Below are 55,570 nucleotides of genomic sequence, written 5' to 3'. Positions count from 1 at the left end.
GAGCAGTTCGTCCTGCTCCTTGTCATTGAATTTGAGCAGTTCGGCGCGGCGTTCTGCAAGAGGCAGGGCTTCGAGCGTTGCGAGATGCTCACTGACCTGCATCGACGATCGCTTCACTGGCCGGAATGGGGCTGGCTGGAACCGCGGCGGCGGCGAGGCGGCGCTGCTTGATCTTCTCGATCTTGGCGTTGATCGCATCGACGATCGCCTCGGAGTTGCGGTTTTCGGTGACCGCACGCTGGCGCGCGGCGGTTTCGCGGTGGGCGACCAGCAGGCGCAGCGCGGTGGCGTTGTCGAATACGCGGGTGCCGCGCTTGGCGCCGGGGGCCGGCTTTACCTCACCTTCGCGCAGGCGATGGAGCAGGTTCATTTCCAGCAGATCATAGCCTTCGCACAAGGCCTCCTGCCACTCGCGGTAGAAGACCGGGTCCGCACGGCGCGCTTCGTATGCGCGGGCGGTGCTTACGGCCGCCTTGCGTGCGGAGGCGGCGACGTTGGAGGTGGCCGCAAGTTCGGCCAGGAACGTGCGACGCCATTTCCTTTTGGGCGTATCTTTGCGGAGCGCAGGTGTGCGCCGGCGCGAAGGAGCAATGTCCGCCATCGTGCTGTTCCGTTTCGTGAAAAGAGGAGCGTGGAACCGGCGGTGTCGAAGTGATCCGCTGCCCTCACTGTTTCTGTCGTTTACCGAAACGGATCGTCAATGTCAAGATAAAAGTACCAAAATGGTTATACGCTTCGTTCTTGCCGCAATGCGGCGCGCCTCGTAATCAGGGCACCGGATTTACCGGGGGACTGACCGCAATGCTGCGCCGCTTATACGACTGGACCATGGCCAAGGCGGCGCACCGCCATGCGCAGTGGTGGCTGGCCGCTTTCGCGTTCATGGAGGCCAGCTTCTTCCCGGTGCCACCGCACCCGCTGCTGGGCCTGATGTGTCTGGCCGAGCCGAAAAAGGCGATCCGCTTCGCCGCCATCGCCACGCTGGCGTCGGTCACGGGCGGGCTGCTGGGCTATGCGATCGGCCACTTCGCTTACGCCGCGTTCGGTGAAGCGATGCTGCGGATGCTTGGCTTGTCGCAAAGTTTCCCCAAGGCCGCGTGCTACTTGCGCGATTACGGCGCGGAAATCATCATGATCAAGGGCGCAACGCCCATCCCGTTCAAGCTGCTGACGATCACCGCCGGCTTCATCGGCATGAACTTGTGGGTGTTCCTGGGGGCCTCGATCGTGTCGCGCGCGATCAGCTTCATGATCGTGGGTGTGCTGTTCCGCCTGTTCGGCGCGCCGATCAAGGCGGTGATCGACAAGCATCTGGGCAAAGTGACCGCCGCGTTCGTGGTGCTGGTCGTCGCCGGTTTCCTGGCGATCACCCTGCTGGGCGGCGGTGGCAAGCAGACCAGCGAAAAATGCGCCTCCGCCGTTGCCACGAAGCCGGCCTGACGGGCTGATTTCCCCATGCGCGCAGTATCTTGACTGGCGTAATCGTTGTGTCATTCTTCTCGTGCTGCACCGCACAAGGGGCGGTGCGGGAAGGAGGACCATGCCATCCCGACCGGATACTGTGTCAGCGGATTTCCGCGCCCAACTCGCAGGCTATGGCCTGTCGACAATCCAGATTCACTATTTTCTGCCAGATCATCGCAGCCTGCTGCAGATGTTCGCCTTCCAGCAGTATGACGTGGCCCCGCGTTTTCCGGCCCTGCGCGATTTCCTGGACTACTGGACGCGCGAGATCGAAGGCCCGCTCCATTCGGTGCGGGTGGCGCACAACCACCTGATCGGCCCGCAGGAATGGCGCGCGGTGGACGGGATCATCTCAATTCATTGAGCGTCCCCGCGCGGCCTCCACAGCCGCGTTCCCGCTCCATTCTTGACGCGCAGTCCCCCCGCGCCGCATAAACGCGCCCGAACCCCAGGGGAATGTGCAAAGACCATGGCTACCCGCCCCATCGCGCCCGGTCGGCGAATCGCCAAGCCGGACTGGCGCGCCGTACTGAAGCGCTCGCTGCGCCGTGCCGGAGAACTGGCCGGCGCGCTGGCGCTGTTCGCGGCCATGGTGTTCCTGGCGCTGGCGCTGGCCAGCTATCACCAGACCGATCCGTCCACCTCCACGGCGGCGGGCGGTGACGTGCAGAACTGGATGGGGCCGACCGGCGCGTGGACCGCCGAGCGCGCGTTGTTCCTGTTCGGCCCGGTCTCTGCCCTGCTGGTGCCGATGCTGTACGTGTTCGGCCGCAAGCTGTGGCTGCTGGTGGAAGAGGACGACAGCGACGTGGAGCATACCCACCAGCGCTGGTGGGCGCCGTTCGGCACGCTGGCGCTGGCGATGCTGCTGATCGCCACCGTGCTGTCGCTGTGGTTCACCCAGCCCGGTGGCAGCCTGCCGGCATCGATGGGCGGGATTTCCGGGCTGCTGGGCGCAAAGGGCGTCACTGCGCTGGCAGGGCTCGCCCCTCAGGCCCTGCAGAACTGGGTCGTGCTGGCGCTGGCGCTGGTGTGCCTTGGCGGCGGCGTAGTGCTGGCAGGCCGCGTCTTTGCGCTGGACTGGGCGCGCCTGCTTACGCTGCCGGGCCGCATCGGGCGTCTGCCGATCGGATTGCCGGCGCCTGAGGCGCTGCCGTTCAAGCCCGGCAAGGAGAAGGAACCGCGCGCCAAGGCGCACAAGGCCGATAAAGCAGAACGCGCCGAAGCGCCCTTGCGGATCGCGGAAATGCCCCTGGCCAGCGCTGCCCCGGCGCGCAAGGCGCCCGAGATCAGCGATCCCAGCGCTGCGCCAACGCCCGCGCAGTTCGGCACCGCCAGCCGCCAGAAGGACATGTTCGACAAGTACGAACTGCCCGGACTGGAATTGCTGGCCGACCCGCAGCCCAATTCGCAGCCCAAGGTCGACAAGCTGAGCCTTGAGCGCAATGCGCGCCTGCTTGAAACCGTGCTCGACGATTTTAACGTCAAGGGCGAGATCACCGCCGTGCGTACCGGCCCGGTCGTCACCATGTACGAACTGGAACCCGCGCCCGGCATCAAGGCCAGCCGCGTGATCGGCCTGGCGGACGACATCGCCCGTAACATGTCCGCCATTTCCGCGCGCGTGTCCTCCATCCCCGGGCGCACCGTGATGGGCATCGAACTGCCCAACGCGGACCGGCAGATGGTGTCGTTCAAGGAAATGGTCGCGTCCGAAGCCTTCGCGCACCACAAGGGCATGCTGCCGATCATCCTGGGCAAGGACATCGCCGGTGAGCCGGTGGTCGCCGATCTTGCCACGATGCCGCACTTGCTGGTGGCGGGCACCACCGGGTCGGGCAAATCGGTGGGCTTGAACGCGATCCTGCTCTCGCTGTTGTATCGGCTGACGCCCGCCCAGTGCCGCCTGATCCTCGTCGATCCCAAGGTGCTCGAACTCAAAAGCTACGACGACATTCCGCACCTGCTCTCGCCGGTGGTGACCGAGCCGCCCAAGGCGATCCGCGCGCTGAAATGGGCGGTCGAGGAAATGGAGCGCCGCTATCGCCAGATGAGCGAGATTTCGGTGCGCAATCTCGCCAGCTTCAATGAAAAGGTGCGCACCGCCGCCGCCAAGGGCAAGCCGCTGGGCCGCCGCATCCAGATCGGCTTCGATCCCGACACCGGCGAGGAATTGTACGAGGACCGCCAGCTCGATTACCAGACGCTGCCGCAGATCGTGCTCATCGTCGACGAACTGGCCGACCTCATGGTTACCGTGGGCAAGGAGATCGAGGTGCTGATCCAGCGCCTGTCTCAGAAAAGTCGCGCAGCCGGCATCCACCTCATCATGGCCACCCAGCGCCCGTCGGTGGACGTGATCACCGGCGTCATCAAGGCCAACCTGCCCACCCGCGTCTCGTTCGCCGTCACCAGCCGGATCGACAGCCGCACGATCCTGGGCGAGCAGGGGGCAGAGCAATTGCTTGGCAAGGGTGACATGCTCTACAAGCCTAGTTCCGACCCCATCAAGCGCGTCCACGGCCCCTTCGTGTCCGACGAGGAGGTGGAGCGCGTGGCGACCTACTGGCGCACGCAAGGCAAGCCCGACTACATCGACGCCGTGACCGAGGAGCCCGAGGAAGGCAGCTTCGGCTTCGACGACCTCGACGCCACCGCATCCGATGCGCCCGAAGAACGCAAGTACCGGCAGGTCTGCCATCTGGTGTTCGAGAACCAGAAGGTCTCGGTCTCGTGGCTGCAGCGGCAGATGGGCGTCGGCTACAATACCGCCGCCAAGTGGGTGGAGCGCATGGAGAACGATGGCTTCGTGGGCCCTGCCAACCACGTTGGTCGGCGCGATATCTACCGGGATGAAAACGGCAATCCGTTGTGATGAAGGACTTTTGAACCGGGTGTTCCGTTTGCGCTTGCCCGGCCCTAAGAGGCACCCGGCCAACCGCGCCACCCTGCCGACCTGAAAGGCCGTAATGCAAGAACATGCCCAGGAATTCCTGCTGCGGGACGGTTCCCTCCTGCTGGGGACCGCGCTTATTTTCGTGCTGGTGTTCCGCCGGCTGGGGCTGGGTGCCACCTTGGGGTTCCTGCTGACGGGCGCGGTGCTGGGCCCTTATGTGCTGGGCCTGATTGGCGGCGCGGAAAGCAAGATGGGCGTGGCCGAACTGGGCATCACGCTACTGCTGTTCATCGTCGGCCTGGAGCTTGCCCCCACCCGGCTGTGGCGGATGCGGCACGAGATTTTCGGGTTGGGCTTCCTGCAAGTCGCGCTGTGCGGACTGGCGGTGACGGGGATCATCCACTTTATCGCCGGGTTCAGCCTGGCCGCCTCGCTGGCACTGGGCCTGCCGCTGGGCCTGTCGTCCACCGCGCAGGTGCTGCCGATGCTGCAAAGCGCAGGCCGCCTGCACACGCCTTTCGGGGAGCGGTCTTTCGCGATCCTGCTGTTCCAGGACCTGTCGATCATCCCGCTGATCACGATCATCGCAGCGATGAACCGCAACCCGGCGCTGCCGTCAGGACCCCCGGGCTGGATGCTGGGGCTGGAGACGGTGGCCGCGATCGCCGGGCTGATCCTGGCGGGGCGCTTCGTGATCCGCCCGCTGTTCCGCCTGATCGGCAATCTGGGCGAGCGCGAGATGTTCGTGTTCGCCGCCCTGTTCACGGTGATCGCATCGGCGGCGCTGATGCAGGCGCTGGGCCTGTCCACCGCGCTGGGCGCGTTCATCGCCGGGGTGATGCTGGCCGATTCGCCCTACCGGCATGAACTGGAAGCGGACGTCGAGCCGTTCCGCTCGATTCTGCTGGGCCTGTTCTTCATGTCGGTGGGCATGATGCTGGACTTGTCCGCCATCGCCGAGCGCCCGCTGTTCGTGATCTCGATGGCGCTGGCGCTGATCGCGGTGAAGTCGGGCGTGATCTTTACCCTTGGCCTGCTGTTCCGCATGGAATGGCGCAGCGCGCTGGCGCTGGGCCTTCTGCTGAGCCAGGGCGGCGAATTCGGCTTCGTGCTGTTCGCGCAGGCCAGCAATGCGATGCTGATCGGATCGGAAGCCGCCAGCCTGTTCGGCGCGATCGTCACCCTCTCGATGGTCACAACGCCGTTCCTGATGATGGCCACCAGCCGCATTCGCGAACGCCCCGTGTCCAAGCAGGAGCGCGATGGCCCGCAGGACGATGGCGCCAACGCGCTGATCGTGGGGTATGGCCGCTTCGGGCAGACGGTGGCGCAGATGCTCATCGCCGCCGAGATCGAAGTGACGCTGATCGATACCGACATCGAGATGATCGACGTGGCGGAAGGGTTCGGTGCCAAAGTCTATTTCGGCGATGGCACCCGCATCGACCTGCTGCGCCAGGCGGGCGCGGCGGAAGCGGAACTGATCGTGTTCTGCATCGATGGCGACCAGTTGACCGAGGCGTTCATCCACGCCGTGCACACCGCGTTTCCCAACGCCCAGATCCACGCCCGCGTATTCGACCGGCGCGCCCTGCTGCGCCTGAAGGACGCGCCGCTCACCTCGATGTCGCGCGAGGTGCTGGAATCGGCAGTGGTGCTGGCCCGCCGCGCGCTGCGCGGGCTGGACGTCGGGCTGGAAACCATCGCCAAGGCCGAAGAAACCTACCGCGCGCGCGATAAGGAACGCCTCTCCGCGCAATACGCCTCCGGCGACCTGAAATCCGCCCGCGACCGGATTTTGACCCAACCCAGCCGCGAACGACGAGAGACTTAGAAGGCGCAGGGTTGGGTGGCAGTTTTTGGCTGCCGTTTGGGCGTAACGGGAATTTCGGGTTTCGCCCCCTAGCGGACATGGGGACACGTGGTAGTTATAACCATGCACGCTCGCTTTTTTATGGTAGCCGCCGCTGCGGTATTCGCGACAACCGCTACCGCGCAGACGGTCGGCAACCCGGCTGACAACTCAGAGGACGTGATACTCGGGGCGTGGTCTGATCCGGCGAAATGCAATCGCGCGAATGCCATCCATCTCACGTTCGACGACGTGCTGCGGCGAGGTGAAGGGCTGAACGGCACCTGTGTGGCGTTCCAAGGTTTCTGGGCAGGCCGCGCCCTCTTTAAGCGTGCGAGCCAAGGCAACGCTGATGGATCAAACTCTGATAGGTCACTCCGTGGTCATCGCATTGGCATCTACGCCCGCGAGGAGGTTCTTGAGCATGCTCCTCAACGTGCTGCGCGCTACACGATGGTTGGCATCATCGGACAATGTGAAACTGAGTGGCCGCGTGCGATGATGGTGCTCGGTTACTGCCACTACCCGGGCGGGCCGATCTTGAAGATCGCGGAAGTCATTGCGTCCTCAGCGGCCAACGGCAGCTAACCACCCAAAATAAGCCGTTAATAATCCGTTCCGACGAGACTTGGCCATCCCCGCCCACGGAGTTTCAGGCAGGTCCGACCTCACCCCCTACAAACGGCGCCGCCACCTCCGGCGGCACCCGCATGAGCCGGCCTGAGGCGATGTCGATCATGGCCCAGGTCGTGCGGGCGGAGACGATGACTTTGCCCGCATCATTGCGGAAATCCACGCGGCGGTCGAAGCGGGCACCGTTGGGGCCTTCGGGGATGAACGTCTCGCCCGTCACGCTCTCGCCTTCGCGGATGTTGCCGCGATAGTCGATCTCGTGGCGGGTGACGAGCCAGGCGTAGCGGGCCTGATGGTCTGGCGGCGCCACCGCTTCCCAGTGCGCGCCGGCCAGCGCTTCCATCCATTGTAGCCACACGGCGTTGTTGACGTGGCCCATCACGTCGATGTGCTGCGACGACGCGGTGAAGGTTAGCGTAAAGCGGTTCATTCCTCCACGCCGAGTTGCCACAGGATAAAGGCGAACTCCTCCGCCGTTTCCTTCAGGCTTTCGAACCGGCCGGACTTGCCGCCGTGGCCAGCGCCCATGTTGGTCTTGAGGATCAGTTCGTTGTCGTCCGTCTTGACCGCGCGCAGGCGGGCCACCCACTTGGCAGGCTCCCAATACGTCACGCGCGGATCGTTGAGGCCGGCGGTGACCATCAGCGGCGGATAGGCCTGCGCCTTCACCTGATCGTACGGGCTGTAGCTGGCGATCAGGTCGAACGCGGCCTTGTCCTCGATCGGGTTGCCCCATTCCGGCCACTCACCGGGGGTCAGCGGCAGGGTATCGTCGAGCATGGTGTTCAGCACGTCCACGAAGGGCACGTGCGCCACCACCGCGCCGAACAGGTGAGGATCGGAATTGATCACCGCGCCCATCAGTTCGCCGCCCGCCGACCCGCCCGAAATGCTGATCTTGCCCTCGGTGGTGAAGCCGCGTTCGATCAGGCCGCGCGCCACGTCCACGAAATCGTTGAAGGTGTTGGTCCGCCGCTCCAGCTTGCCGGCCTTGTACCACGCGCGGCCCATGTCGTCCCCGCCCCGGATATGGGCGATGGCATAGGCGAAACCGCGATCCACCAGGCTGAGCCGGGTGGTGGAAAAACCGGGGTCGATGCTGATGCCGTATGCGCCGTAGCCATACAGGTGCAGCGGCCCCGCGCCGGTGCGGTCCTTGCGGTAGACGATCGACACTGGAATGGCGGTGCCATCGCGCGCGGTGATTTCCAGCCGCTCGGTGGCGTAGAGTGCGGCATCGTAGCCCGAAGGGATTTCCTGCACCTTGAGGGTTTCGAGCGTACGGGCCGCCACGTCGTAATCCAGTACCGAGGCGGGTGCGACCATCGATTCGTAGCTGAGGCGCAGCGTCGTGACGTGCCATTCCGGGTTGTTGGACAGCCCGGCGGAATAGCTCGCTTCGGGGAAGGTGATCGCCTCTACCCGCGCCGGATCGTCGTAATAGCGCACTTCGATCTGGTCGAGCCCGGCGCGGCGGCCTTCGATGACGTAGAAGTCGCGGAACAGGTCCGCGCCCAGCAGGTAAAACTCGTCAGACCCGTCGATCAGCGTCGTCCACTCGCCCGGACTGTCGAGCGGGGCGGTGGCGAGGCGGAAATTCTCGTGCGTGTCGTTGGTGTGGATGTACAGCACGTCCTCACGCTCATCCACGTCGTATTCCACGCCCTTGCGGCGCGCTTTCACCAGAATCTGCTCACCCAGCGGATCGTCCGCGCGGACCATCCGGGTTTCGCTGGTTTCATGGTCGCTGGTGCCGATCAGCAGCCACTTTTCGTTGGCGGAAAGCGAGGAACCGACGCGAAAACCCTCGTCATCCTCGTGATACAGTTCCACGTCCTGGTCGATCGGCTGGCCCAGCCAGTGCAGGCGGGCGTTATCGGTGCGCCACTGCTCGTTGGCGAGCGAGTAGACCAGCGCCTTGTCGTTGGCGACCCAGACCAAGCCGGACAGAGTGCCGGGGATTTCGTCCGCCAGCAGTTCGCCGGTTTCCAGGTTCTTGATGCGCGCGGTGAAGCGTTCCGATCCGTTATCGTCGATCGCATAGGCCAGCAGCTTGCCATTGGCGCTAGTGGAGATTGCGCCAAGGCGGAAGTAGTCCTTGCCCTGCGCCAGCGCGACTTCATCGAGGATCAGCTCGTCCGGGCCGCCGGCCACCGGGCGGCGCCACCACTTTTTATATTCGGCACCATCCTCGAATTCGATCCAGTACAGCCAGTCGCCGTCCTTCTGCGGCACCGAGGTGTCGGCTTCCTTGATGCGCGCGCGCATTTCGGTGAACAGCGAATCGATCCGTCCTTTGTGCGGGGCCATGCGCGCTTCAAACCAGGCGTTTTCCGCTTCCAGATGGGCGAGCACGGCCTTGTCGGTGACTTCGGGATAGCCGGCATCGCGTAGCCAGGCGTACTCATCGGTAACGGTGGTGCCATGAAAGGTGAAGGAATGCGGCTTCTTCGCCGCCTGCGGGGGACCGATCAGGGTCTGGGTGGAATCTGCCATCGCTACCATCTATGATCGCGTCCTCACCCCCGCAAGCCGGATACCTGTCCCATGCTGATGAATACGCACGAAGCCCGCCTCGACGCCCTTCGCAAGGAGCTGAAAAATCGGGGGCTCGACGGGTTCGTGATCCCGATCTCGGATGAGCATATGAGCGAATACGTGGGCGCGTATGCCCAGCGCCTTGCGTGGCTGACCGGCTTTGGTGGCTCGGCCGGCACCGCCGTGGTGCTGACGGACGCCACCGCGCAGCCCGCCGCCGCGATGCTGGTGGATGGGCGCTATACCCTGCAAGTACGCGAGCAGGTGGACGGGCGGCTCTATGCCTTCGAAAACGTGCCGGCGACCAGCGTCGCCGCCTGGCTGGCGGACCATGCGCCGCAGGGTGCGCGCGTCGGGTACGACGCCTGGCTGCACGGATCGGGCTGGGCGCGCGCCGTGGCGAAGGCGCTGGAGGGCAAGGGCGGAGCACTGGTCGCGGTGGATGACAACCCGGTGGACGCGGTGTGGGAAGACCGGCCCGCGCCGTCTTCCGCGCCCGCGCTGGTCCACCCCGATAGCTACACCGGCGAGCCGAGCGAAGCGAAGCGGGCGGCGGTTTCCGAATGGCTGAGCGCCAACGGGCTGGACGCCACCGTGATCACCGCACTCGATTCGATCGCCTGGCTGCTCAACATTCGCGGCGCGGATGTGGAGCGCACGCCGGTCGCGCTGTCCTACGTCATCGCCCGCGCGGACGGCACCGCCGACCTGTTCATCGCGCCGGAAAAAGTGACCAATGAAGTGCGCCGCCATCTGGGCAATGCCGTCACCATCCGCGATCGTTCGGCTTTCGTGGCGGGCCTGCATGAACTGGCGGGCAAGCGGGTGGCGATCGATCCCGAACGCGCCGTCAGCGCCATCTTCGAGGAACTGCGCAAGGCCGGGGCGACGCTGGTAGAGCACCGCGATCCCACCGTGCTGCCCAAGGCGATGAAGAACCCGGTGGAGCAGGCTGGGCACCGGTCCGCGCAGGCGCGCGACGGCGTGGCGGTCTCGCGCTTCCTGCACTGGCTTTCGCTGGAGGCGCCCAAGGGCGGCGTGACCGAACTGTCCTCCGCCGCACAATTGCACGACATCCGCCGCGAAGACCCCTTGCTGCGAGATCTTTCTTTCGACACGATTTCCGGCGCCGGCCCGAACGGGGCCAGCCCGCATTACCGGGTGTCTGAGGAAAGCAACCGCACGCTGGAGGCCAATTCGGTCTACCTCGTCGATTCGGGCGGGCAGTACCTGGATGGCACCACTGACATCACCCGCACCGTGTGGGTCGGCCCCGGCGATCCGGGCGCAGAAGTGAAGGACCGCTTCACGCGCGTGCTCAAGGGTCATATTGCCCTGGCCCTGGCGGTGTTCCCCAAGGGCACGACCGGCAGTCAGCTCGACGCGCTGGCGCGCTATGCCTTGTGGCAGGCGGGGCTGGATTACGCGCACGGCACCGGGCATGGCGTGGGCAGCTTCCTGGCGGTGCACGAAGGGCCGCAGCGCATCGCCAAGTCCGCCGGGGGGCAGCCGGGCACCGACCAGCCGCTGATGCCGGGCATGTTCCTGTCCAACGAGCCGGGATACTACAAGGCGGGCGAATACGGCATCCGCATCGAAAACCTCATCCTCGTCGAACCGCGCGCGATCCCCGGCGCGGACGGCGAATACTACGGCTTCGAAACGCTGACATATGTGCCGATCGAGCGGCGGCTGGTTGACCAGTCCCTGCTGACGCGTGCCGAGCTGGACTGGTGGAACGCCTACCATGCGCGTGTGCGCGAAATCGTCGGCCCGCAACTGGAGGGCGCGGAAAAAGCCTGGCTCGACGAACAGTGCGAGGCGCTGTGACATGAGCAGCCAGACCCACGACCTTCGCACCCATCCGCTGCACCTGGGACTGGGCGCAAAGGCCGTGGCGCAGCCCGCGTTCACCGGCATGGAATGGTACGCGGCCTATACGCAGCGCACGGCGCAGGATGGCACCGAAGGCCGCCTTGTCAGCCTGTATGACTTCTCGGACAGCTGGGACAGCTGGGAAATGCACCCCGCCGGTGACGAAGTGGTGCTGTGCCTGGCCGGCGAGATGACCGTGATCCAGGAATATCCCGATGGGCGGCTTCATTCCGAAATGCTGGCGGCTGGCCAATACATCATCAATCCGCCCGGCGTTTGGCATACCGCCGATGTCGCGCAAAACGCCACGGCGCTGTTCATCACGGCAGGCGCCGGCACCCAGCATCGTCCGCGCTGAACGCCGCGTCCTCACTGTCGCCGCGATGAACCGGCGCTGCCCGCTGTGACAATTGACGACAATAAACCGATACGGCGGCACAACTGCGCGACAAGCTGTCTTTAAGAACGGCAGTCAGAGAGCTTCGGTGCGATGCCCCTCCTTCCTTGTCGCGCCGGGGCTCTCATCCATTTGCATGCGGGACAGGTATCGATGAACAGGTTCAGGAAATTGACGCTCGGTCTTTCGATGGCAGCACTGGCTGCCGGCGGTGTAGCGGTGGCGCAGGCGCCCGCCCCGGAGCGCGGGGACTGGGAAGCGCGGCGCGATGCGCCGATGACCCGCGCGCAAGCGCAGGCCAAGGCAGAGCGCATGTTCGACCGGCTGGATGTGAACCACGACGGCACGCTGGATGAAGCGGATCGGCAGATGCTCCGGCAGCAGATGCGCGAAAAGATTTTCGATCGGCTGGACACCAACCACGACGGCACAATCTCCAAGGCTGAATTCATGGCGGACAAGGGGCCCGAAGGTCACGGGCCGGGTATGCGCGGACCCGATGGCGGGCCTGACGGCGATGGCCCGCCGCCCCCACCGCCCGGCGGACCGGATGCCGAAGGCGGCAAGCATCATGGCATGCACGGGCCGCGCGGTTTCGGGCCTGGCATGAAGATGATGAAGGATGGCCCGATCACCCGCGCCGCGTTCGTCGCCGAGGCGCTCAAGCGTTTCGACGCCGAGGATACCAACCACGATGGCACGGTGACCAAGGAAGAGCGCCAGGCCGCTCATGCGCGCCATCGGGCCGAGTGGCAGGCCAACAAGGCTGACAACCGGCCTGCAAACTGACAGGAAGGCGCGGTGACGCCATGGATGTAGAGATGAACGACACCGCGCCTGCCAGGATTCTGCCGCCGACCCTGCTGCTCGTCGATGACGAGGCTTCCCTTCGCGAACCCCTGGGCGAATACCTTTCGCGCCAGGGGTTTGGCGTTGTGCAGTGCTCCAGCGCCGCAGAGGCGCGCAGCCGGCTGCGAGACGATCGCTTCGATCTGGTCCTGCTGGATATCATGATGCCGGGCGAGGACGGGCTGTCGCTCTGCCGCCATCTGGTGGAAGCGCAGGACGTGCCGGTGATCTTCCTCACCGCGCGCGGCGAGGCGACGGACCGTATCGTCGGCCTCGAAATCGGTGCGGACGATTACGTGGTCAAGCCGTTCGAACCGCGCGAGTTGGTGGCGCGCATCCGCAGCGTGTTGCGCCGCGCCACCCGCTTGCCCGCGTCCTCGCCCGAGAACGAGGCATTCGAGTTCGAAGGCTGGTGCCTCGATCCGCTCAAGCGCCGACTGATCGACCCGGAAGGCGCGGTGGTAGCGATTTCCTCGGTCGAATTCCGGCTGCTGATGGCGTTCCTCGAACATCCCCGGCAAGTGCTGAACCGCGATCGCCTGCTGGACATGGTGCAGGGCCGCGAAGCCCATTTGTTCGACCGGGCGGTGGACAATCAGGTCAGCCGCCTGCGGCGCAAGGTGGAGGTGGACAGCCGCAATCCCCAGATCATCCAGACCGTGTGGGGCGGCGGCTACATGCTCGCCGCTGACGTGCGCCGCGTGGCGCTGGAGGATTGATGCGCATACCCCAGCCCCGCAGCCTGATGGGGCACATGCTGCTGGCCGTGGCCGCCGCGCTGCTGCTGGTGCAGGGGATCGGCGCGATGCTGATCTACCGGGCCCAGCGCGAAGGGTATGAAGTGGGCATGGCGAATGCCGCCGCGTTCAAGCTCATCGGCGAAACGCGGGGCCGGGGCGCGCTGGGCCGCATGATCCGCGGGGTAGAACGCGATCGCCCCCAGTTCCTGGGGCCGCCGCCGCGCGGCTTTCCGCTGGAATATGCCGATGGCTCGCCCGCCGCGCCCAACGAAACGCGCGACTCGATCGCCGAGGCGCGGCTTCAGCGCACGCTGGCGGAGCAGGATTTCCCGGCGGCCCGGATCGTCGTGGTGCGCCGGGTGCTCGATTCTGACGGGTATGCGCGCGCCAACGTGCAGAAGCGGCTGGCAAGTGGGCGGATCGACCGTACCGAATACGCGCAAGTCATGAAGGACCATCTGCTCGTCGCCGGGGTGCAGCAGCGCGATGGCGGCAAATGGATGATTGCCCGCGTGCGCGCGCCGCGTGCCGCCGGACGCTTGCTGGAGCCGCTGATCGCGCAGACGCTGGCGATCTATCTGGTGCTGATGGCCGTTGTGGCGCTGATCCTGCGGCGCATCACCCGGCCGCTGGCGGCGCTGACCCGCCGGGTGGAACAGTTCGCGGTGGCGCCCGGATCGGTAGGGCAGTTGGAACCCAGCGGCCCGGACGACATGCAGCGCCTGATCGTGGCGCACAACGCCATGGAAGCGCGCATCGTCGCCATGCTGCATGAAAAGGACGTGATGCTGGGCGCGATCGGCCACGATCTCAAAACGCCGCTCTCGGCCTTGCGCGTGCGCATCGAATCGGTGGAAGACGAAGGCGAACGCGGCCGCATGGCCCGCACCATCGAGGATATCGTGCGCACGTTGGACGATATTCTCTCGCTCGCCCGCGTGGGCCGGCCCAGTGACCCGCGTGAGCGCACCGAACTATCCGCGCTCGTCTCCTCCATCGTCGAGGAATACGAAGACATGGGCGAGCCGGTCGAACTGGGTGACATGCAGCGGCTGGTGCTGGAACTGCGTCCCACGTGGATGCGCCGCGCGCTGCGCAACCTGATCGACAACGCGCTGCGCTATGGTGATGTGGCCCGCGTTTCGCTGCAACGCGACGGAAACCGCGCCCTCATCGTGATCGAGGACGACGGCCCCGGCATACCCGATGCGGACATCGAAGCTATGATGAACCCGTTCACCCGCGGCGATCCATCGCGCAATTCCAAGACCGGCGGATCGGGCCTGGGCCTGGCCCTGGCCCGCGCCATCGCCGACCAGCACGGCGGCGCGCTGATCCTGACCAACCGCCGCTCGGCGAGCGGCGCGGTGGAGGGTCTGACGGCGGTGCTGGAGATACCGGTGGGATGAGGCGCTACCGTAAAACCGGCTTGGAAAATCTGCCGCGCATGTAGGACATGATGAGCGAGTTTGGGCGCTGCTGACAGCGTCTGCGATTGATGTTTAGCTGCAATTCGCCGTCCGTGATACGCTAGCTTGATGACCGAGCGTTACGAGCCCGCCTCTGACTTTTTGAGGGCAATAATTGCCGAGGAAGTGCCGCTCTCCGGCTCGCTCTTCGCTGACGCGAACATGCGACAGCTAGTCGCGATGACGCGAGACGAAGATCTTTCTAATCGTGACTGGGCGACGATGCTTCTGGCATCAGAGGAAGCCGATACGCCTGAAATCAGGGAAGCGCTGATATCAGCCGCCAACGATGATGATGATACTGTAAGAGCGGAGGCGCTGCTCGGCATCGCGCGGCGCGATTGTGGGATCGCGTTGCCGCTCGTTCTGAAGGAGTTGGCTGGCGAACGGGTGAGCATGCCCGTGTTCGAGGCCGCCGAATTAATTGCTGATCCCGTTTTGGTAAACTTGCTCCGCCCTTGGACTGAGCCGTCAGACGACGAGTGGCTCGACCAGCTTGCTCGCAACGCGCTGGCAGCTTGCGAAGAAGGCGCGCGCGATATTTAATCGACGCCCGCAATAGGGGGGAACCGCCGCCTCTACCAAAACCGAATCTTTTCCCGCCACCTACCGCATCAGCCCGCCGATAAGGTTGCGCGCGAACCGGCCCAGCCCCGGAAAGCCGACCGCGCGGCCCAGGGCGTCGCCTACGGTGCCGGCTGCGGCGCTGGCGGCGGAGGCGCGGGGGTTGGCGCGGCTTTTCTTGCCCTGGATGGTCTGCGCCAGGATCGAGCCCGCGCTGCCGGCTGCTGCGCCCGCGGCTGCCTTGGCGACGCGGCCACCCAGGCCGTCCCACAAGCCGGGGCTCTTGCGCGGCTGTTTGGCCACTTCGGCCTCGCCCTTGACCGCCACTTCCTGCGCCGTGGCCGCCGCGTCAGCAGCCTTGGCGGCCAGCACTTCCTCGGCGCTTTCGCGGTCCACGCGCGTATCGTACTTGCCGTCGAACGGGCTGACCGACTGGACAATGGCGCGCTCCTTGGCATCGATAGGGCCGAGCCGTGAGCGGGGCGGCGCGATCAGTGTGCGCTGGACCACGCCGGGTGAGCCATCGTCCGCCAGGGTGGACACCAGTGCTTCGCCCACTTTCAGTTCGGTGATCGCGGTTTCCACGTCGAGATCGGGATTGATGCGGAAGGTATCCGCCGCCGCCTTGATCGCCTTTTTATCGCGCGGGGTGAAGGCGCGCAGGGCGTGCTGTACCCGGTTGCCCAGCTGCCCGGCGATAGCCTCGGGAATGTCGATCGGGTTCTGGCTGATGAAATAGACGCCCACGCCTTTGGAGCGCACCAGCCGCACCACCTGCTCCACTTTGTCCTGCAGGGCCTTGGGCGCATCGTCGAACAACAGGTGCGCCTCGTCGAAGAAGAACACCAGCCTGGGCTTTTCGGGGTCCCCCACTTCGGGCAAAACCTCGAACAGTTCGGACAGCAGCCACAGCAGGAACGTGGCGTACAGCTTGGGGCTGCGCATCAGCTTGTCGGCCGCCAGCACGTTGATGTAGCCGCGCCCCTTTTCGTCGCACCGGATGAAGTCTGCGATTTCCAGTGCCGGCTCTCCGAAGAACTGCGCTGCGCCCTGACTGTCGAGCGAGAGCAACTGGCGCTGGATGGTGCCGACGCTGGCTTTCGTCACGTTGCCGTACTTGGCCGAAAGCTGTGAGGCGTTCTCGGCGGTGTAGGCCAGCATCGCCTGCAGGTCTTCCAGGTCCAGCAGCAGCAGCCCCTGTTCGTCCGCATAGCGGAACACGATGTTGAGCACGCCTTCCTGCGTGTCGTTCAGGTCCATCAGCCGCGCCAGAAGCAGCGGCCCCATCTCCGATATCGTGGTGCGCACCGGGTGGCCCTGTCCGCCATAGATGTCCCAGAACACCGCCGGATTATCGGCATAGGCGTAGTCGGTGATGCCGATTTCCTTGGCGCGCGCTTCGAGCACGGCGGCGTTGCGGAACTGCGGGCTGCCGGCCATCGCGATGCCGGAAAGATCGCCCTTCACGTCGGCCAGGAACACCGGCACGCCGGCGGCAGAAAACTGCTCAGCGATGGTCTGCAACGTGACCGTCTTGCCAGTGCCGGTGGCGCCAGCGATCAGGCCGTGGCGGTTCGCGCGCGCCAGTTTCAGCACCTGCCGTTCGCCGTTGCCGCCCAGTCCCAGGAAAATATCGCTCATCCGGCCGCCTCTGTGCTGTGATCTGCAACGGGTTTAGCGCCATCCCCTTCGTTGGCAACACGGGCACCGCGCGGGCCTTCCCGTTCAGGGATTTTGCCAGCGGCGCGCAACGCGGCTAGAGGCGCTGCGGAAACACCCATGCACGAACCGTTCGTCCTTCTCGATGATGCCCGCCCTGATGGCGCTGCCGATGCGCGGGTGTACCGCGCGCCGAGCGAAATCGTGGTTGCGCGCAAGGGCCATGAGGTTGCGGGCGCGCTGGACCGGATCGACGCGCTGTCAAAGTCCGGGCTGCACCTGGCGGGCTATCTGACGTACGAGGCCGGCCTGGCGCTGGAGCCGTGCCTTGCGCCCTTGCTGGATGCACGCGCTCCGGCGCCGCTGGTGTGGTTCGGCGCTTTCGAGGGCTATGAGGCGATTGCCCCGGCGCACGTTCCCGATTGGCTGGCGGCGCACGCCGGGCCGGGCCAGCCCGCGATCGGACCGCTGGAGCCGCAGATCGACTTCGGCGCTTACGAGCGGGCGTTCGACGCGGTCCACGCCGGGATCCTGGCGGGCGATATCTATCAGGCCAATCTGACGCTGCCGCTAGCCGGGCCGTGGCGCGGCGATCCGCTGGCGCTGTATGCGGCGCTGCGCCCGCGCGCCGCGGCCGGCTATGGCGGCGTCATCCATGACGGTGCCCGCTGGCATCTCAGCTTCTCGCCCGAACTCTTCTTCGCGTGCGCGGACGGTAAGGTGGAAGCCAGACCGATGAAGGGCACCCGCCCGCGCGGGCACGATGCGTCGCACGACGCGGCATTGCGCGCGGACCTGGCCAGCTCGACCAAGGACCGCGCCGAAAATCTCATGATCCTGGACCTCATGCGCAACGATCTGGCGCGCGTGGCTGTGGCCGGTAGCGTGCGGGTGGAGCGCCCGTTCGCAGTGGAAAGCTATCCCACCGTGCATCAGATGGTGTCCACGGTGCGGGCAAGCCTGCTGCCCCGGTGCGGAGCGGTCGACGTGCTGCGCGCGCTGTTCCCGTGCGGTTCGATCACCGGCGCGCCCAAGATCCGGGCGATGGAGGTGATCGCGGCGGTCGAACCTTTCGCGCGCGGACCTTACTGCGGTGCGATGGGCTTCCTCGAACCCACTGGCGAGGGCGCGTTCAATGTGGCAATCCGCACCGTGCGTCTCGATCGTGAGGGCGGGGTAGACGGCGGTGGCCGTGCCGTTCTGGGGGTAGGATCGGCGGTGGTCGCGGATTCGCAAGCGCTTCCCGAATGGCGGGAATGTCTGGTCAAAGGGGGTTTCGTGCGAGAATCGGAAGTGCGGACCGCGCAAGGTTCGGTTTCGCCCGCCAGCTTCGACCTGATCGAAACGATGCGGTTTACCCCGCAGGACGGGATCGCCTTGCTGGAACTGCACCTGCAGCGGATCAGCGCCAGCGCTGCCGCGCTGGGCTTTGCGTTCGATCGCCATGCCGTGCGTAACGCCATCCAGGCCCTGTGCTTCGAGGCGGACGATGCGGGCAAGTTGCGGCTGGTGGTGGGGCGTAGTGGTGCCTTCGCGCTCGAACTTGCCGAACTGCCGCCCGCGATGAGCGATGTGGCACAGGTCGCGGTACTGCGGATGCCGGTGGATTCGTCTGACTGGCGGCTGCGTCACAAGACCAGCGACCGGGGATTTTACGACAAGGGTCTGGAACTGGCAAAAGCGAACGGCGCGCACGAAGCGATCCTGCTGCGCGATGATGGGCTGGTGACCGAAGGCTGCTTTACCAACCTATTCGTGGAGCGCGATGGCCGGTTGCTGACGCCTCCCGCCGCGCTGGGCCTCCTGCCCGGCGTGCTGCGCCGCAGTCTGCTGGAGGAGGGCCGCGCCCGCGAGGCGAACCTGGCGTTGGACGATCTGGCGGACGGCTTCTTCATCGGCAATGCCCTGCGCGGGCTGGTGCCGGCGCGGTTGCTCGCCTGATGCACCTGTCCCCCGCCATCGCCCGCATCGCCCCGTCGCAAACCACGGCGATGACAGACCGCGCCATCGCCCTGCGCGAAGCGGGACGCGACATCATCTCGCTTTCCGTTGGCGAACCCGATTTCGCTACCCCGCCCCACGTGATCGCGGCGGCCAAGGCAGCGCTCGATGCCGGGGACACGAAATACACCGCCGTTGGCGGCACATCGCGGCTCAAGCAGGCCACGGCGCTGCATTTTGCCCGCGATCTGGGCATTGCCACTACCCCTTCGCATGTGACGGTGAGCGCCGGGGGCAAGCAGGCGATCTTCCATGCGATGCTCGCCACCGTGGGGCCGGACGACGAAGTAATCGTGCCGGCGCCGTGGTGGGTCAGCTACCCGGAGATCGTGCGTTTTGCCGGGGGCCGGGTGGTGCCGCTGCACACCCACGCCAAGGACAACTTCCGGTTCACGCCCGCCGATTTCGAAGCGCAGATCGGCCCGCATACGCTGTGGCTGCTGCTCAACAGTCCGGGCAATCCCACCGGGGCCTGCCTTCCCCCCGAAACGCTGCTGGGCATCGGCGAAGTCCTGCGCCGGCACCCGCGCGTCATGGTGCTGTCGGACGATATCTATGCGCCGATCACCTACACCGGTCAGCCCCACGCCACGCTCGCCAATTTGTGCCCCGATCTTGCGGACCGTATCCTGACCATCTCCGGCGTCTCCAAAAGCCATGCGATGACCGGCTTTCGCATCGGCGTGGCGGCGGGCCCGGAATGGCTGATACGGGCGATGGAGCGGCTGCAATCGCATTCATCCGGCAATCCATGCTCGATCAGCCAGGCTGCCGCAGTTGCCGCGTTCGAAGGGCCGCAGGATTTCCTGGCCGACTGGCGCGGCCGGTTCCGTGCGCGTCGCGACAGTGTGGTGCGTGCGATCAACGCCATCGCGAGCCTCTCCACCCCCGTGCCAGACGGCGCGTTCTACTGCATGGTCGATGCCGCGCCGCTGATGGCGCGCTTTGGCGACGATACGAAGCTGGCGCTACATCTGCTGGATCACGGCGTGGCGATTGTGCCCGCATCCGCATTCGGCGGACACGATGGCTTCCGCATCAGCTTTGCCGCCGACGATGCCAAGCTGGCGGAGGCGTGCAGCCGGATCGCTGCGGCCCTTGCCTGATCTCACGAAAGACAGCTGTATGGAATTTGAGATCCTGTTCGAAGACGGCGAGGCCCTCGTCATCGACAAGCCCGGCGGTCTTCCGCTCGACCGTCCGCGCGCCGGTGGCCCGTGTCTGGAAGACCGGCTGGACGAACTCAAGCTGGGGTTCCAGCGTGAACCGGTGCCGGTGCACCGGCTCGATCGCGATACCTCGGGCTGCCTGCTGCTGGCGCGCAATCCCAAGGCGTTGAAGCGGTTTTCGGCGGCGTTCGAGGAGCGGCAGGTCGAAAAGCGCTATCTGGGCGTGCTGGCCGGTGAGGTCGCCGAGGAAGCGGGCACTATCGAACTGGCGTTGTCCAAAGTCAGCACCGTGCGCGATGGCTGGCGGATGATCCCGGCGCGCAAGGGTAAGCCGTCGGTCACCCACTGGCGCACGCTGGAGGTGCAGGGCGGGCTGACACTGGTCGAGTTTCGCCCCGAAACCGGCCGCACGCACCAGATCCGCGTGCATGCCGCATCGGGGCTCGGGGTGTCGCTGCTGGGCGATGCGGTCTATGGTACGAAGGACACCGCGCGCCGCACCATGCTTCACGCCGCCGGCCTTACCGTGCCGCGCGGGGAGAAGGCGCCCATCGTTGCCACCAGCGCGATGCCGGCCGATTTCCTGGCGCTGGGCTTTACCGATCCCGGCGGCCCGGCGCAGCCTGCGGATGCGTGAGGTCCTCGATCGCGCGATAGCGCTGGCGAGCGAGAGCTTCATCGCGTCGGCAGGCCCGGGCGGACAGAACGTCAACAAGGTAGCTACCGCCGTGCAACTGCGGCTGGATATCTACGCGCTGCGGCTGCCGCCCGCCGTTTTCGCGCGGGTGCGCGAACTGGCCGGTAGCCGGATGACCTTGCGCGGGGAACTGGTGCTCACCGCCCGCAGCTTTCGCACGCAGGAAGCGAACCGTGCCGATGCCCGCAAGCGGCTGACCGAGCTGCTGGAAGAAGCGCACAACCTGCCCGAAAAGCGCGCCAAGAGCCGGCTCAACCGGGTGGGCAAGGAACAGCGGATCAAAGGCAAGAAACTGCGCGGGTCGGTCAAGGCTGGGCGCGGCAAGGTCAATCCCGACTGATCCGGGCTACGGTGCCGGCGTTCCGGTGGAAGCCGGTTCGGGCTGGATCGCCTGGGCGGGCGGGCGGCGTTCGTCGAGCATGGCGGCGGCCTCGTCCAGCGCCTTAGCCTCGCCCACGGTCACGCCCCCGGGGCCGGGCGCGGTGTCGGGCTTGGAGCAGGCTGCCAGCGCGAGAGCAGCCACTGGAACGATGATGCGAAGCGTCTTCATCCCCGGCCCATAACGCTTGCAGGATCAGGCGTCGATCACGCGTGTATGCGGGTGATGCTTGTCCAGATGCTTGCGGATGATCTTGAGATTGCGGGTGTTCGAGCGGAACAGGAAATCCAGCACGTCGCCCGCCAGCGGCACCGCGCCGATCAAGGTGTCGAACCCGACATTGGCGGTCATGCGCGCCAGCTGCCAGCGCGACATGCCAAGATTGCGCGCTTCCCACACGAGGTAAAGGCCGAGCGCCGCGCCGATCAGGTCGCCGGCGAAGGGCACGAGGCCAACCAGCGCGTCCAGACCGAAACGCTGGCTGGTGCCGGGTATCGCAATGGCGCGTTCCAGAACACGCTCCAGCGCTTCGATGCGGCGGCGCACGGAGATCGGGTCGTTGCCCAGCGGCAGATCGGCCTGCATGCGGCGGGCGGTATCGAATGCTGCAACCATGTTGACGGTCCTTCCCGGCGCGATGGCCAAGTGCGGCCCGGCTTCTATCTGGGAAGCCATGACAGCGGCATCAAGGGATGCCAGTTCCAGGGGTTGGGCGTGAACCCGTTGACGCTGCCGCGCACCAGCGACCAGCGTATTGGGGTTCCGAACGGAATGAACACGTTGGCATCGGTCAATTGTGCCTGTGCCTGAGCCAGCAGCATCGCACGCTCGTCAGGCGTGGCGGCATTGTCGGCCTCCGTCACCAGCGCATCGGCCTGCGGCGCGCATAAGCCGCGACGCTCACGGCACGATAGCCGGTTGAGGAACCAGCTTGCGCGTGGATACGTCGCTACGTCGTCGATCAACGCCAGGTCGGCCTGGGCCGGGCGATCGGTGCGCTGCAGCTGGACGCCGATCGTTGCAAGGTCTGCTGACAGCTGCTCGAACAGCACTTGCGATCCGGCGCCGTCGGGTAGCAGGACGGAGAGGGTGACGGGGGCGCCTGTCCCCTGAAACGCCCTGACGCGCTGCGCGGCCACTGCGCGCCGCTGGTCCAGGGTCTGCGCGGCCCAGCGTTCCTCAAGGGTGCCAAGATCGCCTTCAAGGCCCGGTGTCACGATCCGCGTGGTTCCCACCCAGCCGCCGACGCGAAATGGGGTCATAAGCCCGTCGCGATCGATCGCCATTGCCAGCGCCTCGCGGTTGAGCGGGGAAGCAAGGAAGCCTTTCTCGTTCGTCACCTGCAGCCCGAACAGCCCTGCCACGGGATCAAGCTGGATCGTGCCGCGCAGGATCCCTACCGATCGGGTGAGCAGGAAATCCTGGATGCGCCCGCCCAGCACCAGGTCCACCGTGCCGTCGTTGAAGGCCTGCACCGCCGCCTCGCCGGGCAGGGCGCGCAATTGGACAGTTCGGGTGCGTTCGCGCCAATGGTCGATCGCGGGCAGGCCAAGCAGCGAGGGTTCGATGGGCGAGAGCACCGCCAGATCGCCCACGCGCCGCATCGTCATCGGCCCGGTGCCCTTGCCCTTGACGTATAGCCCCATTTGCGGCTGCGCGAGCAATTGCAGCAAATAGGGCATCGGTCGCTTCAGTCGGATTTCGATGACCCGGCCTGCCATGGCGCGCACCTCATCGATGCCGCCAAGATCGCGGGCGAGGGGCGCGTCACCGAGCGTTTTCATCGCCACATTGAAAGCCCGTCGCGCGGTTTCGGCGGTGATCGGGTCGCCGTTAGCCCAGTTGCCGTCGCGCAGGCGGAAGATGTAGCTTTGCCCGTCGTCCGTCACGATCCAGCGATCTGCCAGCGCGGGGATTACCCGGCCCGCATCGTCGAAGGCCACCAGTCCCTCGGCGGTGGCCGCGCGCGCCAGCTGGGCGGCGGCAGACGGCCCTTGCGTGAACGCATCGTCCTTGCCGCCGAGCACCGCGACATCCAGCGCGGAATTATCATAGCGGCCACAGGCAGCGAGCGCGAACGCGGCGCTCAGGACAAGGGCGCGCGGGGCGAGGCGCTTGAACAGCATGGCGCAGGGAATAATCGATTTCGAACGCGCCGCAAACGCGCGTCTCGCATTTTTCGAGACGGCAGCAGGCCGCAGGCAGACGCGTTTGTCGATCAGATCTTGCGCAGCAGCGATCCGGTGGGCGGCTGTTCCTGGTAATTGCGCAAATAATCCGGCGCTTGGTCGTCCGCTTTGCCTAAGGTGGCAAGCGCGAGGCGCGAATCGATATCTGCGCGGAAGGCCACGCCGAAGCGGTTTTCCTGCACCCATGCGATCGAGCCTTCGACCCAGCCGATGTTGCGGATCGCCACTTGCACGAAGGTGCCGCGCACAACGCGCACGTTGCCTTCGCCCATCATGCCGCCGGCGGACAGGTTGCGAACCTTGATCCGAAAATCGCCATCCAGCCCATCGACGCGCATTTCCGCCATCAGGAACAGGCTGTCGCGCGCGATCTGCCGATTTTCACCTTGGTTCATGCGCATGGGTCCGACATCGAAACAGCACGTGGGGCTGATGGGCCGTATCGTCTGACGCCGTATCGTCTGACTGGGCCCGGTAAAAGTAACGCGCTTCGCCCACCGTTCTTAGCGGGCAATGGCAAACAAACACTTAAACCGACGCTCAGGAGTGCAGGTTTCACGCCGATTCGCCGCCTCAATCGTCGCGCGACACCTTTTCGCGGCGCTCATGCGCTTCCTGCGCTTCAACCGTCATCGTGGCGATGGGGCGGGCTTCGAGACGGCCCAGTCCGATCGGCTCGCCGGTTACCTCGCAATACCCGTATTCGCCTTCCTCGATCCGGTGCAGCGCCGAATCGATCTTGGCGATCAGTTTGCGCTGCCGGTCGCGGGTGCGCAGTTCGATGCCCCAGTCGGTTTCGCTGGATGCCCGGTCGTTGAGGTCGGCATCGCGGATCGGGCCGTCCTGCAACTGCTGCAAGGTGCCCGCCGACGCATCAAGGATAGAGCGTTTCCAGGCAAGCAGCAGCTTGCGGAAATACTCTTGCTGGGCGTCGTTCATGTATTCTTCGCCGGGTTCGGCCACGTACGCGCCGCCTATGGCGCGCTTGGCTTTTGCCAGCACATCGATTTCATCAGCCAGGGTCGTTGCCATCCAGAGAACTCCGCAAGTATCTCCACCGGATCGCCAACGCCCTGCAGCCCCGGACTTTTTCCGGTAACCGAACAACGATCCGCGGTTGGTCGGGCCTATAATTCGCGGCCCATTGCCGCACAAGCGGATATGCGCGGGCGTCCACAACATTCTCAGGCGCGTCCCGGCATCGAACAGTAACGATGCACGCCCGCAAAGCTGCCGTTCGCGCGTTAACCATATGTTGATCGAACAGGATCAGACCAATCCTCACGAACACGCGAAGGACTCGCGTTGTGTCAGCGGGTTGGATCGCCAACTTTGGACTTGGGGGCATATGATGGAAGCTGTTTGGATTAACCAAGATATGGCCGCACCGGCCGCCGGAGAGGACTTCGTTGCAGGCGATAGCGTGGTTGCCGAAGCGCTGGCCGGCGCCGCGCACGGCGATGCGGCGTCGTGCTTCGACCTTGGCGTTGCGTTCTCCACCGGCAGTCACGGCGCGGTGTGCGACCTGATCGAAGCGCACAAATGGTTCAATCTCGCCACCGTCTATGGTCATGACGAAGCCGCCGTCTGCCGCGCCGAAGTGGCTGACGACATGACCGCGCGCGAAATCGCCGAAGCGCAGCGCCGGGCCCGCCAGTGGCTGGGCGCGACGGTTCGCAAGGCCGCCTGACGCTACTCTTGCCCGTCGCCTTTGCGGAACGGCGTGCGCTCACCCAGCCATAGCTGGTTTTGCGCGATGCCGGCGCGTTCCTGCTCCAGGAAGTCGGCGATGGCGGCGCGCAGTGAGGGGTGGGTTATGTAATGCGCCGAAACCGTGCGCACCGGCTCATACCCGCGCGCCAGCTTGTGTCCGCCTTGCGCGCCGGCCTCCACGCGCTGCAGGCCCAGCCGGATCGCGGCGTCGATTGCCTGATAGTAACACAGCTCGAAATGCAGGAACGGTTTGTTCACCGTAGCGCCCCAATAGCGGCCATATAGTGCCTGCGCGCCGATGAAGTTGAGCGCGCCGGCTACCGGCTCGCCATCCATGAACGCCAGCACCAGCAGCATACGCTCGCCCATCGTCTGGCCCAGCAGGTCGAAGGTGGCGCGGGTCAGGTACGGCTGGCCCCACTTGCGCGCGCCGGTATCCTGATAGAACACCCAAAATGCATCCCAATGGGCCTGGGTGATCTCGCCACCGCGCAAGGCGCGGATTTCCACGCCTTCCTGCGCTTTTGCCCGCTCCTTGCGCAAATCCTTGCGCTTGCGGGACGACAGCGCCGCCAGAAATTCCTCGAAGCTGGCGTAGCCGCGATTTTCCCAGTGGAACTGGATATCCTCGCGCAGCAGCCAACCGGCGTCTTCGAATACAGGCACCTGCGCCGGCTCGATGAAAGTGGCATGTGCGGACGACAGGCCATTGTCGCGGCACAGCGTTTCCGCCGCCGCCAGCAGGGCCGGCGCCAGCTCGGGATGGGGTGTCAGCAGGCGGGGGCCGGTAGCCGGGGTGAAGGGCGCGGCGATTTGCAGTTTGGGGTAATACGATCCACCCGCCCGGTGCCAGGCATCGGCCCAGGCATGGTCGAACACGTATTCCCCTTGCGAATGATCCTTGAGGTAGGCGGGCAGGGCCGCCGCAATGCGCCCGTCCGGCCCGTCGATCACGATCGGCAGCGGCGTCCATCCGCTGCGCTTGCCGACGCTGCCTGCCGCTTCCAGCGCCGATAGGAAGGCATGGCACATGAACGGATTGCCGCCGCCGGTCAGCGCATCCCATTCGTCCGCCGGCAGATCGCCGACGGCGTTCGCGATGCGCGCGGCGAGCGTGGCTTCGCTCACGCCGGACCTGTGCCGCTGTGCGCTACCTCGAAGATCGCCGCATCGGCATGCGCTTCGGCGCGCGCTTCGTGTTCCTCGTCGCGTACGGTCCAGGTGGCGATCGGCAGGCCGCGCCGACGCTGGGCGGCAGCAAAACGGCTGGGCAGATCGCGCACGTCGTACGCCAGGAAATCGGGCCGGGCGTGCCACAGCGCCAGATGGCGGCGCACTTTGCCAGGTAAAGCGCGATCCTCGCCTTCGGAAACGACCAGCCCGCGCACCGTGTGAGGTGAATTGCGCCAGTACCAGCGGGACACGCGCGGATCGAAGCTCATCACTGCGTGGGGGCCGATGTAGCCTTCCAGCACCCGGCGCACCGCCAGGCACAGCGCGGCCACACGATCTTCGCGGGCGGATTTGATTTCGATCAGGACCGGCGCCTTGCCGTCCACCTGGGCCAGCACCTGGCGCAGGCTGGGGATCGTGTCCGCCGTGCCTTGCAGCGCGATCGTGCCTAGCTGGGCGGCGGTGCGGCGCGCCACCGGCCCGGCCTCATCCGTCAGCCGGTCCAGCACCGCGTCGTGGAACACCACCGGCAGCCCATCGCTCGATCGCTGGACGTCAAGCTCGATGCCGTTGCCCGCCGCCAGCGCCCTGGCGAACGCGGCGGGTGAATTTTCCGGCACGCCATCGCCGAACAGGCCGCGATGAGCATAGTCCTGCGCACCGATCCAGGCGACCTTGCGCGGATCGGGCGCAGGGGAAATCCAGCGGTCAAGCAGGGCGAACGGCAACGATGGCATCCACTTCGACGGCGGCGCCCAGCGGCAGCACCGGCACGCCCACCGCGCTGCGTGCATGCTTGCCTGCCTCGCCGAACACCGCGACCATCAGTTCGGACGCGCCGTTGGCCACCTTGGGCTGATCGGTGAACGTGCTGGCCGAGTTGATGAATACGCCCAGCTTGACGATCCGCTCCACCCGGTCCAGCGAGCCCAGCGCTGCCTTCAATTGCGCCAGGATCATCACCGCGCAGGCTTGCGCCGCTTCGGTTCCGGCATCGATGCTTACGTCTTCGCCAAGCCGCCCGGTCACCAGCTTGCCATCCACGAACGGCAGCTGGCCGGACACGTGCGCAAGGCCGCCAGCTTCCACCACCGGGACATAAGCGGCAACGGGGGCCGCGGCTTGCGGCAGGGTCAGGCCAAGGTCTGCCAGACGGGTGTCGATGTCACTCATGAATGTTCTCTTTTTCCTTGGTCAGGCTGTCCAGCAGCCAGGGCAGGGCGCTTGCCCAATCGTCGATCCGGGCATCGGCATGGCCAAGCTTGAGCGCGCACTTGATGTTGGGCGCGATCTGCGGCTCGCCGCACAAGTGCAGGCGGCGGACATGCGGCGATACTTCGAACACCGATCCGTGATGCTGCGACAGATCGTCGATGAACACGGCGCGGCTGGGCTGGTATTCGTCGAGTATCGCCTGCAGCGCCGGACCCTTCGGGCCCTGGTTGGTGAACACGCGCAGCGGCATGCCGTGATGTTCGAGCTGACGTTCGCGGGCCTCGCGGCGAAAGTCCATCAGATTGGTCAGCACGACCACGTCGGCCTGCTCGCGGATCGCCGCGATGGCCTCTGCTGCGCCTGCGATCGGGGTCTGACGATCCATCTGCGTGTCGAAGAAGCGGTTGAGCAGCGCCCACATCTCGGCCTGCTCCAGCGGCGCATCGCTGCCGAACCTGCGCATCGACTTGTAGAACTCGCCCCCGGTCAGATCGAAGGCCACGCCTTCCTCTTCGGCCAGCCAGTCGCGGAAGTGCTTGATCATGTGCAGCAGCACTTCGTCGCAATCGGTGATCAGCAGCGGACGATTCACGAATCCAGCCCTCCGCCCAGCGCGCGCCGGGCTGCCACCAGTGCCTGCGGCGTAGCGTCCAGCGCATCGGCCGCGCCCAGCAGGTCCGGTTCGTGCGCACACAGGAAATCGAGCACCGCGCTTAGCGTTGCAGGATCGCTGACGGCGGCGCGCAGATCGTCAGGCGTCAGCCCGGTGAGCGACAGAAACCGCTCGGCGCGGTCCTGCTCGACCAGAACCCACCCGAGCGCGTTGAGTGCCAGGATCTGCGGATCGGATGGGGATGGCGAATCTCGAAGAATTGTCAGTCTCGCTTGTGTGGCATAGAGGGGTCTCTACCCAGATGGTCATCACGGCGTCGAATGGCAAAGCGAATCCTCGTTGTCGAGGACAACGATCTCAATCGGAAGCTGTTTTGCGATGTCCTGCGCAGCCAGGGCTACGCGGTGGAGCCGTGTGCCGACGGGCTGGACGCGCTGGACCGGGCGCGCCAGTTCGTGCCCAATCTGGTGATCATGGACATCCAGTTGCCCAACGTCTCGGGGCTCGACCTGATCGAGGCCGCCAAGAGAGATCCGGTGCTGCGCCTCGTGCCGATTCTGGCGGTGACCGCGTATGCCGGCAAGGGCGACGAGGACCGGATCCGCGAGGCTGGCGCCGAAGGCTATCTGGCCAAGCCGGTCTCGATCGGGCCGTTCATGCAGGCGGTGCGGGCCTTGTTGTGAGCTTTGGCTTGGCCCCGACAAACCGCGCGGCCCACCGCCGATACACCGCACCGGCCTTGACACCAGACCCGCGCGCCGCTTTTGCGCCGCAATTCCCGGCCACAGCGCCGAACGCCCTTTTCGGAGACGACCCATGGACCGCGCAGACACCTCGGCCCGCATCGCCGCGCTGATCGAGCCCTTCAACAAGAAGGGCGTCGCCATCACCGATGCCACCCGCTTTACCGACGATCTGGAATTCGACAGCCTGACGGTGATGGATTTCGTCGCCGCGATCGAGGACGAGTTCGACATCATCATTTCGATGAACGCGCAGGCCGAAATCGAAACCTACGGCCAGCTCGTCGACGCCGTGGTCAAGCTCAAGGGTTAAGCGCCAGATGACCGAAGCCGTGAACCAGCCCGACCAGCCCGTCGTCCTTGAAGGCGGCGCGCCCGATCTGTTTAGCAAGTTCGACCCACTGATCCAGATGCGCAAGGATCTACTGTCCACCGGGGTTACCGATCCGTTCGGCCTGGTGATGGAGCGCGTGCTTTCCCCCACGGTGGCGCTGTGCAACGGGCGCGAGACGATCCTGCTCGGCACCTACAACTACATGGGCATGACCTTCGATCCCGATGTGATCGCGGCGGGCAAGCAGGCGCTGGACGATTTCGGATCGGGCACCACCGGCAGCCGGGTGCTCAACGGTACGTATGCCGGGCACCGGGCGGTGGAGCAGGCCTTGTGCGACTTCTACGCCATGGATCACGCCATGGTGTTTTCCACCGGCTACCAGGCGAACCTGGGCATCATTTCCACGATCGCGGGCAAGGGCGACTACATCGTCCTCGACATCGACAGCCATGCCTCGATCTGGGATGGCTGCAAGATGGGCGATGCCGAAGTGGTGCCCTTCAAGCATAACGACATCGACGCGATGGAAAAGCGCCTGCGCCGCATTCCCGAAGGCGCGGGCAAGCTGGTGATCCTTGAGGGCGTCTATTCGATGCTGGGCGATATCGCCCCGCTCAAGGAAATGATCGCGGTCGCCAAGAAACATGGCGCGATGGTGCTGGTGGACGAGGCGCATTCGATGGGCTTTATCGGGCCGAACGGGCGCGGCGTGGCAGAAGACCAGGGCTGCCTTGCCGATGTGGACTTCGTGATCGGCACGTTCTCCAAGTCGGTCGGCACCGTCGGCGGCTTTTGCGTGTCCAACCACCCCAAGTTCGAGATCATGCGGCTGGTGTGCCGGCCTTACGTGTTCACCGCCAGCCTGCCGCCCAGCGTGGTGGCGACGGCAGCTACCTCCATCCGCAAGCTGATGCACGGCGCGGACAAGCGCGCGCACTTGTGGGAAAATTCGCGCACGCTGCACAAGGGGCTGAAGGACGCCGGCTTCCAGCTTGGCACCGCCGAGCCGCAAAGCGCGATCATCGCGGTCATCATGCCCGATCTGGAGCGCGGCGCGATGATGTGGGAAGCGCTGCTGCACGAAGGGCTGTACGTGAACCTGGCGCGTCCGCCGGCAACGCCTGCCAACATGACGCTGCTGCGCTGTTCGCTCTGCGCCGAACATTCGGCCGAGCAGGTGCAGCAGATCATCGGCATGTTCACCCGCGCCGGCAAGACCGTGGGCATCCTCGACTGAGGCGTGTTTGTGCAAGGGCAGCGGCGCATGTCAAAGCACGCCGCTGCCCTAAAAGCGGGACGTACGAAATAAACTGCCCCAACGCGCTTGCAGGGCTCCAAACCCTTTGCTAATGGCCCGCTCCTGCCAAGGGGCGGATGCAGATCCAGCCCGTTGAATGTGCGGCCGTGGCGGAATTGGTAGACGCGCAACGTTGAGGTCGTTGTGGGCGAAAGCCCGTGGAAGTTCGAGTCTTCTCGGCCGCACCAGGCAGTTTCGAAAAGCATTGATTTTCGCCTTCGGGCACCTGCAACAAGCGGCGTGCCCGCTGACGCCTCAAAACCAGGCGATGACGCTCAGCACGATGGCCACCAGCGCCGATCCGGCGGCGCCCCACAGCAGCCAGCGCCGCTGCGTGAGCGCGGTTATGGAGGCGAGCGCGATCGCGACCTGGATGAACGTCATGGCGATGGCAAGCTTGGTATGGGGCTGCAGGGCGTGCTGCGATTCCGCGTCGGCTTCCTGCGACTTGCGATCGTATTCCTCTGCCGTGGCGCGCAGTGTCCTCGCTCGGCTGGCGTATTTCTTCGCGTCCATCCCGGCACGGACCTTGGCGGACTGCCCGTCGGCGGACAGCGTCTCGGCCAGATGGCGCTTGATGTCTTCGGCCTGATAATACGACCACGAATCCGAAGCGCGCGCCTTCATCAGCACCGCCTCGTTCTTGTAATATAGCGCGTCGTTCTGGGTGTGGCCGCCCAGGAAGCTGACGATGGCCCCGAGCGTTGCCAGCACGGCGGAGAACAGGGCAATCTTCTGGCTCAGCGGCTCGTGATGGGCGCGCTCCTCCATGGCGTCTTCGTGGGCGCCGCGGATCTCGAAATCTTCTTCCGGCACTGGTGGTTCCCTACTGTAGCGACGCCTCGAAATCCCGCGATCAGTCGTGGACCCAGATGCGCCCCTGCGCGAGATCGAAAATCACGCGGGTGTGTTTGAAAGCGTAAAGCCCGACCACGGCTTGCGGCTCCCGCGTAACGGCAACATCGCGCAGATCCACGCCCCCGACTTTGACGGGCTCACCCGGCACGGCATCCGGCGCGGCGATCCCCACGGCGCGCGACAGGTCGAGCCGGGCGAGGGTTGCGGGCCGGCTGGCAAAGGCGATGGCGACCGTCAGGCTGCCGCCCGGGCCGCGTTGCATCGTGAGCGCATGCGATCGTGCCTTGAAGCTCGCGGCTTCGTCGGGGGACAGCGGGCGCACGTCATGGTGCGCGAAGTCGATTTCGATGGGCTGGGTGTTCAGCACGTCCTGCCCAATGCGCACGTCGGCTCCGGAACCGACATCGGGTTCCACCGCAGCGATCGCTGCCGCAAAGGTTTCGGCGCGCAGGTGAATGTCCACCTTACGGCGGGGGGCGGCAATCCGGGCCGCGAGTGCCTGCGTCATCGCCGATGTGGGGGCGCCGGGTACGATGGCGACGTGCGCCGCCTTGTCCTCGACCCGCCCGTGCAGCAGGAGCGCCGCACCCAGCAGCACGAACTTGCCCGTCGTCGCCCCGATCGCGCCGCCCATGTCAGTGGTTCCAGACGCCGCCGCCGGCGGCCTGGAACATGGCCACGGTGTCGCTGAGCCGCGCGGCGCGGGCCTGGATCAGCTGGCCGCGTGCCTGCGCATCCGCAGCGGCGGCATTGAGCAGTGCCAGCGAGCCCACATCGCCAAGTTCCAGCTGGCGGCGCACGAACACGAGTGCCCGGCCGGAGGCGTCGCTGGCGCGGCTGGCGGCATCCAGCGCATCGGCATCGGCATGCAGCCCGCTCAGCGCATCGGACACATCACCGAACGCCTGCAGCACGGCGGCGCGGTATTGCGCCTTGGCGCCGTCCAGCGCCGCCTGAGCCGCGTGCTGCTGGTGCAGCAGCGTGCCGGCGTGGAAAATCGGCTGGGTGATGCCGCCGATCAGCGCCCAGAACGGATTTCCGTCCTTGAACATGTCCGCAAAGTTTTGCGCGGTGCCGCCCGCATTCGCGCTCAACTGGATGCTGGGCAGCCGCGCGGCGATGGCGACGCCCAGATCGGCGCCTGCCCCCTCCAGCTGCGCCTGCGCTGCGCGCACGTCGGGCCGTCGGGCCACCAGTTCGGAGGGCAGCAGCAGCGGCAGGTCGTGGGGCAGGGACAGTTGTGTGAAGGCGGGCAGCGGCGGCAATTCCGATCCGGCCGCACGGCCCAGCAGGGTGCCGATCAGCACGCGCTGGTGCGCTTCTGCCCGTACCAGTGGCGGCAGCGCGCCTTCCGCGGTCGCCAGCGCGGTTTGCTGGGTGGCGACGTCAGACGCGCCGATCGCACCCAGCTGCTGGCGGCGCAGCTGATCGCGCAGGATGTCGCGGTTGACCGTGATGCTGGCCTGCGCCGCCGCGATCTGATCGGCGAGCGCCGCGCGCTGGATCACCGCCAGCACCAGATTGGCGACGACGGTGGTGCGCGCCGCATCGAGCCGGTCTTGCGCGGCCTGCGCAGCCGCGCGCGCCGAACGGGTCTTGGCGCGGGCACCGCCGAACAGGTCGGGCGCGTACGCCACCATCACTTGCGCGGTGTGCAGGGTGTACAGGTACTGGTTCTGGTCCGCGATCTGCGGGCTGAGAGCGTTGGACACCCGGGTGCGCTGCGCCTGATAGCTGGCGTCCAATTGCGGCAGCGCCGCGCCCGCCGTGGCGCTGGCCTGCTCGCGCGCCTGCCGCAGCGATGCGTCGGCAACCGCGATGTCAGTGGCGTGCGCCAGTGCCTCTGCCACCAGCGCATCCAGCTGCGGCGAGCCGAAAGCGCGCCACCAGTCCGCCGGAGCCGGAATGTCGCGCGTTGCCTGAGCCGTGCCCGACACGGGTGCGAAAGTTTGCGGCGACGCGGGCGGCGGCAACGCGGCGTGCGCATCGAGATCGCGGGGGCCGGGGGTGCAGGCGGCAAGCCCAGCAGGCGCGAACAGGCAGAGGGCGCGCAGCATACGGCGGTTCATGCGACGACCTCCCCATGATCGGGATTATGGGGCGGATTATGGCCCACGTCGCGGCCATGGGCACCGCGATCGTCGGGCGGCACGCGGCGGGAGAAGCGGTCGATCAGCACCGGCAGCACCAGCAGGATCAGGATCGGCGCCAGCGTCATCCCGCCCACCACCACCAGCGCGAGCGGCTTTTGCACCTGGCTGCCGATGCCGTTGGACAGTGAGGCGGGCAGCAGGCCGATAGCGGCGACCAGGCACGTCATCACCACCGGGCGCAGGCTGTGGCGCACCGTGGTCGCCAGCGCGTCCTTGCGCGCGAGCCCTTCGTCTATGGCGTTGTTGTAGGTCGTCACCACCAGGATGCCGTCCATCACCGCGATGCCGAACAGCGCCACGAAACCGATGGCCGAGGAGATACTGAACGCCGTGCCGGTCAGCGCCAATGCCAGCACGCCGCCGATGATCGCCATCGGGATTGCGGAGAACGCCAGCAGACTGTCGCGGATCGAGCCGAAGTTCGCGTACAGCAGCAGCAGGATCATCAGCAGGCTGATCGGCACGACGATTTCCAGCCGCGCGACGGCGTTGTTCAGGTTGTCCAACTCGCCCGCCCATTCGAGGTGATAGCCGGAGGGCAGGTGCACCGTGCGCCCGATGCGCGCGCGCGCTTCTTCCACCGCGCTGCCAAGATCGCGTCCACGCACCGAGAACTTGATCGGAATGTAGCGTTCCTGATGCTCGCGGTAAATGAACGATGCGCCAGAGGTCAGCTTGACATCGGCCACTTCGGACAACGGCACCTGGATCGTACCGCTGCCATTGGGCGCAGGCGCACCCACGGTGATGCGGCGGATCGCGTCCACGGTATCGCGCTGTTCGGGGCGCAGGCGCACGACGATGGGGAAGTGCCGGTCGGTGCCTTTTTCGTAGAGGTCGGCGGTGGACTGGCCGCCGATCGCGGCGGCGACCGTGGCGTTGATATCGTCCGGCGTCAGGCCGTAGCGCGAGGCGCGCGCGCGATCGACGTCGATCCGCACGGTGGGCTGGCCAAGCGACTGGAATACGCCCAGATCCTCGATCCCGCGCACCTTGGCCATCTGGTCCTTGATCTGGTCGGCATACTTTTCCAGCGTTGGCAAGTCCGGCCCGAAGAGCTTGATCGAGTTGGCGCCCTTCACGCCCGATGCGGCCTCCTCCACGTTGTCCTCGATGTATTGCGAGAACGAGAAATCGACGCCGGGGTATTTCGCCTGCAGCTTCTTCGACAGCTCGGCGGTGAGCGTTTCCTTGGTGACGCCCGACGGCCAGGTGTCGAAGGGTTTCAGCGGCACGAAGAACTCGGCGTTGAAGAAGCCGGTCGAATCGGTGCCGTCATCCGGGCGGCCATGGGCGGACAGCACCGATTCCACTTCCGGATAGCTGGCGATCATGCGGCGCACGCCGTTGACCACGGGCTGGCCCGCTTCCAGGCTGATGGAGGCGGGCAGGGAGGCGCGGATATACAGGTTGCCTTCCTCCAGGTGCGGCAGGAATTCGATGCCCAGCGATCGCACGCCGATCACCGCCGCGCCCATCAGCAGCAGCGCGCCGCCGATGGTCAGCAACCGGTTGGCCAGCGCGAACGCGGCGGCGGGCTCGTACCAGCTGCGCAGGCGCGCAACGACGCGGGTTTCCACTTCGGATAACTTGTCCGGCAGCAGCATTGCCGCCAGTACCGGAGCGACCGTGAACGTCGCGATCAGGCCGCCGCTGATGGCGTAGGCGTATGTCTTGGCCATGGGTCCGAAGATGTGGCCTTCCACGCCCGTAAGCGTGAACAGCGGCAGGAAGCTGGCGATGATGATGGCGGCGGCGAAGAAGATGCCGCGGCTCACCTCGTGGCTGGCCCCCAGCACGGCGGAGAACCGGCTGGCCAGCGTATAGTGCCCGCGCCCGCTTTCCACGTGGGCGGACCGGTCCACCATGTGGCGGAAGATGTTCTCCACCATGATGACGCTGGCATCCACCACCAGCCCGAAATCCAGCGCGCCGACCGATAGCAGGTTGGCGCTTTCCCCCTGCAGCACCAGGATCAGGATCGCGAAGGCGAGGGCAAAGGGGATGGTGGCGGCCACGATGATGGCGCTGCGCAAATTGCCCAGGAACAGCCACTGCAGCGCGAAGATGAGCAGGATGCCCACCACCATGTTTTCCAACACGGTGTGGATCGTCAGGTGGATCAGGTCGGAACGGTCGTAGATGCGATCAAGGTGAACGCCGGGCGGCAGGATGCCCGATGCGTTGATGTCGGCCACTTCCTTCTGCACCGCCTGGATCGTGGGCATCGACTGCGCACCGCGCTGCATCAGCACGATGCCCTGCACGATGTCATCCTGGTCGTTATAGCCCGCGATACCCAGGCGCGGCGCATTGCCGATCTGCACGCGGGCCACGTCCTTGAGCAGGACCGGCTGGCCGCCGGCGGTGCCTACCAGCACGTTCTCGATGCCTGAGACCGACTGGATCAGCCCTACGCCCCGAACGATCGCGGCCTGCGCGCCGAAGTTGATCGTCTGCCCGCCCACGTTGCCGTCGCTCTTGCTCAGTGCGGTCAGCACTTGCGCCACGGTGACGCCGTGCGCGGCCAGCCGGTCGTTATCCAGCACCACATCGTAGGCGCGCAGCTTGCCGCCCCAGCCGGTCACGTCGATCACGCCGGGAATGCGCTTGAAGCGGCGCTGCAGCACCCAGTCCTGCAGCGTCTTGAGGTCCATCACCGAATAGCCGGCAGGCGCGCTGATCTTGTAGCGATAGATCTCGCCCACCGGGCTGGTGGGGGACAACGAGGGCTGCGCGCCCCCCGCCAGTGGCGGCAACTGCGACAGGCGGTTGATGACCTGCTGCTTGGCGTCCTCGTTGGTCAGGTCGTAGCTGAACTGAATCTTGATGTCTGACAGACCGAACAACGAGATAGCGCGGATCGCGGTCAGGTGCGGAATGCCGGCCATGCCCACTTCGATGGGGATGGTAACGTTGCGCTCCATCTCCTCGGCGGACAGCCCCTGCGTTTGCGTGATGATCTCGACCATCGGGGGTACGGGATCGGGATAAGCCTCGATGTTGAGGTTCCAGAAGCCGATCCCGCCCGCGACCAGCATGGCCACGAACACGCCGACGATCAGCAGCCGCTGGCGCAGCGCGAACTCGACGATGCGGTTCATTCGCCGATGCCCGCCTCGTTGACGAACAGCGCGCCGGCGGTAACGATGCGCTCACCGGGGCGAAGCCCGGACACCACCACCACCTGGCCGTCCTGCTCGTCGCCGGCAACGATCGCGCGTGCCTGCAGCAAGCCGTCGCCGCGCACCACCCACACCCGCGCGCTGTCGCCTTCGTGGATGACTGCGGCGGCAGGCACCCGCAGGGCTGCGCCGCGCTGCGGGCGCTGGATGGAAAAGCTGGCGAACATCTCCGGCTTCAGCGCGCCATCGGGGTTGGCGATGGTTGCGCGCACCGGCAGGCGGTGGGACTGCGGATCGAGCGCGGCGCCGACCAGGTTGATGGTGGCGTGGAACGAGCGACCGGGGAGCGCAGGCGTCGTAACTGTCACCGCATCGCCGACGTGGACGGCAGTGGCGTCGCTTTCGGCCAGCTGGGCCACCAGCCACACCTGTGAGGGGTCGGTGATGGTCATTACCGGCTTGTCGCCGCCTTGCGAAACGTACTGTCCGGGGGACACGTCACGCGCGGCGATCAGCCCGGCGATCGGGGCATGCAGCGTCGTCTGGTCGTGGATGCCGGACACTTCGCCCACGCCTTCAAGCGCGCCGATCTCACGCGGTGACTTGCCCAGGATCGCCAGCTTGTCCCGTGCGGCACCAAGCGCGGCGGCAGCAGTGCGGGCGGCGGCCTGCGCGGCGGCAAGGTCGGCCTGCGCCTGCTGGTAGTCCTTCTGCGCGCCGCCTGCGGTCTGGTAGATCAGCCGCTGGCGCTCTGCGGTGCGCCGCGCCGTCGCCAGCTGCGCCTGCGCGTTCTGATAGGCGGCGCGGGCCGAGAACAGGCCGTTGCGCGCGTCCACGAAGTCGCTCGTCTTCACCAGCAGCAGTGGCTGGCCGGCGCGCACGTATTGTCCGGCATCGGCCAGCACCCGCACGACTTGTCCGGCATACGGCATCAGCACCGGGGTGCTGCGATCGCCGTCCACCGAAATCGCGCCGCTGGCCAGCGTGCGCTGGTCCGACAGACCATAGCCGACGCGCATGATTTTGAGCCCCGCCATCTGCTCTGCGGTGGGGCGGAAGGTGCCCGGTGGTGTGGGCGCGGGCGGGGCTGGCTCGTGGTGCGTCAACCGGGCGATCAGTATCCACAGCAGCATGATGCCTATCGCCGCCGCCGCGATGATGACAAGCCAGCGCATCTGCACGCTGCGGGGCAGATCGCGCGTTTGCGGCAGCGATGGAGTGGAGTGCGATGCGTGCATGATGAGCCCGTGGTTCCGGTTTGGCTGGCACCCCTAGGCGGGCTCGCTTACAACCGGCTTACAACGAGCCGGCCGGATGATCGGCGGGCCTGCGGGGATTCGAACACACGCCCGATGCGTATATTGCTTGTTGAAGACGAAGATGCCGTCGCCACGCCGCTGGTCGATGCCCTTACCCGGCGTGGCCTGGCGGTGGATCGCGCCCGCGATGCGGGTGAGGCGCAAGACTATCTGGCGGCGATGGATTACGCTGCGGTGGTGCTGGACCTTGGCCTGCCGGACGAGGACGGTATCGACCTGTTGCAGCGAATGCGCGCGCAGGGAGATAGCCGCCCGGTGCTGGTGCTGAGCGCGCGCGGCGCGGTGGACGCGCGCATTCTGGGGCTGAATGGCGGGGCGGACGAATACATGGTCAAACCGTTCGACGTCGATGAACTCTACGCGCGCCTGCAGGCAGTCCTGCGCCGCCGCGACGGTCATGTCGGCAGGGCGCTGCGATGCGGGGCGCTGGAGTTTCTGGCCGATGCGCGCACCGCCTATGTCGACGGGCGGCCACTGACGCTGTCCGCGCGGGAAACCGAGCTGCTTGAACTGCTGCTGCGGCGCGCGGGCAAAGTGGTGCCCAAGCGCGTGGCCGAAGACCAGCTATTCGGGCTGGGCGGCGATCTGGGCTCGAACGCCATCGAGGTTTACGTCCACCGCCTGCGCAAGCGGCTGGAGGACGGCGCGTCCGGTGCGCGGATCGAAACGGTGCGCGGCGTCGGCTACATGATTGTCCCCGCGCCGTGAAGCTGGCCATGCCGCGCTCCCTGCTGGGCCAGGTCATCGCCCTGCATGTGGTGGTGGCGCTGATCGCCGGTGGGGTGCTGTTCTGGAGCGCATCGGCCCTGCTTCACCAGACCAGCGGGCATTTCCAGCGCGATCTTCTGCGCCGGCAGGCGGCGCTTTCGATCGCCAGTATGAATGCCGGCAACCGGGCCACGCGCGATACCGTGCTGTCCAGTGGCATGGCGGTAAGCGTGATCGGCCCGGACCGGCGCGTGCAACGGTCCGAAGGGCCTTCCCGCCCGGATATCCTGTCCGCCGCCATTCTTAACACCACCCCGCATTTCTTCCGGCGCGGCGCGGTGGGGGCGTACAGCGCACCAGCGGGGCGCGGGTGGGTGGTGGTCTCGCAGGACGATGCCGATCCGGCGGTGGTAACCGATGACATCGTGCGCGCGTTCCTGCTACGCTTCGCGCTGATCTGCCTGCCGCTGGCGGCGCTGGCCCCGCTGGTGGTGCTGCTGCTGGTGCGCAGGTTGACGCTGCGTATGCGGGCAGTGTCCGCCATCGCCGCCACCATCGGACCCCGCGCGCTGGAGGTGCGCCTGCCGCGCGGACACTTGCCGCTGGAGGCAGAGCCGCTGGCCGAAGCCACCAACGCCGCGCTGGACCGGCTGGCCCATGCGCTGCACGTCCAGTCCGCGTTCGCAGCCGACGTTGCCCATGAACTGCGCACCCCGCTGGCAGTGATTCGCCTGCTCGCGGACGCTCTGGGCGATCCGGGGGTGCGCGGTCCCATCCTCGCCGCCGTCGATCGTGCGGCGCGGGTGATTGCTCAGCTGCTGGTCTTGGCGGACCTTGAAAAGCCGCTCGAATCGCAGGGCGTCGCGTTCGATCTGGCTGACCTGGCCGAAGCCGTGGTTACCGACCGGGCGCCGGCGATCCTGGCATCAGGCCGCACCATCGCGCTGGAGCGCGGGGATGGCGATGTCCAGGTGCGCGGCTACCCCGATGCGCTGCGGCTGGCGCTGGAAAACCTGGTCGATAATGCAGGCCGCCACACAGCTCCCGGCACTGCTATTGTGGTGCGGGCAGGGCCCAAAGGGCGCCTCAGTGTCAGTGACGATGGCGACCCGGTTCCCGAGGCCACCCTTGCCAAGTTGACGCACCGCTTGTGGCGCGATGCCGGGCCAGAAGTGGAAGGCTCGGGCATCGGCCTGTCCATCGTCGAGCGGGTGGTGAACGCGCACGCCGGTACGCTTGGCATCCAGCGCGGCGGTGATGGGCGGGGCTTGACGTTCACGATGGCGCTGCCGGTATCGCGTGACGGGGACTGAGCAGGCGATGGCCCACGGTTCACCAGGGCTTCAGGCCAATGCGGTGATGCGGGCGGTGGCGGGAGGCGTGTGTTCATGAAAAGACTGAAGGCCTGGCACTGGTATTCGATCGCCGCGCTCGTTCTCGTCGGCGCGCCGCTGCTGTGGTTTGCGATGGCCTATGGCGGCTTGCCCCGCTTATGGAGCCACCACGAACATCGCAAGCCGGGCGGGCGCGGGCAAATGGTCTCGTTCACGGCGCAAGGTATTCCCGGCGATCCAATCAATCTGCACGTCACCGGGCGGCAGGACCAACTGGTCTGCGCCTTCACGCGCGCGGGCTGGTCCGTGGCCGATCCGGTGAACCTTCGATCCGCCTTGCGCATAGGCACCAGCGTGGTGTTCCGGCGTGCCTACCCGCAGGCGCCGGTCAGTCCGCTCTATGTGCAGGACCAGATCCAGACCCTGGCGTTCGAGAAAGACGAAGGCAAATCGGCGGACAAGCGCCATCATGTGCGGTTCTGGCGCATCGGCGCCGACGACTGGCTGGGCGCGGCGACGTTCGATCGCGGCGTGGGGGTAAGCCTGTTCACGTTGCAGATCACCCACCACATCGGGCCGGACGTCGATGCCGAACGCGATCAGGCGGGGCGTATTCTGGAACAGGCCGGCGCACGGCGGACGAGCGCGCAAAGTTCGCGTATCGCGCCGGGCATGTGGCACCGCAACGGCGGCGGCGACCGGTACCGGACCGACGGCGCGATCGGCGTCTACACGCTGGCCGGCGCGAACTGCCGATAGCGACAGGTCAGGTGGGGCCGCCCACCGGCCCGCCCATGGCCTTTACCAGCGCGATGCTGGCGCGCATCCGGTCGGTCTGCGCCGAGATGAGATTGCGCTGCGCGGTCAGCGCATCCGTCTGCGCGGTCACCACTTCCAGGTAATCGGACGCACCATCGCGGTAGCGAGCCATCGCGATGTCCCGCGTGCGCTGCGCGGCTTGCGCGGCGGCCTGCTGCGATGCGGTTTCGTCAGCCAGATGATGAATCGCCGCGATCGCATCTTCCACCTGCCGGAACGCGGTGAGCACGGTGTCGCGATAGTTCGCCGCCGCCTCATCATACTGCGCGCGCGATATGCGCACTTGTGCGTTGCGGCGCCCGCCGTCGAACAGCGTCAGCACTGAGGCGAGCGGGCCGAGCGACCAGAAACTGCTGGGCGCGCTCAGGAACGCCGGACCCGTCGTATTCCATCCTCCGCTCGCGCCAAGCGACAGAGAGGGGAAGAACGCTGCCTTCGCCACCCCGATCCGGGCATTGGCGGCAAAGATCCGCCGCTCGGCCGCCGCAATGTCGGGCCGGCGCTGGAGCAGCTCGGACGGGCTGCCGACCGGCACCGCAGGGGGGGTGAGATCGGGCGTTGCCGCAGCCAGCGCAAAGTTGGACGCCAGCGCGCCGGTCAGCGCGGCCAGCTCGTGCTCGGTCGCGGCGCGCTGGTTGGCGTTCGCGGCGATCAGGGCGCGGGCATTTTCCAGCGTTGTGCGGGCACGATTGGTGTCGATGCCCGAGGCGATGCCGCCGTTATGCCGCTTCTCCGTCAGGTCGTAAGCGCGCGCGAATGCGTCCACGGACCCGGCCAGCAGCGTGGCTTCGGCATCAAGCCCGCGCAGCCGGAAATAGGCATCAGCCAAGGAGGCCTGCAGGCTCAGCCGCGCGGACGCCAGATCGGCTCGGCTGGCATCTGCCGCCGCTTCGTTGGCCTTCACCTCGTTGCGCACCCGGCCCCACAGGTCGAGCTCGTAACTGATTGATCCACCGGCGATGTAATCGTTGTATTCACCGGCCTGGCCGGTGCTGTTGGGGCGATACTTCGAAACCCGGTTGCGCGATGCGTTGCCGTTGATGCCTACCGTGGGATACAGATCGGCAGCGGCTTCACGCGCCGTAGCGCGCGCTTCATCGTAGCGGGCCAGCGCGGCGGCCAGGGTGGGGCTGGCAGCGTTAGCGCGCGTTTCCAGATCGTTGAGCACCGGATCGCCGTAGACCGTCCACCATGCACCCCGGTCAACGCCGTCGGCCGGCATGGCCTGCGACCATCCGGCAACTTCCTTGAACTGCGCCGGTGCGGCGGTCTGTGGCGGATGATAGGCAGGCGCCATCGAACAGCCGGCGATGGCAAGCGCCATCAGCGCCGCGCCCGAGCGGACGGCGGCGCGCGTGGCGACGCCCTTAGCCATTGGGCTTGGCCTGCGTGTCGGCCCCAGCCTTTTCAGGGGCGGCGATCTGCACCTTGTCGCCGGTCTGGATGGAGTCAGGCGGGCTGTCGATCACCTTTTCGCCGGGGCTCACGCCTACCGAAACGAGCACTGTCTTGCCTTCGTCGCGGGCGATCTTGATCGGCTTGACTGTCGCCCGGCCATCCTTGCCGACCACGGCCACGCTGGGCCCGCTCGCCCCGTAAAGCACCGTGCTGCCCGGCAGACGCATACCGCCGCCAAGACCATCGATGGTGAAGCGTACGTGGGCGTAGGCGCCGGGCTTGAGCGCATCGCCCGGATTGTCCGCCTGCAGTTCGACCAGCATCGCGCCAGATTTCTGGTCCACCGCGCCGGAGCTTCGCACCAGCTGCGCAGGAAACTCCCGGCCCGGAAACTCGGGGACCGAAAGCTGTGCCGTCATCCCGGGATGCACCTGCGCGGAATACGACTGCGGCACCTGGACATAGATGCGCATGCGGTGCACGTCCGATACGGTGAACAGCGGCTGCGCGGACGCATTTCCTGCCACCACCAGCGCGCCTATCTGTGCCGACCGGCTGGTGACCACCCCGTTGAACGGTGCCGCAAGCCGCGTGAAGCCCTGCGTTGCGCGCAACTGACGCACGTTGGCAAGCGATGCGTTGGCGACTGCTGTCTTCGCGGCGAGATCGCCCGATTTTTCGTCCGCCTCTTGCTGCGAAACCGCATCCTGCTTGAGCAGCGACTGCCAGCGCCGCGCGGTGGTGGCCGCCAGCCGCTGGTTCGCCACCGCAGTGACGTATTCCGCCTGCGCGCGGGCCAGTTGCTGGTCCACGTCCGGCGCATCAAGAATGGCAAGGGTCTGCCCGGCGCGGACCCGATCGCCGATATCGGCCTTCCAGGCCCGCACGTACCCGTTCGTTCGGGCGTTGATTTCGGCACTGTTGAACGCCTGGATGGTTCCGGGCAGCACAAGATCGCTGCCGCTGGTGTTCTTTTGCGCGGTCACCACCGCGACGTTGGGCACCGCCGCATCCTGGGACACCGCCTCCAGCTGATTGGTGGCGTGCATCCGCGAGGTGATCCCGAACGCGACCACCACCAGCGCGACGATGGCAACGCCGATACCCACGCGCTTGAGGGTGCGCGGATGCGGGCCGGAGGCGTCACTGTGGACGGTCTGTTCGGATGCGGGCGTGAAGTCGGTATCAGACATGGCTGGGCTGCAATCCCGCATGAGGGTGGGCTTCGGCAGCATCGCTGCGGCGGCGACGGTGGACGAAGCTGAAAACGGTGGGAACGAAGAACAGCGTGGCAATGGTGGCGCACATCAGCCCGCCGATCACGGCCCGGCCCAGCGGGGCGTTCTGCTCGCCCCCATCGCCAAGGCCCAGCGCCATCGGGGCCATGCCGATGATCATCGCCAGCGCGGTCATCAGCACGGGGCGGAAGCGGACGAGGCCGGCCTGGATCGCCGCTTCGCGCGAATCGCCCAGTTCATCGAGCTTTTCGCGGGCGAAGCTGACGACCAGGATCGAGTTGGCGGTGGCCACGCCCATGCACATGATCGCGCCGGTCAGCGCCGGGACCGAAAGGGTGGTGCCAGTGGTAAACAGCATCCACACGATGCCTGCCAGCGCGGCGGGCAGGGCGGTGATGATCACGAACGGGTCCACCCAGCTCTGGAAGTTCACCACGATCAGCAGATAGATCAGGAAGATCGCGCCCACCAGGCCCCAGCCCAGCCCTGAAAACGCGGTGTTCATCGTCTCGTACTGGCCGCGCATCGTCACCTTGGTGCCTTTGGGCAGGTCCTTCTCCAGCGACTTGATCGCCTGGTTGATGTCTCCTGCAACCGCACCAAGATCGCGGCCCTGAGTGGTGCCGTAGATGTCGATCACCGGCTGGATGTTGTAGTGCGACACGATCGGCGTGGTGTTCGACCGCTGCAGCGACGCCAGCGCGCCCAGGGGCTGCGATGGCGCGCCGGTGGTGCCCGATACCGGGACGTTGGTCAGCCGGTCTATCGAGCCCACCTGATATTCCGGCGCCTGCGCCACCACCGCGTAGGACACGTTGTTGTCCGGGTTCACGAAATAGACCGGTGCGGTCTGCGCGGTGCCGGCCAGCGAACTGGCGAGGCTGTTGGTCACGTCTTTTTCGGACAAGCCATATTGCCCGATGCGTGAGCGATCCACGTTGACCTCAAGCTGCGGGGCGTGTGCGGGCTGCTGTATACGTACGTCGGCCAATCCCGGCACGTTGCCCAGCTTGGCCATCAGCCTATGGGCATAGGCGCGCGATGCCGCCGGGTCCTTGCCCGAGATCTGCACGTCGATCGGCGCGGGCGAGCCGAAGTTCAGGATCTGGCTGGTGATGTCGGCGGGAAGGAACGCGAACGTTATGCCAGGAAACTGCTTGGGCAGTTCCGCGCGCAGCCGATCGACGTAGCCTTGGGTGGGCGCGTGGCCTTCCTTCAACGTGACCAGCATGTCCCCGTCCTGCGGTCCGATCGTGCCGGTGTTGGAATAGACCGTGTTGATCGAGGACACCGGCAGGCCGATATTGTCGGTCATCGCGGACAATTCCTCCGCCGGGATGATGCGGCGCACCGCGGCTGTGACCCGTTCGAAGCCTGCCGCGCTCGATTCGATGCGGGTGCCCACCGGCAGGCGCACGTGCATGGCGATCTGGCCAGAATCGATCGAGGGGAAGAAGTTGCTGCCCAGGAACGGCAACAGCCCGAAGGAAATTACCACGACCGCCAGAAAGCCGATCATGAACGGCTTGCGGCTATCGAGCGCGCGCTTCAGCAGCCCGATGTAGCCCCCCCGGATCTTTTCGAAGCGGGCCTCGAACCCGTGCTGAAAGCGTACCAGCGGATTGCGCGGCGGCGCGCTGTCATCATGAGCGTCAGGCCGGTGCACGTGCGGCTTGAGCAGGTACATCGCCATGGTCGGCACCAATGTGCGTGACAGGATGAACGAGGCGATCATCGCGAAGATCACCGACAGCGCCATCGGCACGAACAGAAACCCGGCCACGCCCGGCAGGAAGAACATCGGCACGAACACGATGCAGATGCACAGCAGCGATACGAACGCCGGGGTGACGATTTGCGCCGCGCCATCAAGGATGGACTGGATCACGTCCTTGCCCTGTTCGAGGTGCCAGTTGATATTCTCGATGGTGACCGTGGCATCATCGACGAGGATGCCCACGGCCAGCGCCAGCCCGCCCAGCGTCATCACGTTCAGCGTCTGCCCGAACATCGCCAAAGCGCCGATCGCCGCCAGCACCGCCAGCGGGATCGACAGCGCGATGATGACGGTGGAGCGCCACGAGCCGAGGAACAGCAGGATCATCAGGCTGGTGAGCGCCGCGGCGATCGCGCCTTCGCGCACCACGCCGTCCACCGCCGCCTTCACGAACAGCGACTGGTCGCCCACCTGCAGCACCTTGAGCGATGCGGGCAGGGTGGCCTGGATCGCGGGCAAGGCATCCTTCACGCCTTGCACGATCGCCAGCGTGGAAGCCGACCCGTTCTTCAGGATCGTCAGCAGCACCGAACGTGCGCCATCGACGTGCACCACGTTCTGTTGCTGGGCGCTGCCATCGCGCACGTAGGCCACGTCGCGCATGTAGATCGTGGCGCCATTGACGGTTTTGACCGGCAGGTCGTTCAACTTGTTGATCGAATCGGGCGCATTGTTCAGTCGCACGCTAAACTCGGTCGACCCCATGCGTACGAAGCCCGCCGGGTTGATCTGGTTCTGGTTGGCGATTGCGTTGGCCACGTCCTGTGCGGACAGGCCGCGTGCTTGTAGCGCCTGCGGATCGATGTCGATCTGCACCTGCCGCTGCTTGCCGCCCGAAGGATAGGGCATGGCCAAGCCTGGAATGGTGACCAGGCTGGGGCGAATCTGGTTTTGCCCAAGATCGAACAGCTGCTGCTCGCTAAGGCCCTTGCCGGACAGCGCAAGCTGCAGGATCGGGACCGTGGATGCCGAATAGTTAAGGATCAGCGGCGGCGTCGCGCCCGGCGGCATCTGCTTGAGGACGGTTTGCGAAACCGAGGTGACTTGCGCGGTTGCGGTGCGAATGTCGACATTAGGCTGGAAGTAGATCTTGACGATGCCCACGCCTTGGTAGGACTGACTTTCGATATGCCCCACATCGTTCACCGTCGTGGTCAGCACCCTCTCGAACGGGGTGATGATCCGGTTGGACATGTCTTCAGGGGGCAGTCCGGAATACTGCCACGCCACCGCGATGACCGGGATCTTGATGTCCGGGAAGATGTCCACTGGCGTGCGCAGCGCCGCCAGGATGCCGCCCAGCCCAATCAGAATGGCCATGACGATGAAAGTCAGGGGGCGGTGCAGGGCAACTTTGACGATATCGAGCATTCACGTCTCCGCGCGCCCGCACACCTGGATGGTGTGCGACGCAACGCAACCTGACATCCCGTTCCCGGCTCCCGCGTTTGGTGGGTCCAGCCCACCTGCTTCAGCCATGCGGCGTCAAGCGGTGAACACTGGTGTTGTTGCCCGGTTGCGGGTTCGTTGCCGGGCGATTGCGCTCTTGGCTATGTGGTGTCCAATATATAAATCGGCTCGATTGATATATTGCAGGACCTGATCGTATGGATCTTCGCCACTTGCGCTACTTTCTTTCCGTGGCTGAGGAGATGCACTTTGGCCGGGCGGCCCAGCGCTTGGGCATGTCGCAACCCCCGCTCAGCCAGCAGATCCGCGCCCTGGAACAGGAGCTGGGCGTGGTGCTGTTCGAACGTACCAGCCGCCGCGTCCGCCTGACTGAAGCGGGCACCCGGTTCGTGCCCGAGGCGCGCGCGACGCTGGATCAGGCGGACCGGGCCGCGCAGATCGCGCGGCTGGCCCATCGGGGCGAACTGGGCCTGCTGCAGCTGGGATTCTCTACGTCGGTGCCGTTCGTGCGTCCGGTGATGGACGCGCTGTCACGCTATCGCAGCCGCTTCCCGGAGGTCGAACTCAAGCTCGACGAATTGCCGCGCGATGCGCAGATCGAGCGGCTGGAGCGCGGCATGCTGGACATCGGCATCGCCCGCACGTTCGACACGCCCGACATCGGCCCGAACTTGATCGCCCGCTGCATCCGGCGCGATGGCATCGTCCTTGCGATGCGGCATGATCACCCCCTGGCTGCCTTGGACCGCAATCCGGTGCTGGCCGACCTGGAAGGCGAACCGCTGGTAATGTTCGGGGCGATCAACGGTGCCGGCTTCAACGAGCATGTGATCGCGCAGTGCGAACGGATCGGCTTTCGCCCCGACATCGCGCTGGAAGCCTCCAGCTTTGCGACGCTGCTGGGGCTTACCGCAGCGGGTTTCGGGCTGTCCATCCTTTCCGCCCCGATGGAACGGCTAGGCCTGGATACTTTGGCGTTCCGGCGCATGGACGTGCCGTTCACCAGCCAGCTGCTGCTGATCCACCGGCAAAATCCGTCACCCACCACGCGCGCATTTGCCGACATGATCGGCGCGGTTTGTGATTGAGGCGCGCGGGCCGATACGCCGGTGCATTGGTATAGGAGCGGAACCGGGAAAGGTAAGGCGATTTAGGGCCGGATATCTTCTGGAGCTCATGCCATGGCGGTACCCGGACATCGTTATCTGACCACTTCTGCGCTTGCCGGCGCATCTGCGCTCGTCCTCGCGCTTGGCGTTGCAGGTTGCAACAAGTCTGCGGACGGCGCCGCGAACGGAACCGTGTCCGCGCTGCCCGCACTGCCGGCCACATTGCCCATGACTACTGCCGCCGCCCAGCAATGCGCTTTGGCGCCCCCGGCCGCAGCGATCCCGGCCTCGCAGCCGATCCGCACCGTGCGCGTGCCGGAAAGACGCGCGGCCTATGCGTACGCGGACCAAGCCTCGTACTTCTCGCAATCGCTGGGCGATGCGCCGCCGGATTATGGCTTTGACTATGATGGCGTGGAGCCGTGGGCCTGGCAGGCGTACGACGGATCGCGCGTGTTCATGGAGCCGGTAAGCGACGGCTATCGCTACTACTATTACCGCACCGGCGCCGATCGCCCGTATTTCATCCGGGATCCGCAATACGGGTATGGCTACGATGGCGATCAGCTGGCGGTGATCTACGGCCCGGACGGGGGCATCATTCCTTATGACGACTACGGCCCGCGCCTGAACTACGCCTCGGCGTATTTGTGGCGCGCGCAGCGTCTGTACGACGCCTCGCGTGAGCGGCAGGCCATTGCCGCGGCGGACTGGGCGGCGCGCGAAAACGCGATCGTCGAGGGGCGCGAACGCTGGATGGAAAACCGCGACCGGCAGGCGGACTGGGCCGCGTATCACGCCCAGGAAGATGCGCAGCAAAGCCGGTACTGGGCACAGGAAGCGGCGCGCCGCGATGCCGATCAGCAGCGCTTTGCGCAGTGGCGCGATCAGGATTTCCGCACACCCCCGCCGCCCCGCGCGATCCCCGCGAGCTGGCAACAGGCAAGCTGGGCGCATGACAATGCCCACTACGCCCCGATCGCCGCAGCCGCCGTTGGTGGAGCAGCCTTGGCGGCGCTTGCCGTGCATCACCATCAGGCCATGGCAATGGAGCGCGAAGCCGCACGCCGGCAGACCTTTGCGGCCCCGCAGCCCTTGGTGGCGCAGCGATTTGCCGGTCCTGCGGGTGGACCTGCCGGGCCGGGCCGCGGGTTCGACCCAGCCGGGCGTGGCCCGATGGCAGGGCCACGCGGCGAACGCTTCGGCTCGCCAGTCGGCGCCACGCCAGCGGGCCCGGCCCGTTTCGGCGGATACCACGGTGCACCGGCTGCGGCGCTGATGGCCCAGCGGCAGCACCCGGGCCGTCCCGGCGGCGCGCCTGTCGGCCCCGCAGCGAACCGGCATCAGGCAAACTTCGCCCGCAGCGATCGGATCGCGGCGCAGGAAGCCCGCGCGGTTCGGGTGCATGAAGGCAACCGGCCCGCCTTTCGTGGTGAACCGAATGCGGCGCGATACGGCGCACCGCATAATCGACCCGCTGTCCACGTGACGGCAGGATACGCGGCCCCGCGCGGCCATGGTCAAGAAGCCTTCCGGGGTCCCGTCGAAGCACCCCGCATGGCACCCGCAGCCGCGCGTCATGGGTCAGAGCGTCCTAGCGGTGGCTACCCCGGCGGCGGTCGTCCCCAAGGCCATCCTGGCGGTGGACGCCCGCCTGCAGCCCGGCCTGTGGAAGGTCATCCCGGCGGCGGCCATTCCGGTGGCGGTCGACCGGGCGAGCACCACCATTAGGCGCACGGGCCAAAAGTTAACGTTCTTTGCGCGACGGTTACAAAATTGTAAGCGAGATGTGTCGAACTCTTGAAGGGACGTCCCTATGATTCGTAATCTCATGACCGCTGTCGCTCTTGCCGGACTAGTTGCTGCGTCGCCCACGCTTGCGGCTTCGTGCAAGGACGCGAAAGGCAAATTCATCAAGTGCTCGACTGCTGCGCCCACAAAGACCGGCGTGGTCAAGGACGCCAAGGGCAAATGCCATATCGCGTCAGGTCCCAAGAAGGGCCAGTTCACCAAGTGCATGTGACCCAGGCGCGGCGCTCGCAGTGACGGGCGCCGCTGCTTGCCGGAAGCCTCTGGTTTCCGATCCGGCATAGCCCTGCTAGCACGGTGGCATCATGCACCGCTCCTTTACTCTGCTTGTTATGTGCGCGGCGCTGTCCGTGTCCGGCTGTGGGCGCGGTAAGACTGACGACCGGGACGCACGTCTGCGCCAGGCCGGACCCAACCCTTCATTTGCCGCCTTGATGCGCGTCGCCAGCGCCGATGCGGGGGCGGCAAAGTTCGGGCAATGCGCCGCGTGTCACACGATCGAGGACGGTGGCATGGACCGTGGCGGCCCTAACCTGTTCGGCGTGTTCAAAAAGCCGTTCGCCACCAACAGCGCCAGCTTCGGCTACACCGCCGCCTTGTCGAAAGCCGGCGGTGTGTGGGATGAAAAGACGCTAAACGCATGGATCGCCGGGCCGTCCGCCTTGGTGCCGGGAACCTCGATGCAATTTGCCGGCGTGTCGGACCCGCTCGACCGGGCGGACATCATCGCCTACCTGCGCCGCCAGCGCCCGGCAAAATAGCCCGGCGGCAAGGTGTTTTTCCGAACAGCGGGCACAGGTGCCCTGCGACCTTTACAGGGAACCTGGCAGGCTCAAAGCAGGGCGCACGAGCCTGTTTGAGGGAGTTACACCCGCCGTGCGCCTTGCCCATACCGCAATGTTACTCCTTGCCCTTGCGGTTGCCGTGCCCAACCCGGTGATAGGCGCGGACGCAGCCCCAACGGTCGCGCAAGCAGCGCCGCCCGCGCCCGATTATGCGAAAAGCGCCAGTTGGGCGGCAAGGCCGGGGCACGAAGGCGCGGCGGTCGCCGTTCCCGCCGGAGCGGTGGCCCGGCAGAACCTGCCGGTCGATGTGTTCTACATCCACCCTACCACCGACACCACGCTCGATCGCTGGAACCAGCCGGTCGCGGATGGGACGGTGAACGCGTGGACCGATGGCAGCGTGATCGGGCGGCAGGCCGCCGCCTTCAACGGGTGCTGCCGGGTGTTTGCGCCGCGTTACCGGCAGGCAACCTCGGGCGCGCAACGGCGGGGCGGCGCGATTCGTGACGATGCTTTCGCGCTGGCCTATGCGGACGTGAAGCGCGCGTTCCGGTACTATCTGGATCATGACAACAAGGGCAGGCCGTTCATTCTGGCAGGGCACAGTCAGGGCGCGGCGCACCTGGAGCGGTTGCTGGACGAGGAGATCGACGGCAAACCGCTGGCCGCCCGGCTGGTCGCCGCCTACGATGTCGGGATCACGTTTCCCGCCGCCAAGTTCGATCGCCCCGGATCGACGCTGACGGTGTGTGACCGGCCCGACAGGACCGGCTGTGTGGTGCACTGGGGCTCTATCCTGGCCAGCGCGGATCTGGGACAGGCAGTGGCCCGGGCGGAAGGATACAATCGCACGATACTGCCCGCTGGCGCCGATCCTGCGATCCTTTGCATCAACCCGCTGACATTTTCGCGCTCGGTCAGCGCGACCTCGCGCTATGCGGCGAAAGGCGCGGTGCCGGGCGCGCCCGATGCAACGCCGCTGCGCGCGATCGTGCCCCATGCGGTTTCGGCACGGTGCGAGCGGGGTTTTCTGGTCGTGGATCCGGACCCGACGCTAGACCTTACGCCGCTGCCGGGTGGCAGCATGCATTATCACGACATCGGACTGTTTTTCGAGGATATCCGCGAAAACGCCATCCTTCGGGCACGCACATGGTTGGCGGCGCACCGGGCGCGGCACTGAGTGCGCTCACGCCCGCGCGGCGTATACCATCCGCCCTTTGCCCAGAAATCCGAATACGTCGTCCAGTTTGTTTTCGCCTACCGCGAAGCAGCCTTGGCTGCGGCCCAGCTTGCCGTGCGCAGCGATCATGTCCTCGTTGGCATACCACGCGCTGTGGATCACGATAGCGCGGCCCAGCGCGTTGTTGTTGGTTGCGTCCAGCCCGACCAAGCGCTGTGAACGGCCATGTTTGCCCACGTAGTAATCGTCCGCCAGGAAAGCGCCCTCGCTCGACGCGTTCGACCCGAAAGCGTTGGAAAACATCTTGAGGAAGCCGGTATGGTCCGGATCGGAACCCGAGCCATGCGCCACGAGCAGACGCGAGGCCTGTCCGCCCTCAACATCCACGAAATGCATCCGCGCTTCCGAGGACGGCGCATTGAAATCGACGATGGCGATGCGGTCGCGCGCCGTGATCGTGCCGGCGTGCCGGTCAAGCGCCGCCAAGGCCTTCTTCAAAAGCCGGGGCTCAATCGCGGCGCGGGTGAATTGCGGTGCGCTATGAGGCATCGCTGTGCGGGTGCGGATCGAGGGTTCCAGCAGCGGCCTGGACGACGACCCGGCCAGCGCGCCGACCGCAATCGCCGCGCCGGAAAACATCAGGCTTCGCCGGGTGGATGCCAGGGTAAGATCGGTCATGCTTTTGAAATGGGTATAGCGCGCTGAAATCAAAAGGTATTTCACCATTTTCGTGGCGTGTTCAGTTCCGAACGCTCGCAAATAAAGTCAGCATTTACCGTCACTTGCCCGGTCGCATCGGTTGCGAGCCGTTGCTGATTTGCGGCAGGATGCACGCCTGGTCATTGCGTTAAATCCGCTCGACCGTTCGACCAGCGCCGATTAGGCCTTTGTTTCAGGATCGAGAGCAGGGTGACGGCGATGGGTGCGTGGGGCGCGATGATCATGGGATTTTTCGGCGCGGTGTTCGTGGCCGTCACCATGGCGTGGGAGTGGCACTTGACCGGCCCTGTGCTCGCCCTGCCGTTCACAGGCTTTGCGGTCATCGCGCTGCTGGCGATCCGCGTCGTGCGCATGCCGGGGACGGGTGTGGCGCTATCGGCACGGGCCGGCAAGGTGATCGCCTGGAGCAGCACTGCCGAAGGCATCGGCATCGCGCTGGCCGTGAACGTGGCGGTCAACCTGCACCGCCCGGAATGGCGCTTGCCGGCGATGGCGCTGGTGGTGGGTCTGCACTTTCCGCCGATCGCCTACGCCGCGGCGTTCCGCCCGTTCCTGGTGCTTGGCATCGCCCTTATCGCGGCTGCGCTGATCGGGTTTGCCGCTGGCGTGCCTTATGGCGGCGTGATCGCCGGGATCGCTGCCGCGGCCAGCCTGTGGACCGCTTCCGCGATGGCTATCTCGCGGGACCGCCGGACCCGCGTGCACGCCATCGCCGTTTGATCGCGGCGCCTATCGAGGCGTCTCTAACTCGTTGCCGGTCAGCGTCACGATGTGCAGCAGGTTGGTGGAGCCGGGCACGCCGAACGGCACGCCGGCCAGCGTGACGAGGCGCGAGCCTGCCGCGCCGAAGCCGTGACGCAGCGCCATGCGCTTGCCCTTGGCGATCATCTCCTCAAAGCTGCCGATGTCCTTGGTGACCACCGAATGTGCACCCCACAGCAGCGAGAGCCGGCGCGCTGTGTGCGGCGAGGGGGTCAGCACCAGCATCGGCGCGGCTGGCCGTTCGCGCGCCACCCGCCGGGCCGAGATACCCGAACCGGTGAACACCACGATGCCCTCGATCGTCAAGGTGTCGGCAATCGTGGCGCACGAAGCCGAGAGCGCGTCGGCGCTGGTGGCGTCGGGCGGGGTTTGCGCGATGTGAATGCGCTGGCGATACGTGGCGTCGCTTTCCACGCGCGTGGCGATGCGGTCCATGATCGTCACCGCCTCAACCGGCCACTGGCCCGCCGCCGTTTCCGCCGACAGCATCACCGCGTCCGCCCCGTCGTACACCGCATTGGCGACGTCGGACACCTCGGCGCGGGTGGGCGAGGGGCTGGTGATCATCGATTCCAGCATCTGCGTGGCCACCACCACTGGCTTGCCCTGGTTGCGGGTCTTTTCAACGATGTGCTTCTGGATCGCGGGCACTTCTTCGGGCAGCAGTTCGACGCCAAGATCGCCGCGCGCGACCATGATGCCGTCGGACAGCTCAATGATTTCGTCAAGGCTTTCCACCGCCGCCGGCTTTTCGATCTTGGCCATGATCGCGCCGTGGCCGCCGGTAAGCCGCCTGGCCTCCGCCACGTCTTCAGGCCGCTGGACGAACGACAGGCCGATCCAGTCCGCCCCGTGCTTCACCGCGAACGCCAGGTCGCGGCGGTCCTTGTCGGTGAGCGCGGGGACCGGCACGATGGCGTCGGGCACGTTCACGCCCTTGCGGTCGGAAATCGGCCCGCCCACTTCGGCGCTGCACAGTATGGAATCAGGTTCCGCGCGGATCACCACCAGCCGCAGCTTGCCGTCATCGACCAGCAGGCGCTGGCCTTTCTGCAGCACGCCGAACAGTTCGGGATGGGGCAGACATACGCGCTCGTCGTTGCCGGGCGCGGGATTGCGGTCCAGCGTGAAATGCGCGCCGTGGCGCAGGAACGCCTTGCCGCCTTCGAACGTGCCGACCCGCAGCTTGGGGCCCTGCAGGTCGCACAGGATCGCGATCGGCCGGCCAAGGTCCTTTTCCACCGCGCGGATGTTGGCGATGGTTTGCGCGTGCGTTTCATGATCGCCATGGCTCATGTTGACTCGGAACGCGTCCGCGCCGGCCCGCAGCAGCTTGGCGATCATGTCCTGATCGCGGCTGGCCGGACCAAGCGTTGCCAGGATCTTCACCTTGCGCTGGCGCTTGATGCCGCGATGGTGGGGCGAACGGCGGTAGGGCATCGTGCCCGAAGGAATGGTGTTGACCAAGATTGTTCTTCTGCCTCTTTCGGGAATGGGCGCCCATATGCCAAAGGCGGTCATACAAACCAAGGATGATTGGCATACCATGAACGAACAAGCCCGTATCGACCAGCTTGATGACAAAATCGCGGCGGCGGCGTTCCGCCGGCTGGTCCGTCATCTGCAGCACCGCCACGATGCGCAGAACATCGACCTGATGGGCCTCGCCGGCTTTTGCCGCAATTGCCTGGCGGACTGGATCCTCGATGCCGGATTCGAAGGCGACAAGGCGCAGGCCCGCGCGCTGATCCACGGCATGCCGGCAGACGAATGGAAGACCACCCGCCAAAGCGCGGCCACGCCCGAGCAGCTGGCGCGCATGGAGCAAAGCGTGAAGAAGAACGCGCCGGAATAAACGGCGCAAAAATTAAGCGCCGCCCGCGATTTTCCACAGGGCTGCGCTTTGCCTGAATTGTCCGGCCTCGCTATCAGCCCGGCCAACCGATTCTACCTGCCTTATTGCGGAGCACGAAACCTCATGGCCGAAAACACCGACGATCGCCTGCGTCTGCTGATCGAGCGCGTCGAGCGCCTGGAAGAGGAAAAGAAGGGCATTTCGGACGATATCCGCGACGTTTACAACGAAGCCAAGGCGGTGGGCTACGATGTCAAGATCATGCGCCAGATCGTCCGCATCCGTAAGATGAAGCCTGACGATCGCCGCGAAATGGACATGCTGCTCGATACCTACAAGTCGGCGCTGGGCATCGACTGACGGCTATCCGCCGGCGGCCGCCAGGGCCATGCTGGCGGCGTTGGCGGCGGCGTGCTGGAGCATCGCGGCCGGCAGTCCCAGGCGCTGGCGCGTGAAGCCCAGTAGGAGCGCGGCCCATAATTGTGGCAGCACCATCGGCAGCGATAGCCAGGTGGTGGCCGGATAGTTCATCAGGTGAAAGCCGGCGAACGTTAGCGCCACCAGCCAGAACGTTGCCGGGTAGGCGTGCCGGTACAGCATGCGCGTGGGGCGCTTGCGCAGCCAAAGCCAGCCGCCAAGCGCCAGCACGATCAATGCTGCCAGCGCGCCCGCAGCGCCTTTGGGGGCGAGGTCGCCCGCCTTGGCGAGCAGGATCACCAAGGCGGCGAAGCAGGCCAGCAGCCACA

General features: G+C 66.1%; 56 protein-coding genes and 1 tRNA gene (2 of these 57 cut by a window edge). 31 read left to right on the top strand and 26 right to left on the bottom strand.

Annotated features, from left to right (window positions below):
• Positions 1–102: the 5' end (the start) of a DNA-packaging protein gene (locus ASE49_RS04195; RefSeq protein WP_056768866.1), read on the bottom strand. 1,224 nt of this gene lie to the left of the window's left edge; only the first 102 of its 1,326 coding nucleotides appear in the window; the start codon lies at positions 100–102; its stop codon lies off the left edge, out of view.
• The gene (locus ASE49_RS04190) at positions 89–601 is read right to left on the bottom strand and encodes a hypothetical protein (protein ID WP_056768865.1); all 513 of its coding nucleotides are present in this window, start codon (positions 599–601) and stop codon (positions 89–91) included. The genes ASE49_RS04195 and ASE49_RS04190 overlap by 14 nt, the downstream gene beginning before the upstream one ends.
• Before the next feature lie 200 nt (positions 602–801).
• On the opposite strand from ASE49_RS04190, the gene ASE49_RS04185 reads away from it, so the two are divergent.
• The 5 genes from ASE49_RS04185 to ASE49_RS04165 all read left to right on the top strand — a co-directional run bounded on the left by ASE49_RS04185 (position 802) and on the right by ASE49_RS04165 (position 6,800).
• Positions 802–1,440: a YqaA family protein gene (locus tag ASE49_RS04185; RefSeq protein WP_056768864.1), complete on the top strand. Its 639-nt coding sequence runs from the start codon at positions 802–804 to the stop codon at positions 1,438–1,440.
• Between the two features lie 100 nt (positions 1,441–1,540).
• A complete protein-coding gene (locus tag ASE49_RS04180; protein WP_056768863.1) occupies positions 1,541–1,828 on the top strand; it encodes an usg protein in 288 nt (95 codons plus the stop codon).
• A 105-nt stretch (positions 1,829–1,933) separates the two neighbouring features.
• Entirely contained in the window at positions 1,934–4,339 is a 2,406-nt protein-coding gene (locus tag ASE49_RS04175) for an FtsK/SpoIIIE family DNA translocase (RefSeq protein WP_056768862.1), read from the top strand.
• Between the two features lie 94 nt (positions 4,340–4,433).
• Positions 4,434–6,194 carry a cation:proton antiporter domain-containing protein gene (locus ASE49_RS04170; RefSeq protein ID WP_056768861.1) on the top strand — a complete coding sequence of 587 codons (1,761 nt, stop codon included), beginning with the start codon at positions 4,434–4,436 and terminating at the stop codon, positions 6,192–6,194.
• A 102-nt stretch (positions 6,195–6,296) separates the two neighbouring features.
• Complete coding sequence (locus tag ASE49_RS04165; protein ID WP_056768860.1) at positions 6,297–6,800, top strand: hypothetical protein; 504 nt, start codon at positions 6,297–6,299, stop codon at positions 6,798–6,800.
• Positions 6,801–6,864: 64 nt separating this feature from the next.
• Here the strand turns inward: ASE49_RS04165 and ASE49_RS04160 are convergent, their stop codons facing one another.
• Positions 6,865–7,275 carry an acyl-CoA thioesterase gene (locus ASE49_RS04160; protein WP_056768859.1) on the bottom strand — a complete coding sequence of 137 codons (411 nt, stop codon included), beginning with the start codon at positions 7,273–7,275 and terminating at the stop codon, positions 6,865–6,867.
• A complete protein-coding gene (locus ASE49_RS04155; protein WP_056768858.1) occupies positions 7,272–9,341 on the bottom strand; it encodes a S9 family peptidase in 2,070 nt (689 codons plus the stop codon). The genes ASE49_RS04160 and ASE49_RS04155 overlap by 4 nt, the downstream gene beginning before the upstream one ends.
• Positions 9,342–9,392: 51 nt before the next feature.
• Between ASE49_RS04155 and ASE49_RS04150 the strand changes: the two genes are divergently transcribed.
• The 6 genes from ASE49_RS04150 to ASE49_RS04125 all read left to right on the top strand — a co-directional run bounded on the left by ASE49_RS04150 (position 9,393) and on the right by ASE49_RS04125 (position 15,259).
• Positions 9,393–11,213, top strand: coding sequence for an aminopeptidase P family protein (locus ASE49_RS04150; RefSeq protein ID WP_056768857.1), 1,821 nt, complete (start codon positions 9,393–9,395; stop codon positions 11,211–11,213).
• Between the two features lies 1 nt (position 11,214).
• On the top strand, positions 11,215–11,616 hold the full coding sequence (locus ASE49_RS04145) for a cupin domain-containing protein (RefSeq protein WP_056768856.1): 402 nt from the start codon (positions 11,215–11,217) through the stop codon (positions 11,614–11,616).
• Positions 11,617–11,808: 192 nt separating this feature from the next.
• Positions 11,809–12,444: an EF-hand domain-containing protein gene (locus ASE49_RS04140; RefSeq protein WP_056768855.1), complete on the top strand. Its 636-nt coding sequence runs from the start codon at positions 11,809–11,811 to the stop codon at positions 12,442–12,444.
• 32 nt (positions 12,445–12,476) lie between these two features.
• Positions 12,477–13,223 carry a response regulator gene (locus ASE49_RS04135; protein ID WP_056768854.1) on the top strand — a complete coding sequence of 249 codons (747 nt, stop codon included), beginning with the start codon at positions 12,477–12,479 and terminating at the stop codon, positions 13,221–13,223.
• Positions 13,223–14,653, top strand: a complete 1,431-nt coding sequence (locus ASE49_RS04130; RefSeq protein ID WP_056768853.1) for a sensor histidine kinase — start codon at positions 13,223–13,225, stop codon at positions 14,651–14,653. Before ASE49_RS04135 ends, ASE49_RS04130 begins: the two co-directional genes overlap by 1 nt.
• 129 nt (positions 14,654–14,782) lie before the next feature.
• Positions 14,783–15,259 (top strand): hypothetical protein, encoded by a 477-nt coding sequence (locus ASE49_RS04125; protein WP_056768852.1) that lies wholly within the window; start codon positions 14,783–14,785, stop codon positions 15,257–15,259.
• A 60-nt stretch (positions 15,260–15,319) separates the two neighbouring features.
• Here ASE49_RS04125 and ASE49_RS04120 read toward each other — a convergent pair whose 3' ends face one another.
• On the bottom strand, positions 15,320–16,918 hold the full coding sequence (locus tag ASE49_RS04120; protein ID WP_056768851.1) for a helicase HerA-like domain-containing protein: 1,599 nt from the start codon (positions 16,916–16,918) through the stop codon (positions 15,320–15,322).
• A 138-nt stretch (positions 16,919–17,056) separates the two neighbouring features.
• Here ASE49_RS04120 and pabB point away from each other — a divergent pair, with 138 nt between their 5' ends.
• The 4 genes from pabB to arfB are packed head-to-tail and all read left to right on the top strand — an operon-like array spanning position 17,057 to position 21,143.
• On the top strand, positions 17,057–18,877 hold the full coding sequence (gene pabB / locus ASE49_RS04115; RefSeq protein WP_056768850.1) for an aminodeoxychorismate synthase component I: 1,821 nt from the start codon (positions 17,057–17,059) through the stop codon (positions 18,875–18,877).
• The gene (locus ASE49_RS04110; protein WP_056768849.1) at positions 18,877–20,043 is read left to right on the top strand and encodes a pyridoxal phosphate-dependent aminotransferase; all 1,167 of its coding nucleotides are present in this window, start codon (positions 18,877–18,879) and stop codon (positions 20,041–20,043) included. Before pabB ends, ASE49_RS04110 begins: the two co-directional genes overlap by 1 nt.
• A gap of 19 nt (positions 20,044–20,062) precedes the next feature.
• Positions 20,063–20,743 (top strand): RluA family pseudouridine synthase, encoded by a 681-nt coding sequence (locus tag ASE49_RS04105; RefSeq protein WP_056768848.1) that lies wholly within the window; start codon positions 20,063–20,065, stop codon positions 20,741–20,743.
• Positions 20,736–21,143: an alternative ribosome rescue aminoacyl-tRNA hydrolase ArfB gene (arfB, locus tag ASE49_RS04100; RefSeq protein ID WP_056768847.1), complete on the top strand. Its 408-nt coding sequence runs from the start codon at positions 20,736–20,738 to the stop codon at positions 21,141–21,143. The genes ASE49_RS04105 and arfB overlap by 8 nt, the downstream gene beginning before the upstream one ends.
• Positions 21,144–21,149: 6 nt before the next feature.
• Here arfB and ASE49_RS04095 read toward each other — a convergent pair whose 3' ends face one another.
• The 5 genes from ASE49_RS04095 to dksA all read right to left on the bottom strand — a co-directional run bounded on the left by ASE49_RS04095 (position 21,150) and on the right by dksA (position 24,403).
• Entirely contained in the window at positions 21,150–21,353 is a 204-nt protein-coding gene (locus ASE49_RS04095) for a hypothetical protein (protein ID WP_056768846.1), read from the bottom strand.
• A gap of 24 nt (positions 21,354–21,377) precedes the next feature.
• The gene (locus tag ASE49_RS04090) at positions 21,378–21,797 is read right to left on the bottom strand and encodes a DUF4112 domain-containing protein (RefSeq protein ID WP_056768881.1); all 420 of its coding nucleotides are present in this window, start codon (positions 21,795–21,797) and stop codon (positions 21,378–21,380) included.
• Between the two features lie 44 nt (positions 21,798–21,841).
• The gene (locus tag ASE49_RS04085) at positions 21,842–23,308 is read right to left on the bottom strand and encodes an ABC transporter substrate-binding protein (protein ID WP_056768845.1); all 1,467 of its coding nucleotides are present in this window, start codon (positions 23,306–23,308) and stop codon (positions 21,842–21,844) included.
• Between the two features lie 92 nt (positions 23,309–23,400).
• Positions 23,401–23,766, bottom strand: coding sequence for a PilZ domain-containing protein (locus tag ASE49_RS04080; protein WP_056768880.1), 366 nt, complete (start codon positions 23,764–23,766; stop codon positions 23,401–23,403).
• Positions 23,767–23,944: 178 nt separating this feature from the next.
• Positions 23,945–24,403 (bottom strand): RNA polymerase-binding protein DksA, encoded by a 459-nt coding sequence (gene dksA / locus ASE49_RS04075; RefSeq protein WP_056768844.1) that lies wholly within the window; start codon positions 24,401–24,403, stop codon positions 23,945–23,947.
• Between the two features lie 346 nt (positions 24,404–24,749).
• Here dksA and ASE49_RS04070 point away from each other — a divergent pair, with 346 nt between their 5' ends.
• On the top strand, positions 24,750–25,061 hold the full coding sequence (locus ASE49_RS04070; protein WP_235522831.1) for a hypothetical protein: 312 nt from the start codon (positions 24,750–24,752) through the stop codon (positions 25,059–25,061).
• 2 nt (positions 25,062–25,063) lie between these two features.
• Here the strand turns inward: ASE49_RS04070 and ASE49_RS04065 are convergent, their stop codons facing one another.
• Genes ASE49_RS04065 through ASE49_RS04045 form a run of 5 tightly spaced genes read right to left on the bottom strand, consistent with a single transcriptional unit; the run spans position 25,064 to position 28,309 of the window.
• Positions 25,064–26,212, bottom strand: a complete 1,149-nt coding sequence (locus ASE49_RS04065) for a GNAT family N-acetyltransferase (protein ID WP_056768843.1) — start codon at positions 26,210–26,212, stop codon at positions 25,064–25,066.
• Positions 26,209–26,994: a glycerophosphodiester phosphodiesterase family protein gene (locus ASE49_RS04060; protein ID WP_056768842.1), complete on the bottom strand. Its 786-nt coding sequence runs from the start codon at positions 26,992–26,994 to the stop codon at positions 26,209–26,211. Before ASE49_RS04060 ends, ASE49_RS04065 begins: the two co-directional genes overlap by 4 nt.
• Positions 26,966–27,430, bottom strand: a complete 465-nt coding sequence (locus ASE49_RS04055; protein WP_056768841.1) for a RidA family protein — start codon at positions 27,428–27,430, stop codon at positions 26,966–26,968. Before ASE49_RS04055 ends, ASE49_RS04060 begins: the two co-directional genes overlap by 29 nt.
• A complete protein-coding gene (locus ASE49_RS04050; RefSeq protein ID WP_056768840.1) occupies positions 27,423–28,064 on the bottom strand; it encodes a hypothetical protein in 642 nt (213 codons plus the stop codon). Before ASE49_RS04050 ends, ASE49_RS04055 begins: the two co-directional genes overlap by 8 nt.
• Complete coding sequence (locus ASE49_RS04045; protein WP_327195743.1) at positions 28,061–28,309, bottom strand: DUF3572 domain-containing protein; 249 nt, start codon at positions 28,307–28,309, stop codon at positions 28,061–28,063. Before ASE49_RS04045 ends, ASE49_RS04050 begins: the two co-directional genes overlap by 4 nt.
• A gap of 96 nt (positions 28,310–28,405) precedes the next feature.
• On the opposite strand from ASE49_RS04045, the gene ASE49_RS04040 reads away from it, so the two are divergent.
• The 4 genes from ASE49_RS04040 to ASE49_RS04025 all read left to right on the top strand — a co-directional run bounded on the left by ASE49_RS04040 (position 28,406) and on the right by ASE49_RS04025 (position 30,650).
• Complete coding sequence (locus ASE49_RS04040; protein ID WP_056768838.1) at positions 28,406–28,768, top strand: response regulator; 363 nt, start codon at positions 28,406–28,408, stop codon at positions 28,766–28,768.
• Between the two features lie 133 nt (positions 28,769–28,901).
• The gene (locus ASE49_RS04035; protein WP_056768837.1) at positions 28,902–29,141 is read left to right on the top strand and encodes an acyl carrier protein; all 240 of its coding nucleotides are present in this window, start codon (positions 28,902–28,904) and stop codon (positions 29,139–29,141) included.
• 7 nt (positions 29,142–29,148) lie between these two features.
• Positions 29,149–30,402, top strand: a complete 1,254-nt coding sequence (gene spt, locus ASE49_RS04030; protein WP_056768836.1) for a serine palmitoyltransferase — start codon at positions 29,149–29,151, stop codon at positions 30,400–30,402.
• Positions 30,403–30,563: 161 nt separating this feature from the next.
• Positions 30,564–30,650, top strand: a tRNA-Leu gene (locus ASE49_RS04025).
• Between the two features lie 67 nt (positions 30,651–30,717).
• On the opposite strand, the gene ASE49_RS04020 is transcribed toward ASE49_RS04025, so the two are convergent.
• Genes ASE49_RS04020 through ASE49_RS04000 form a run of 5 tightly spaced genes read right to left on the bottom strand, consistent with a single transcriptional unit; the run spans position 30,718 to position 37,836 of the window.
• Positions 30,718–31,278, bottom strand: a complete 561-nt coding sequence (locus tag ASE49_RS04020) for a DUF4337 domain-containing protein (RefSeq protein ID WP_056768835.1) — start codon at positions 31,276–31,278, stop codon at positions 30,718–30,720.
• Between the two features lie 40 nt (positions 31,279–31,318).
• Entirely contained in the window at positions 31,319–31,954 is a 636-nt protein-coding gene (locus ASE49_RS04015) for a hypothetical protein (protein WP_056768834.1), read from the bottom strand.
• 1 nt (position 31,955) lies between these two features.
• Positions 31,956–33,389 (bottom strand): efflux transporter outer membrane subunit, encoded by a 1,434-nt coding sequence (locus tag ASE49_RS04010; protein ID WP_156370097.1) that lies wholly within the window; start codon positions 33,387–33,389, stop codon positions 31,956–31,958.
• Positions 33,386–36,577, bottom strand: a complete 3,192-nt coding sequence (locus tag ASE49_RS04005; RefSeq protein ID WP_056768833.1) for an efflux RND transporter permease subunit — start codon at positions 36,575–36,577, stop codon at positions 33,386–33,388. Before ASE49_RS04005 ends, ASE49_RS04010 begins: the two co-directional genes overlap by 4 nt.
• Positions 36,574–37,836, bottom strand: coding sequence for an efflux RND transporter periplasmic adaptor subunit (locus ASE49_RS04000; protein WP_056768832.1), 1,263 nt, complete (start codon positions 37,834–37,836; stop codon positions 36,574–36,576). The genes ASE49_RS04005 and ASE49_RS04000 overlap by 4 nt, the downstream gene beginning before the upstream one ends.
• Before the next feature lie 114 nt (positions 37,837–37,950).
• On the opposite strand from ASE49_RS04000, the gene ASE49_RS03995 reads away from it, so the two are divergent.
• From ASE49_RS03995 to ASE49_RS03985, 3 genes are all read left to right on the top strand, one after another.
• On the top strand, positions 37,951–38,625 hold the full coding sequence (locus ASE49_RS03995; RefSeq protein WP_056768831.1) for a response regulator: 675 nt from the start codon (positions 37,951–37,953) through the stop codon (positions 38,623–38,625).
• 8 nt (positions 38,626–38,633) lie between these two features.
• Entirely contained in the window at positions 38,634–39,938 is a 1,305-nt protein-coding gene (locus tag ASE49_RS03990; protein WP_056768877.1) for a sensor histidine kinase, read from the top strand.
• A 75-nt stretch (positions 39,939–40,013) separates the two neighbouring features.
• Positions 40,014–40,718: an LssY C-terminal domain-containing protein gene (locus ASE49_RS03985; RefSeq protein ID WP_056768830.1), complete on the top strand. Its 705-nt coding sequence runs from the start codon at positions 40,014–40,016 to the stop codon at positions 40,716–40,718.
• Between the two features lie 7 nt (positions 40,719–40,725).
• On the opposite strand, the gene ASE49_RS03980 is transcribed toward ASE49_RS03985, so the two are convergent.
• The 3 genes from ASE49_RS03980 to ASE49_RS03970 are packed head-to-tail and all read right to left on the bottom strand — an operon-like array spanning position 40,726 to position 46,562.
• Positions 40,726–42,153, bottom strand: a complete 1,428-nt coding sequence (locus ASE49_RS03980) for an efflux transporter outer membrane subunit (protein ID WP_056768829.1) — start codon at positions 42,151–42,153, stop codon at positions 40,726–40,728.
• A complete protein-coding gene (locus ASE49_RS03975) occupies positions 42,146–43,369 on the bottom strand; it encodes an efflux RND transporter periplasmic adaptor subunit (protein WP_056768828.1) in 1,224 nt (407 codons plus the stop codon). The genes ASE49_RS03980 and ASE49_RS03975 overlap by 8 nt, the downstream gene beginning before the upstream one ends.
• Positions 43,362–46,562 (bottom strand): efflux RND transporter permease subunit, encoded by a 3,201-nt coding sequence (locus ASE49_RS03970; protein ID WP_056768827.1) that lies wholly within the window; start codon positions 46,560–46,562, stop codon positions 43,362–43,364. Before ASE49_RS03970 ends, ASE49_RS03975 begins: the two co-directional genes overlap by 8 nt.
• 236 nt (positions 46,563–46,798) lie before the next feature.
• Here ASE49_RS03970 and ASE49_RS03965 point away from each other — a divergent pair, with 236 nt between their 5' ends.
• The 5 genes from ASE49_RS03965 to ASE49_RS03945 all read left to right on the top strand — a co-directional run bounded on the left by ASE49_RS03965 (position 46,799) and on the right by ASE49_RS03945 (position 51,487).
• The gene (locus ASE49_RS03965) at positions 46,799–47,689 is read left to right on the top strand and encodes a LysR substrate-binding domain-containing protein (RefSeq protein WP_056768826.1); all 891 of its coding nucleotides are present in this window, start codon (positions 46,799–46,801) and stop codon (positions 47,687–47,689) included.
• A gap of 93 nt (positions 47,690–47,782) precedes the next feature.
• A complete protein-coding gene (locus ASE49_RS18515) occupies positions 47,783–49,441 on the top strand; it encodes a hypothetical protein (RefSeq protein ID WP_056768825.1) in 1,659 nt (552 codons plus the stop codon).
• Positions 49,442–49,526: 85 nt separating this feature from the next.
• Positions 49,527–49,733 carry a hypothetical protein gene (locus ASE49_RS03955; protein WP_056768824.1) on the top strand — a complete coding sequence of 69 codons (207 nt, stop codon included), beginning with the start codon at positions 49,527–49,529 and terminating at the stop codon, positions 49,731–49,733.
• 91 nt (positions 49,734–49,824) lie between these two features.
• Positions 49,825–50,280: a c-type cytochrome gene (locus ASE49_RS03950; RefSeq protein ID WP_056768823.1), complete on the top strand. Its 456-nt coding sequence runs from the start codon at positions 49,825–49,827 to the stop codon at positions 50,278–50,280.
• Between the two features lie 136 nt (positions 50,281–50,416).
• Entirely contained in the window at positions 50,417–51,487 is a 1,071-nt protein-coding gene (locus tag ASE49_RS03945; RefSeq protein WP_156370095.1) for a DUF3089 domain-containing protein, read from the top strand.
• A 6-nt stretch (positions 51,488–51,493) separates the two neighbouring features.
• Here the strand turns inward: ASE49_RS03945 and ASE49_RS03940 are convergent, their stop codons facing one another.
• The gene (locus ASE49_RS03940; RefSeq protein WP_056768876.1) at positions 51,494–52,165 is read right to left on the bottom strand and encodes a murein L,D-transpeptidase catalytic domain family protein; all 672 of its coding nucleotides are present in this window, start codon (positions 52,163–52,165) and stop codon (positions 51,494–51,496) included.
• Positions 52,166–52,405: 240 nt separating this feature from the next.
• Between ASE49_RS03940 and ASE49_RS03935 the strand changes: the two genes are divergently transcribed.
• Positions 52,406–52,927 carry a hypothetical protein gene (locus tag ASE49_RS03935; RefSeq protein ID WP_056768821.1) on the top strand — a complete coding sequence of 174 codons (522 nt, stop codon included), beginning with the start codon at positions 52,406–52,408 and terminating at the stop codon, positions 52,925–52,927.
• Between the two features lie 9 nt (positions 52,928–52,936).
• Here the strand turns inward: ASE49_RS03935 and pyk are convergent, their stop codons facing one another.
• Positions 52,937–54,409, bottom strand: a complete 1,473-nt coding sequence (gene pyk, locus ASE49_RS03930; protein WP_056768875.1) for a pyruvate kinase — start codon at positions 54,407–54,409, stop codon at positions 52,937–52,939.
• Between the two features lie 106 nt (positions 54,410–54,515).
• On the opposite strand from pyk, the gene ASE49_RS03925 reads away from it, so the two are divergent.
• A complete protein-coding gene (locus ASE49_RS03925; protein ID WP_056768874.1) occupies positions 54,516–54,824 on the top strand; it encodes a DUF1244 domain-containing protein in 309 nt (102 codons plus the stop codon).
• A gap of 123 nt (positions 54,825–54,947) precedes the next feature.
• Complete coding sequence (locus ASE49_RS03920) at positions 54,948–55,184, top strand: DUF2312 domain-containing protein (protein WP_056768820.1); 237 nt, start codon at positions 54,948–54,950, stop codon at positions 55,182–55,184.
• Positions 55,185–55,187: 3 nt separating this feature from the next.
• Here the strand turns inward: ASE49_RS03920 and ASE49_RS03915 are convergent, their stop codons facing one another.
• Positions 55,188–55,570, bottom strand: partial view of a CPBP family glutamic-type intramembrane protease gene (locus ASE49_RS03915; protein ID WP_056768819.1) — the 3' portion only. It continues 358 nt past the right edge of the window; the window shows 383 of its 741 coding nt (coding positions 359–741); its start codon lies off the right edge, out of view; it ends in the stop codon at positions 55,188–55,190.

This window comes from Novosphingobium sp. Leaf2 (assembly GCF_001421325.1).
GTDB lineage: Bacteria > Pseudomonadota > Alphaproteobacteria > Sphingomonadales > Sphingomonadaceae > Novosphingobium.
This window is presented reverse-complemented; position numbering and strand designations above follow the sequence as displayed.

Bases quoted from the DNA above. Each gene is read 5' to 3' on its own strand.
- ASE49_RS04005 (WP_056768833.1), bottom strand. From the start codon at position 36,577: ATGAACCGCATCGTCGAGTTCGCGCTGCGCCAGCGGCTGCTGATCGTC.
- pabB (WP_056768850.1), top strand. From the start codon at position 17,057: ATGCACGAACCGTTCGTCCTTCTCGATGATGCCCGCCCTGATGGCGCT.
- ASE49_RS04185 (WP_056768864.1), top strand. From the start codon at position 802: ATGCTGCGCCGCTTATACGACTGGACCATGGCCAAGGCGGCGCACCGC.
- ASE49_RS04155 (WP_056768858.1), bottom strand. From the start codon at position 9,341: ATGGCAGATTCCACCCAGACCCTGATCGGTCCCCCGCAGGCGGCGAAG.
- ASE49_RS03920 (WP_056768820.1), top strand. From the start codon at position 54,948: ATGGCCGAAAACACCGACGATCGCCTGCGTCTGCTGATCGAGCGCGTC.
- ASE49_RS03970 (WP_056768827.1), bottom strand. From the start codon at position 46,562: ATGCTCGATATCGTCAAAGTTGCCCTGCACCGCCCCCTGACTTTCATC.
- ASE49_RS04145 (WP_056768856.1), top strand. From the start codon at position 11,215: ATGAGCAGCCAGACCCACGACCTTCGCACCCATCCGCTGCACCTGGGA.
- ASE49_RS03950 (WP_056768823.1), top strand. From the start codon at position 49,825: ATGCACCGCTCCTTTACTCTGCTTGTTATGTGCGCGGCGCTGTCCGTG.
- ASE49_RS03985 (WP_056768830.1), top strand. From the start codon at position 40,014: ATGAAAAGACTGAAGGCCTGGCACTGGTATTCGATCGCCGCGCTCGTT.
- ASE49_RS04105 (WP_056768848.1), top strand. From the start codon at position 20,063: ATGGAATTTGAGATCCTGTTCGAAGACGGCGAGGCCCTCGTCATCGAC.
- ASE49_RS04135 (WP_056768854.1), top strand. From the start codon at position 12,477: ATGAACGACACCGCGCCTGCCAGGATTCTGCCGCCGACCCTGCTGCTC.
- ASE49_RS03925 (WP_056768874.1), top strand. From the start codon at position 54,516: ATGAACGAACAAGCCCGTATCGACCAGCTTGATGACAAAATCGCGGCG.
- ASE49_RS03955 (WP_056768824.1), top strand. From the start codon at position 49,527: ATGATTCGTAATCTCATGACCGCTGTCGCTCTTGCCGGACTAGTTGCT.
- ASE49_RS04140 (WP_056768855.1), top strand. From the start codon at position 11,809: ATGAACAGGTTCAGGAAATTGACGCTCGGTCTTTCGATGGCAGCACTG.
- ASE49_RS04110 (WP_056768849.1), top strand. From the start codon at position 18,877: ATGCACCTGTCCCCCGCCATCGCCCGCATCGCCCCGTCGCAAACCACG.
- ASE49_RS04180 (WP_056768863.1), top strand. From the start codon at position 1,541: ATGCCATCCCGACCGGATACTGTGTCAGCGGATTTCCGCGCCCAACTC.
- ASE49_RS04165 (WP_056768860.1), top strand. From the start codon at position 6,297: ATGCACGCTCGCTTTTTTATGGTAGCCGCCGCTGCGGTATTCGCGACA.
- ASE49_RS04090 (WP_056768881.1), bottom strand. From the start codon at position 21,797: ATGGTTGCAGCATTCGATACCGCCCGCCGCATGCAGGCCGATCTGCCG.
- ASE49_RS04035 (WP_056768837.1), top strand. From the start codon at position 28,902: ATGGACCGCGCAGACACCTCGGCCCGCATCGCCGCGCTGATCGAGCCC.
- ASE49_RS03965 (WP_056768826.1), top strand. From the start codon at position 46,799: ATGGATCTTCGCCACTTGCGCTACTTTCTTTCCGTGGCTGAGGAGATG.
- ASE49_RS04010 (WP_156370097.1), bottom strand. From the start codon at position 33,389: ATGAACCGCCGTATGCTGCGCGCCCTCTGCCTGTTCGCGCCTGCTGGG.
- ASE49_RS04125 (WP_056768852.1), top strand. From the start codon at position 14,783: ATGACCGAGCGTTACGAGCCCGCCTCTGACTTTTTGAGGGCAATAATT.
- ASE49_RS04015 (WP_056768834.1), bottom strand. From the start codon at position 31,954: ATGGGCGGCGCGATCGGGGCGACGACGGGCAAGTTCGTGCTGCTGGGT.
- ASE49_RS04085 (WP_056768845.1), bottom strand. From the start codon at position 23,308: ATGCTGTTCAAGCGCCTCGCCCCGCGCGCCCTTGTCCTGAGCGCCGCG.
- ASE49_RS04080 (WP_056768880.1), bottom strand. From the start codon at position 23,766: ATGAACCAAGGTGAAAATCGGCAGATCGCGCGCGACAGCCTGTTCCTG.
- ASE49_RS04130 (WP_056768853.1), top strand. From the start codon at position 13,223: ATGCGCATACCCCAGCCCCGCAGCCTGATGGGGCACATGCTGCTGGCC.
- ASE49_RS04150 (WP_056768857.1), top strand. From the start codon at position 9,393: ATGCTGATGAATACGCACGAAGCCCGCCTCGACGCCCTTCGCAAGGAG.
- ASE49_RS03995 (WP_056768831.1), top strand. From the start codon at position 37,951: ATGCGTATATTGCTTGTTGAAGACGAAGATGCCGTCGCCACGCCGCTG.
- ASE49_RS03940 (WP_056768876.1), bottom strand. From the start codon at position 52,165: ATGACCGATCTTACCCTGGCATCCACCCGGCGAAGCCTGATGTTTTCC.
- ASE49_RS04190 (WP_056768865.1), bottom strand. From the start codon at position 601: ATGGCGGACATTGCTCCTTCGCGCCGGCGCACACCTGCGCTCCGCAAA.
- ASE49_RS03945 (WP_156370095.1), top strand. From the start codon at position 50,417: ATGTTACTCCTTGCCCTTGCGGTTGCCGTGCCCAACCCGGTGATAGGC.
- dksA (WP_056768844.1), bottom strand. From the start codon at position 24,403: ATGGCAACGACCCTGGCTGATGAAATCGATGTGCTGGCAAAAGCCAAG.
- ASE49_RS03990 (WP_056768877.1), top strand. From the start codon at position 38,634: ATGCCGCGCTCCCTGCTGGGCCAGGTCATCGCCCTGCATGTGGTGGTG.
- ASE49_RS04070 (WP_235522831.1), top strand. From the start codon at position 24,750: ATGGCCGCACCGGCCGCCGGAGAGGACTTCGTTGCAGGCGATAGCGTG.
- ASE49_RS04040 (WP_056768838.1), top strand. From the start codon at position 28,406: ATGGCAAAGCGAATCCTCGTTGTCGAGGACAACGATCTCAATCGGAAG.
- ASE49_RS04095 (WP_056768846.1), bottom strand. From the start codon at position 21,353: ATGAAGACGCTTCGCATCATCGTTCCAGTGGCTGCTCTCGCGCTGGCA.
- ASE49_RS03980 (WP_056768829.1), bottom strand. From the start codon at position 42,153: ATGGCTAAGGGCGTCGCCACGCGCGCCGCCGTCCGCTCGGGCGCGGCG.
- ASE49_RS04055 (WP_056768841.1), bottom strand. From the start codon at position 27,430: ATGAGTGACATCGACACCCGTCTGGCAGACCTTGGCCTGACCCTGCCG.
- ASE49_RS04170 (WP_056768861.1), top strand. From the start codon at position 4,434: ATGCAAGAACATGCCCAGGAATTCCTGCTGCGGGACGGTTCCCTCCTG.
- ASE49_RS04120 (WP_056768851.1), bottom strand. From the start codon at position 16,918: ATGAGCGATATTTTCCTGGGACTGGGCGGCAACGGCGAACGGCAGGTG.
- ASE49_RS04060 (WP_056768842.1), bottom strand. From the start codon at position 26,994: ATGCCATCGTTGCCGTTCGCCCTGCTTGACCGCTGGATTTCCCCTGCG.
- ASE49_RS18515 (WP_056768825.1), top strand. From the start codon at position 47,783: ATGGCGGTACCCGGACATCGTTATCTGACCACTTCTGCGCTTGCCGGC.
- pyk (WP_056768875.1), bottom strand. From the start codon at position 54,409: ATGCCCTACCGCCGTTCGCCCCACCATCGCGGCATCAAGCGCCAGCGC.
- ASE49_RS04175 (WP_056768862.1), top strand. From the start codon at position 1,934: ATGGCTACCCGCCCCATCGCGCCCGGTCGGCGAATCGCCAAGCCGGAC.
- spt (WP_056768836.1), top strand. From the start codon at position 29,149: ATGACCGAAGCCGTGAACCAGCCCGACCAGCCCGTCGTCCTTGAAGGC.
- ASE49_RS03935 (WP_056768821.1), top strand. From the start codon at position 52,406: ATGGGTGCGTGGGGCGCGATGATCATGGGATTTTTCGGCGCGGTGTTC.
- arfB (WP_056768847.1), top strand. From the start codon at position 20,736: ATGCGTGAGGTCCTCGATCGCGCGATAGCGCTGGCGAGCGAGAGCTTC.
- ASE49_RS04000 (WP_056768832.1), bottom strand. From the start codon at position 37,836: ATGCACGCATCGCACTCCACTCCATCGCTGCCGCAAACGCGCGATCTG.
- ASE49_RS04160 (WP_056768859.1), bottom strand. From the start codon at position 7,275: ATGAACCGCTTTACGCTAACCTTCACCGCGTCGTCGCAGCACATCGAC.
- ASE49_RS03975 (WP_056768828.1), bottom strand. From the start codon at position 43,369: ATGTCTGATACCGACTTCACGCCCGCATCCGAACAGACCGTCCACAGT.